Below are 57,671 nucleotides of genomic sequence, written 5' to 3'. Positions count from 1 at the left end.
AGTGGCTTCGATCAGCGATTACATCTCAATTATGTATGCTGGTCAGATCATTGAAGAAGGTACGGCTAAAGAGATCTTAAAATTCCCACAACACCCTTATACTTGGGGTTTAATCTTAAGTATGCCTGATTTAAACCAAGGGGATCGTTTAGCAACGATCCGTGGATCAGTTCCATCAAATCTTAACAACATCGTTGGTGATGCATTTGCAGTAAGAAATGACTACGCACTTGGAATCGACTTTGTTGAAGAACCAAAGTTTTATTGAGTATCACCAACTCATCGAGTTAAATCAGCATTACTTGATGAACGAAGTGAAAAATACACCCCACCTAAACATATTCAAGAATTGTGAGATGCATATAAAGCTTAGATAAATTATGAGTACATTAGATAATAAAAAAGATCATAAAGATTACTATATTGAAGAAAAGAAACAGTTATTATTCTTCAAAAAACGTTATTTAAGATTTAATACTCCAGGAATTGATGAAATGCTAAAGGTTCCTGAAGGAAAAGAAGTTTTAGCATCTTTACGAAACGTTGATATCACTTATGGGGTGGGTTCAAAGGCATTTAGAGCAGTAGTAGATATGAATTTAAATATCTACACTGGTGAGGTGTTAGGTCTAGTAGGTGAGTCTGGTAGTGGTAAATCTACGATCGGTCGTGCGATAATCGGTTTAGTTCCACACAGTTTTGGTAAGATCCAAATTTTAGATAAAACCTTACCGCAAAAAATGCGCCGTGGTTTTAAGTTTGGTAAAGCGCTTAAAGAATATAAAGCGATTGAAAACTTTATGGTTAATAAAGTTCAGATGATCTTCCAAGACCCAGCTAACTCACTTAATCCCCACGTTAATGTGGATAGTATCGTTTCTGAAGGTTTAACCAATTTAAAGAATGCTAAAGAAATTTATCTATACAACATCGATCAAGATGTAATAAAACATGTATACGAAAAATGACTAGATAAAAACGATTCACAGATTGATCGCACCTTTTATCAAGGTTATGAAGCTAAACTAGAAGAATTAATTAGTAAGGATGATATAACTGCTTATGATGCAATCTATCATGGGTTTGCTAACAAACTTGAACAATTTAGTCATCTTAAAGAAGCTAGTCAATATTTACTAAAAGAAAAAGAAAAGCGTAACGAACTAAATAAGTTAACTGAAGTTGATTGTAAAAAGATCTTAGTAAGAAATATCTTAGCTTCAGTAGGATTAGATGAATCTGTACTTAAGCGTTACCCACTTGAATTCTCTGGTGGTCAACAACAACGGATTGGAATCTCTCGTGCTGTGGTGTTGCGTCCAAGATTGTTAATTGCTGATGAACCAATCTCAGCACTTGACGTTTCGATTCAAGCTCAAGTTGTTAATATCTTTAACGACTTAAAGAAGAAGTTCAACCTAACGATCTTATTCATTGCTCACGACTTGAGAATGGTGGAATACATCTCAGATCGAATCGCAGTAATGAACAAGGGAAGATTACTTGAAGTTGGTAGCACTCAAGAGATTATGAAAAACTCACTTCACCCTTATACTAAATCATTGCTAGATGCAGTGCCTTCAATTACTAGCAACAAGGGAAGTTTAATTGGTTACAAATACGATCCAAGTATCCATGGTTATGATCATAACAACCAACCGATATGACAAAAGATTAACGATAACCACTTTGTTTTAGCCACAGACCAAGAACTAGAAGAGTGAAAACAAGGTAAATATAAAGAAGATTAAAAAAAACAATAAACCAACAACGCAAAGAAAAACGTGTTGTTGGTTTTTTGTTTTATAGATAAAAAGCTAATAAAAATCAGATTATTTGATTAATAAATAAGCAAGAAAATAAAAAATTAATTAAATTCACAGATAACAAATTTTCGTGTATAATATTAATGATATTATGTTAATAACTAACCAGACATTCAAACAAAGTTTTTGAAATATTAATAAGAAGATTATGAAGAATAATACGAGTTCTTCAACATTTTCATATTTCAATATTGTTAAGATGAAGATGTCTGTGGATGAGTGTTCTAATATTACATCATAGTATTATATAGATTGCTTATCCAAAAAACTATTTAAGAAAATAAGCAATCGCGATAAATATTTAATATAAATAATTGAGTTATAGTGATTGCTTAAGGCAATCACTATATTTTTATTTGGTGTTAATAACATATTATAATCAACTTATTAATCAAAATAAGTATCAAGAAAGAAAATTATAAATTTAAATGACAATGAAAAACAAAAACAAAACCGTTTTAAAAATCGCTTCGACGCTTTCGTTTGCTCTCATTGCTACAAGCACTTTAGCATCATGTGCTAATTCTGGTTTTAGAGACGAAAACTTTGCTAAAGGATACGTTTTTGAAAATAATGCTAACGTAAAAATTAAAGCAGCAGACGGTCTTAGAGATATTCCATTAAATAAAGAAGCGTTTGTAAAAGCGTTAAAAGATATGGGTGCTACTAAGGAAAATCCATGAAAAATTGTTGACAAATCATTAGTTGTAACTGCACAATCAGACGATTTAAGAACAATGATTAACAACAAAACAGAAGCATTAAAATATTTGTCTGACGGTTTAATTGACTATCAATTTGTTTTAAGAGGTTCGACAACACCATCTATTGAGGACTTCTTTAGTAAAGGGGATGCAACCTCTGGTAGTTTTATTTGGGTTGTTGACTACCCTGCAGTGGGTTCGTTTATGGAAGGTTGATTTGCTAACACCAAAGGACCAAAAATTAGTCATTACATTATTCAAAGAATAATTGATGTTGCTAATAAACCTAGTGATTACTCAAAAGTGTATACCCAAGAATACGTTGATTTAACAGCATCACTAGCACGCGCTATTGTTCAAAGTGGATTAACGCAATTAAATGCACCAAGTAGTTCTGATAGTGCTTCTAATTTAACATTAACTGCAAAAGACACACAATTCTTAAATCTATTTAAGGGTAAAACTGTTGACGAAGTTTTATCAACAGATCAAAATAAAATTGATACATATGAAAGTTCAATCACTAAATATCTAGGGGAATGAACTGCAAGTAACACACCTCGTGCATTGTACTTAATATCATTTTTAGATGATCAATTTTCATTCATTCCATCACCAAGCACAAACAACACTTCAATTACCCATTTATTAATTAAAAGTCCAGAATGAAAAATTCGCAGAACTTGAAAATCTTCAGAATTATTATTAAGAGATACGAATGGTCCAGAAGGACAACCTTTTGTTTCTGAAATACCTGATAGTCCAACAAGAGGAACTGAGCTTCCGCTTCAATCTACGTTTACAGCAGGAGGTGGTTCTTATTACCCGGGTTCATTTGCTAACTTAATTTCATCTGAGACAACTGGTGATATTACTTATGACTCAGCAACAAGAACAAGAACAGCTAATGTTACTGACACTTACAAATTAGAAGGTGCTAAAGGGGTGAAATTATATGATGCTAATAACAAGTTATTAGCAGTTATATTAAGACCTACTACAGGAGATGGTGCTGATCAGTGAGCTAAAACCGTTGAAGATAATGCTAGAAAAGAAAATTCTAGTGTTTACATCTCAACAAATGGAATTGTGGATCCTGAGGTTGATAATAATTTACAACAATATATTGATAAAGCAGTAAGGTATGACTGATTAATCGATCATAATGTTAAATGAACAGACAGCACTGGCAAACCAGTAGCAGGTTTATCGGGTCGTGATTTTGAAAGAGGTTTAGAGTCTTTCTGATTAGCATCTGGCATTAAATATACTGTTAATGGTTATCTTCTTGATTCATTAGGTATAGATCTTGAAAAAACATTAAATGGAACAGTCAAACAAGTTGATGGTAAAGATGTTGTTGAACCTGGAAAAGAAGATATCACTTCGCCACAATACGATATTGGTAAATTCACAAGTACAGATGATACGTTTAGAATGTATCTAAAACAACCTTATGCATATGCAATGCAAATGTTCAATAAGAGCTTCATGACGCCAATGCCTTACTGAGATACTAGAGTAAGAGCTCTTAGAATTCAAGGTCAACCTGATAGTACTGTACAAACTGTAACAGCTAATGCTAACACTAACGTAGAATTTAAAACCAATGGTGCAAAATGAACTGATCAATCAGTTGACGGAGCAGTTGCTCTTGCAGATGGCACAAAAAATATTGATAAAAACAAAACTAAATGACCACAAATATTTGGTTACATCAATGCAAGTGATAACTCACAAAACACAAACAACGCCTACTACTCAGGTTCATACTATCTAAGCGCTTATTCTGCTAACCAATATGCGCAAACCTACAACCCTAATTACCAAAAAGCGTTTACTGAAAACTACTACTCTAATAAAAATCCAGTACAAAGAGCACTAACTAACTACGGTGGAGGTCGAAGCCCAGACGTAATTTATGCTGCTTACCGCAACGATAACTCAAGCCCAACACAATTAGTCGTTCCTAGAAGTAAGATTATTAATGCCTCAACAACTAGTGCGTACGAACCATTCTACTGACAATCTAAAGTAACCACTCCTTCTCAAGCTATGGTTTACTATGCATGATCTGCTTCACCAAATGCAACAAATTTACAATATCAAGATAAAGTAACTCAAAATATCTTTAAAAATTGAAACAGTGATGATTCTAGAATTATCCGTGCTGGTATAGTTAACTTAATTAACTGATACAAACTATCGCAAATAGTTCAAGACAGAGGAACATTCCAAATCACTTCAATTCCTTACAGATCATTAACTGATAAAACTTTATTTGGTAATGTTCCATTTAATGATGGAGTAATGGCTGCACAACTAAACAAGTTCCCTGACGCATTCAAAGTTAATGGTTATAGCGGTTGATTAAGAAGACCATACACCGACTTTGAACCGGCCGTTCCTTCAAGTAATTAGTCTTGCTAATAGGATTAGGTCTAATTAAACAAAAAAATACTTTATTATAATTTTTATGATTGATTTGTATAGATCTTAGATCTATAAAAGATTATGAGTAAACAACTAAGTTGAGCTTAGTTGTTTACTCATTTATGTAAAAAAACAATGCTAACTTATATATTAAAAAGAATAGGTTTTGCAGTACTAGCTGTTTTTATTCTTTTAACAATAACATATTTATTATCTGGACTATTGCCTTATTTACCAATAAGCCCTGGTCAAAATGAATCTCCGGAGTCTTTTAAACAAAGATTAGACGCGCTTGGTTTTAACCAACCAATCATTGTAAGATATGGAAAATATCTATATGGTCTGTTAGTTAACCACTCATTAGGGCAATATTATTCAAACAGTTCAATTAATATCGGACAATGATTCTTTCAAACTGTACCTAATACTTTATTGATTACATCATTTTCTTTTGTAATCTCAGTAATCTTAGGTGTGACTTTTGGGATCTTGTCTGCAGTGTATCGCGGTAAGGCGATTGATACAACCTTAAATATCTTATCGGTTGTTTTTGTTTCAGTTCCTAGTTTTGTCATCGCGATCGTTTTATTAATCATCTTTAGAAATACTAATATTCCCACACGGTATATCGCCCCTGGTTCTGATGGTTATACCGTCGGTAAGTTCTTAGCTTCGTTAACCTTGCCAATCTTATCTTTAAGTTTGGGTGGGTTTTCAAGTATGACTTATTATATGCGAAACGAGATGGTTGAAGTTTTACAACAAGACTATATTAAAACTGCTAAATCTAAAGGATTAAGCAACAGTGCGATTATCTTTAAGCACGCATTTAGAAATGCTTCAATTCCAATCTTATCGATTATTGTTCCATCAATCCTTGGATTGATCTCGTCTTCATTTATTATCGAGACGTTTTTCAGCGTTCCTGGAACAGCCTCATTATTAGTAGCCGCTATTCAAAATAATGAAGTTAATATGTTAGCATTCCAAGTCCTGTTCTTCTCATCACTAAGCTTTTTGATACAGATCTTATTAGATTTCATCTACACATTAGTTGATCCAAGAATTCGTCTAGCTGAAGCTAACTCATTCATCTTCATAAAATGAATTCACAATAACATTGTTAGAAGCAGAACCAAAAAACTATGATCGTTGGTGAATGAATCAAATGCTTATGTTCTATCTAAAGAAAAAGATAAATCTTTAATTGATTCAATTAAAGATAATAATGATTTATCAAAACCAAAAGTTGTAATTGATAAGAAATTCAACATTCCAAATAATGTTGAATACATTATTCTTGATAGCAAGATTTACAAGTTAGAGAAAGTGCTAGGTTAATGCTATGACGATATCAGAATTAAGTAAGCAATATCAATTTGATAAAACCTTGTTTGATCGAGTTGATGCTAACGAACAACTAAACAAGCAAAGTTTGGTTATTGGTAAACCAAGTAACTACATTGTTGAGATTATCAAGCGGTTTTTTAAAAACCCTGCAGCTGGTATTTTTAGTGTAGTGTTAATCATCATTATCCTATTATCAATTATCGTTCCGTTGGTATCAGAATTCAGTCCAATCCAACCAATTGGAATCGATCAAATTTATTTCAACTTACCACCAAGAATTTTAGGAACCAATCCGACTAAAAATCTGATTATTCCAAAAGACTTCTTGTATATGTTTGAAGGCACGATCGTAAAGCAAACTGATGTAGGAAACAACAATGTGCTGATTAAGTTCCATCCATATATGTTAGCCCAATTAAAAGATCTATATCCGATCTTTGGGACTACACAAGGTGGAGTTGATGTTTGAACTAATTTGTGACAAGCGATGGCTACTTCACTTCAATCTGCATTAATTGTTGCAGTGTTTGCAACATTAATCGGGGTGATTTATGGAGCTATATCTGGTAGTTTTGCTGGTAAATGAATTGACACCGTAATGATGCGAATCGTTGAGATTATAGGGGGATTGCCGTCAATTATCTTGATTATTATCCTTGCACAAATCTTTACGCAAACCAAAGGGGGGTCTGGTGGTAATTTAAGTGTGAGTGCAATTAATGCAGCACTAATCGCACTGTATTGAACAGGACCTGCAAGAGTAACAAGAATTTACATTGTTAAATCTAAAGATGCTGAATACGTGCAAGCTGCACGTACATTAGGTGCTAACCAATGAAGAATTATCTTCAATCATTTAATTCCCAACATCTCAGGGAGATTAGCAGTTATTTTTGTTAACTTTATTCCAGTTGCAATCTTTGTTGATGCAGGTTTGGTCTTCTTGGGACTTAAATCTGGACAAGATGTAAGCTTGGGAACGATCCTATCATCAACATATCAAAACGTAACGCCTGATTTATTGCACGTATCATTACCACCAATTGTAGTGTTCTCATTATTTACAATCTCATTACAGATTATTGCTAACGCAATTAATGATGCGGTTGACCCAAGAATTATAGGTAGAAAATAATGCAATTCAAACAACGTTATTTAGTTAGTGATTCTAATAAGAAACTAAAACCAGGTTATATGGTGGATATTGATAACCTTAATGTTTCTTTTAAAACAAAAGACGGGATGCTACAAGCTGTAAGAGGGGTGTCGATCTCAGCTAAACAAGGTCAGATTATTGGAATCATTGGTGAGTCTGGTAGTGGTAAATCAGTGTGTGTTAAATCATTAATTGGTTTTAATGATAACTCTAAGATTGTCGCTGATAATCTTAATCTTGATGATATTGATATCACCAAGATTAAACACCGCGACTGGTCAAATCTAAGAGGTGAATATGTTACATATATTCCCCAAGACCCATTAATGTCTTTAAATCCGACTAAAAAGATTGGCGCACAGATTAAAGAAGCTTTGGTAATTGCTGAAAAAAGAAGATACCGCCAAGAAGTTAATGCGATTAAAGAAGGATATATCAAGCAAAAACAAAAGTTAGAAAAAGAATTATCAAATAGTGTAGAACTAACTAAAAAACTGGATGAATTAAAAAATAATTACACAATCAAGCTATCAGATGCTAAGATCAAATATCGTAACGAAAAAAGCGCAAAATCAATTAAAACTAAGATCTATCAGATCTTAGAATTCATTGGGATCGTAGATATTAAGCATAAGATCAATGCTTATCCCCATGAATTCTCAGGTGGGATGAGACAAAGAATTGTGATCGGGATTGCGATTGCATCACGACCAAAATTGATTATTGCCGATGAACCTACCACTGCACTTGATGTGACGATTCAAGCTAAGGTTTTAGACCTAATTAAAAAAATTAATCAGGTCTATAAAATTACAGTGATCTTCATCTCGCACAACATTGCATTAGTGGCCAACTTTTGTGACTATATTTATGTGATGTATGCTGGTAAGATCGTTGAACAAGGGAATATTGATGATATCTTCTTAGACCCACGCCACCCTTATACTTGGGCGTTGATCTCTTCAATCCCTGATGAGGGAATTGAAGGTAAATTAAAATCAATTCCAGGTTCTGCACCTAATTTAATCTCACCACCTAAAGGTGACGCATTTGCTGCAAGAAATGAATATGCCATTAAACTAGATTTTAATAGTCAACCACCACTAGTACAAATCACTCACACTCACAAAGCAGCAACTTGATTATTACACCCAGATGCACCTAAAGTTGAATTACCTGATTTGGTAAAGCAAAAGATTGCTATCTACAAGAGATCGCTATCTGAGTTAAACAATAAAGAAATAAAAGATAAAACCCCTGAAGTAGTTTATAACGTATTTGATACTAGAGAGAAAAAGATCGATGAGTAACCAAAAAAATAAAGCGCAAAAACCATTATTAGATGTCGCTAATTTATCAGTAGTATTCAACTCTAGGGGTTCGCAGTTTACGGCTGTTGACAACGTTTCTTTTAAAGTTAATAAAGGTGACTTTTTTGGGATTATTGGTGAGTCTGGTAGTGGAAAATCAACGATTGGTAAAACTCTGGTAAGACTTAATAAAGTTAGCGGGGGAATGATCAATCTTGATGGTCGGTTGATTGGTAATAAGAAAATAACACGAGCTAATAAGTCTTGGTTGCACCAAAATGCTCAGATGATCTTTCAAGATCCAATGAGTTCGCTAAACCCAATTAAAACGGTGCTAAGACTAGTGGCTGAGCCAATTATGATCAATAAGATGATCCATAAGAAGGCTAGAGATCTTTATAATAAGATTACTTATATCAAGCCATATTTTCATTATGTGTTTGAGACTAAAGAGTTTGATTTAACCAATCAGTATCAAACTAAATATTACCAAAAGTTAATTGATCAGTACACTGATGCGATTAACCAAATTAACAGTTTTAGTGTAAACACTAACGACTTTAATGCTGGTTACAAAGAATTGGTTTTCTTATTAGATGACGCATCTGAAAAAGTCCAAAATAATATTGAGTTATCAAAAGCTTATTTTTCAGATTATAAAAAGATTATCAGTGATTATATTGATGATTATGATCAACAAAAATACGATCCAGTAGATCTAGAATTTGATCAAGCTAAACTTGATCAAACTCATAAGCAAAAACTTTTAAAATATTCGCAACCAGTTTTAGATTTAAAAGTGCAAAGACAAGCAAAACAAGCGTTGTATAAAAAAACGATTAAAGATTTTAACGAACTTTATTTGTTTAGAAATTTCTCAGAACTTTTAAGTTGATTAACAACCGTTGAATCTGAACTAAAGAGTTTTAAATACAAAATGGTAATGGCATCAACACCATTAGATTATGCTTATGCAGGAATTAATTATTATTGAAAAAAATCTGAGTTAAGTATCATTAAATTAATTAAGAATGATAAGTATTTTGAAAAAGAAAATCTTGATGGATTAATTAAGCAAATCAACGGTTATTTTACTGATATTTTTGAACCATTGTTAACGATCGTGATTAATTTTTCGATCGAATTAACTAAGGATATTTTAAAAACCAATCCGTTTAATAATCAAGCAACTACTTACTTAGATTTAGCTAAACAATTATTCAAAGCAATAGATAATCAATTAGATCAAGATAAACTAAGCAGCACAATTAGTTACATTGATTCATTAGCAAATGCTAATGATTATATTAAGCATGCTAATTATGCAAAACATAGTTATGAACAATGAAAAGAAGTGATAATTAAAAACTTCAAATCATTAGTTAATGATGTTGATAATCACAAACACGAATCTAAGCGAATTGTTAATGAAAAAAACATTGATTTGTTTAATTTAAAGAAAGAAATTAAACAACTAAATCGTGATATTAGTGATACCTATAGTTCATACAAAAAAAGTAATAAAACAGATGCAACTAAGAACTTTTTAAATGCTAAGAAAGTTACTTTAGATAAAAAGACTAAACGTGATCAGGTGATTCAAGATTATCGTAACCAATTACCAAAGATCAATCAACAACGCGAACAACTAAAACAAGAAGTTAAAAAACTCCGCGAGCAGTACATAAGTAGTAAACGAAAGTTTGAAAAACTAGTTCACGAAAAAATTCATCATTTAGCCCGCGAAAATCACTGACACAATAAGGATGTTAAGTTGTTATTATCTGCAGTTAAGTTACGTTTCAAATCAATGGATGCAGTTGATTTTGAGCACAGAGTAATTACTAAAGATAAAAACGTTTACCGTAACTTATTTTTAAAATTACCTAGATCATTAAGTTGGATCTATCTATTCCCATTAAGATCAATCTTAATTCGCGATAAGGTGTTTGATGCTTTAAGTCAAGTTGGTCTAAAACCAGAACACGCTTATCGTTACCCTCACGAATTCTCTGGTGGTCAACGCCAAAGAATCGTGATTGCGCGTGCACTAATCACCGATCCTCAGATCGTGATTGCTGATGAACCGATTTCAGCACTTGATGTGTCTATTCAAGCACAAATTGTTAATATTATGAAAGAGATGGTCGAAAAACGCGGTGTAACTTTCTTGTTCATTGCCCACGATCTATCAATGGTTAACTATGCATGTGAAAACGTGATCATCATGCACCGAGGTAAGATCTTAGAACGCGGAAATGTTGATAAGATTTTCAAAAACCCAATTCACCCTTATACCAAATCATTAATGAAAGCTTCACCAAAGCTATCTAATATTCATTTAGATCTAGCTTCATTTGATGAAGGGTTTAGTTACCACAAGAATTATTCAGTAATTAACAAACCAACATTCCACGTAGTATCTGATAATCACGAGGTGTTCTGTACGAAAGAGCAATTTGATTTATGGGTAAATCAAAAGCGCTAAAAACTGGTTATAACCACTATTCTAATAAATATGTTAAGTCGTTAAACAAAAACGACTTAACAGATGATAAGATTGACAACACAATCAACCAAAAAGGCCTTAAGTATCCTAGGGGCTGATTTGGTTTTTGTTTTTGTTTGATTGTTGTAGTAGTCGCATTGTTTCTTTTAATTTTTGTTAAAAGAAACGTTCCAACGAAAACACAAATTTTAGACGCGACAACGATTTCAAGTGGAATAGGTTTTTTATTTCATGCAGTTGGCTTTGTTAATCGCCAGAATATTTTTATGATGTTAAAGTACAAATTCAAGAAACTTGAATTGTTCTTTTCTTTTAAAAAACACCGAGAAAAACGCGATTTTTTATATGATCATAGTAATGCAGCCAACTACATTAAAAGCTATGATGATTATCTAACTTACGCAGCCGAAAAAAACAAAGCATCGTTTAAAGTTTTTTATATTACCTTTTTAATTTACGGAATTTGATTTTTAATCTCAATAATAATTTCTTTTAGTTTGTCTTAAAAAATGTTAAAATTTTTAAGATAATACTGGGAGCATACTCAAGTGGTTAAGAGGACACCCTGCTAAGGTGTTAGATCAGCAATGGTGCGTGGGTTCGAATCCCACTGCTTCCGCCATTAATAGTTAATTTAAAAAGAAAAGTAGTTCTAGATTTCAAGAACTACTTTTTATTATTTTTATAAGATTAATTTTTAGTGTAATTATTTTTTGCAAGTACAATCTTTGCAAGTGCATTTGTCTTTGCATTTACAACTACATTCGTTTTTAACAAACATGCTTAGTTCTCCTTTCTATATCTAGGTTATAAACCTCACAAAAAATAAGTGTTGAAATTTCAATAAACTCAGTTCTTATTTATATTTTTTTTAAATATTCGAATTTTTATTTATAATAAATATAATTAAGGCAAGAGCAATTATTTAAATGTAACACTTTTGCTTTAATTAATAGGATTAATTTTTTGTGTAATTATTTTTGCGAAGTAATGTTACAGGTGCAAAAGCAATTACATTTGTTTTTAATAAGCATACTCAATTACCTTTCAATTAATTTACAGACCTAGAAAACAATAAAATGGTAAGTATAATACACAGCTAACGTTTTGTGATATTTACCAAAGATTTAAAGAATTTTTATTGCTTATTAACAACTCAAAAATAAAAGTAGTTCTACACGATGTGGAACTACTTTTATTTGTTTGATAATCTTCATGAAGATTATCTTTATAAACAATTAGTGTTATTTTTTTTATAACCAAAAACTTATAAGTTTATCTTTATTAGCTTAAGCAGCAAAAACACGCTTTAAGTTTTTTCACATATTCTAGATTTTGATAAATAAAGAATAACTGAACAAAATCTAACAATAATCCGATATAATCAAAGAGATTTTTTATTATATTAAAATCTTATAAGTTATTATGGCATCAATTATCCACGCAAAAGACCTTAGAAGTGGTCATACATTCACATTAAACGGCCAAATTTATTTGGTTATTGAAAACTCATTTAACAAGACCGCAATGCGCGAAGGGATCGTTAAATGTAAAGTTAAAAACCTACGTACTGGTTCAATAACAACTGAAGTATTAACTGGTATGAAACTTGAACAAGCTAACATTGAAAAAGTAAAAATGTCGTTTGTTTACCAAGATCAAAATAGTTTTGTGTTCATGAACAATGAAACTTACGAGCAAATCGAAGTACCTAGTAAATTACTAGAGTATGAAAAGAACTTTATTACTGAAAACACTGAGGCACTGATCATGCGTTATGAAGATGAGATCTTAGGTGTAAGTTTACCCGATCAAGTGGTGATCGAGATCGAGTATGCTGAAGATGCTGTTCAAGGTAATAGTGTTAACAATGCACTAAAAAAAGCAACTTTAGTTACTGGTTATGTAATTGAAGTTCCTCAATTCATCAAATCTAAAGAAAAAGTAATCGTATCAACGGTCGACGGTAAATATGTCTCAAGAGCAAATTAACATCAAGAGCATTCTTTATAACAAGTTTGGCAGTATCAAGATTACAGATAAAGCGTTTCGTAGTTTTATCAAAAACAAGATTGATACCTATCTTGAAAACAATAAAGTTATCGAACTAATCAAGGTTGATCTATATCACTTTTATGATGATACGAATGCGCAAATTAATATTTACGTGAAGTATCTAAAAAAGAAATATGATAACAACTTCATTAAAAATTTGTCTAAACAAATTATTAATGCGATCAATGTTGAATTGGGTTTAGTAATCACTTCTGTTAATTTTATCCAACAATTCTAATGAAAAAACAAGTTAATCAAAGATCACAGTATCAGATTAGGTATGATCGTTTAACTTTTATTTATCAAGTATTGTTGCTTGATTTAAATCTTGATGAGATCTATGAGCAGATTAATCAATTATCTGATTCTAATGATCAAGAATTCCTAACGAATTGAACTGGTTTCATTAATCAAGTTCCCACAATCGTTTCAGCGCATTTAAAAGAAACTTGAAGTTGAAACCGACTAGATTATATGGTTAAAGCGTTATTTAATTTGGTGATCACTGAAGCTAAAGTGCTAAAAACCCAAAAAGCAGTTTTAATCTCTCAAGCAACAAAACTAATCCAAGAATATGGTGATCTTAATAGTATTAAGTTGATTAGCGCAATTTTAAATAAGGTGATCTAAATTATGATGAAGTGAAAAAAATGAAGAAATCATTACATTACCTTTTTAGCTAACCTATTTGTTTTTATCGGTTTTAGTATTAACGCCATTTTACTTCGAGAAATCAATCCGATTAACAATAATCGGGTGCAACTAAATCCCGAAGTAATGATCATAACATCGCTTATTGGTAGTTTAATCGGAATTGCTTTTATAGGTCTTGATATTAAGTTTTTTATTAAAGATTTCTTTTATCAAAAATTTCATTACGATAAAAAATATACCAGGATGTATATAGGTGGAATTTCGGTATATTTATTCAACATCATTCTGGGAATGTTGTTCGTGGTATTATCAGTTCATTTTTATCGTAGTGCTGATGCTGCTAATGCTAATAGTGTGATCAGTAGTTTTAGAATTAGCACGATCTTAATTTATGTTTCGATCGGACTAACGAGTGCTATTACAATCGTTAATTTTGTAATTATTCGTTTAGCGCGTTTATTTATTGAACAAGCGCTTGATAAGAGAAAAAATAACACTGATGAGAACATCAAACCAGTTAATAGTGATGATAAATCAGTGATTATTTCTTTTGATCAAAATAATAAGATTGCTCAAGAGCAATCTGATAGTTCTAAAGCTGATAAAAATTCCGAAAAAGCTTCAGGTGGATTAAGCGAACTTTAACGCTTAATTTGCTTCATTAGTTCTTTAAGATCTAAAATATTAACTTTATTAGTTTTAAAACCAAAACCTTCTTTAGCAGCATACTTAGGAATAATATGTAAATGGAAATGGAATACTTCTTGCCCTGCAATCGATGCTTGGTTAGATAAATAATTATATCCATAAACATTTAGATCTGAACGATCTAAGATCTTAACAACTTCTTGAGCAAGATCAGTCACCGCATGCATTTCTTCTTTAGGTGTGTGGCTAAAATCTTTATGATGTTTTTTAGGGATCACTAGTGTGTGTCCGTTTGATACAGGAAATGCATCTAAAAAAGCGATTGCTAAATCGTTTTCAGCTATTATATTAGCTTCAATCTCTTTATTAATAATCTTACAAAAAACACAATTAGTCGCTGTCATATTTATACTCTTTAAACTGTTAGTAAACAAATTATTAATATAATAATAATATTAATTTATATGGTTAATGATAATAACACAGTAAATTTAGCAAAATTGTCTAATTACCTTTCAAACCTAATTAGTACTGAAATTAAACCGCATTGTTCTTTAATTAAAAAACAAAACGGTTTATCAATCAGTAGTTTTACTTTTTTATTAATCAGCGCTTTATTAGTATTACTACTAACAGTTAATGTTTTTATAGTTTTATGAACGGCTTATAATAGCAAACCAAATTTTGATGATAAAACTTCAATCAAGTTGTTATTAGAACAGTTCAATGCAAACCGTTTAATCAGTCATGTGCTATTTGGTTTTCTACTAATCATTTTGGTTAGTTTGATTACTTTAATTAGTTTTGGGTTTTATTTTAATAACCATAAGAAGTTAGACACACCAATTAAAGAGATTAAACGACAACTTAATTTTGTTAATCGGGTTAGTTTGGTGTGCGCTTGTATCACGCTTTTTTTAGCGATCTTTGGTTTTTTTGTTTTCTTTAATTTCTGTGGCAATTACGAAGAAATTATCAAAAGTAAAAAAACTTTAGATGATGTAATCGAAAAAGATTCAACGATAAATACCAAAACACTTATTAGTGGGATGTTGGGAATCTTCTTTTGTTTTGGTGTCATCTTATTATTTGCTTCAATCCTAATTAAGAGTGTGTTTAGTGTGCAATATAGTTTTTTTACTTCTTTATCTAAATTAAAAAAAGCAATTGTTAAGTTGGATGCTGAAACAGTAGTTGTACAAGAAGAAAAAGTTGAAAAACCAAATGAACAAGAGCAACCACAATCTGAAAATGTTCAATCTAACACACAAGCACAAAGTGAACCATCAAAAGAAGAAGTTAAACCTCAATCTAGTTCAACTCCACCAAACAACGAACAAAAACATGCTCAAACTAAAGCTAATCCAGATCCTGATCTGGATGCCCTGTTTAAAAAATTTAATAAACAAACATTTAGTGCTTCAGCAACTCAAACTCAAGCAGTTGATCCAAATAATACAACTAAAACTACTGATCAACCAACAACAAAGATTAACAAAGAACAAACTGTTAAAGTAGATCCAAAAACTGATTCAAATCCAGAGTATACTTCAAGCGAATCAACTTCTAGTCAGCAATCTTACACCCCACCACCAACTTCAGCTCCACAAACTGAAGTTAATAGCAATCAAACCAAAGAAACTAAGGTTAATGATAATCCAACTAAAGATTTAAAAGATGTCTTTAAAAAGATGCATGCTTATACTAAAACTCAAGAGGTCAACAATCAAACAACAACTGTTGATAATAATCAAAGCGCATCTAGTCAAAGAGTAGAACAAACAACAACTGTTAATAAAGAAGATGACTCAGCTACACAAACAGCGACAAGTAATGTTAATCCTGCTGACTTATACAAAAATATCTTTAAGTTTAAATCACCATTATCCGGTGCTAATGATGAGCAAAATTTAAAACATACCCAATCTGTTCAAGAAGAGAATAAAGATAACATTGAAGAAGAGTTAGGTATCGGTGTTAAAACAATCAAAGAAGAAGAAAAGCAAAAAGAAGAGCTAAAAAATTTATTCAAAAAAATGAAAGATTCAAAAGAATAAATTTAGTTCAAAAATAAAAAAACATGATCAACGAATTTTACCAATCGTTGATCATATTTTAGTTCATCTCAAAACAACAAGTTGACACTTCGTTACCGAAATGGCCTTGATTGATTCTGCTCATAAGTACCACAATGAAAAAATCTTATAAATATATTTTGAGATTTAGTTTTTATTTTTATAAAATAAATAGTGAAAATATTTCAATTAAAAATAAAAAAAAGAAGAAAAATAAAATGGCAAAAACAAACAGTACTAGCAAAAACAAAAAATTAGAAATTAAGAGTGTTTTTGCATACCAAGTATTTGACTCAAGAGGTTTTCCTACAGTTGCATGTGAAGTTGTTTTAAACGACGGATCTAAAGGGTTATCAATGGTTCCATCTGGTGCTTCAACTGGTGAAAAGGAAGCTCTAGAATTAAGAGATGGTGGAACTAAATACCATGGTAAAGGTGTAACTAAAGCTGTTAACAATATTAACAAAAAGATTGGTCCAAAAATCTTAGGTGTTGATGCTACTTTACAAACTCAGATCGATGAGTTTATGATCGAACTAGATGGTACTAAGACTAAATCTAAATTAGGTGCTAACGCATTATTAGCGGTATCATTGGCTGTATGTAGAGCTGCTGCTGAATCATTAAAATTACCTTTATATCAATACATTGCTAAAAAGGTAGCTAAAGTTAAAAGCGTTGATTACATCCTACCAGTTCCAATGTTAAACGTAATTAATGGTGGTGCTCACGCTGATAATACAATCGACTTCCAAGAATTCATGATTATGCCAGTAGGTGCAAAAACTATGGCTAAGGCATTACAAATGGCTAGTGAAGTGTTCCACTCACTACAAAAGATTCTTAAGTCTAAAAAATTCAACACTAACAAAGGTGATGAAGGTGGTTTTGCACCTAACTTAAAATCAGCAGAAGAAGCACTTGACTTAATGAGTCAAGCAGTTGTTGATGCAGGTTATGCATTAGGTAAAGATGTAGCATTTGCACTTGACTGTGCAGCTAGTGAATTCTACAGCAAAGAAAAGAAAGCTTATGTGTTTAAAAAAGCAGTTAAAGCTGGAATTCTTTCTGAAGAAAAAGGTACTAAAACTACTGAACAATTAATTAGCTACTTAGAAGAATTAACTAAGAAATACCCAATCGTTTCAATCGAAGATGGTCTAGATGAAAACGATTGAGCTGGTATGGAATTACTAACTAAGAAAATTGGCAAGAAAGTACAAATCGTTGGTGATGATACTTACTGTACAAACCCTGAGTTAACAGCTAAAGGTGTTTCATTATCAGCTACAAACTCAGTGTTAATTAAGTTAAACCAAATTGGTACATTAACTGAAACAATTTCAACAATTAACATTGCGAAAAAAGCTAATTGAACTGCAGTAGTTTCTCACCGTTCAGGTGAAACTGAAGATTCATTCATTGCTGATTTAGCAGTTGCTTTAAGCACAGGTCAAATTAAGACTGGTTCTATGTCAAGATCTGAAAGAATTGCTAAATACAACCGCTTATTAGCAATTGAAATTGAATTAGCTAATAAAGCTAAATACTTAGGAAGTAAAACTTTCTATAACCTAACTTCAGCAGCTCCTGTAGTTAAAAAAGCCCCTGCTAAAAAAGCTACAAAAGCTAAACCAAAAGCAAAAACAAAGAAATAATTTTATAATTAACTAACAACTAACTTAGACGCAAAAATAAGAAGTTTAAACAAAAACTTCTTATTTTTATTTTTAAAATTAACTTATGAACAAGATATATCCTTGAAAAGATTTTATTACTAAAACCCTAAAACAACTAGGGATTTATGAACCAACGAAGATTCAAAAAGAAGCAATTTTACCATTAGTTAAGCAAAAAAATGTAATTGGTGTTGCACCTACGGGAACTGGTAAAACCTTAGCTTTTTTATTACCAATTTTACAAAATTTAGATCCAGAACAAAATTTAATTCAGGCAGTTATTATAGTTCCAACTAGAGAGTTGGCAAATCAGATCAAAACTGTATTACTCAGTTTTATTAAAAATAATAAAGCAATCAAAATTAAGGATTTTGTCGGTAATACTGAATTTGATCAACAAATTATTAATATTAAAAATAATCCACCACACATTTTGATCTCAACTCCAAGTCGATTTAACCAAGCGATTGATCATGCAGTAAATTGAAATCTTAAATCAACGAAATATTTAATTTATGATGAGATCGATATGATGATTGATCAAGGATTTTTTGCTGATTTAATAAAGACGCAAAATTACCTATCTAATGCCAATAAAAAATTGACAATAGCAGCCTTTAGTGCAACATTACACCTTGATGTAATTAATAAGATCAAACGTTTTATTAAAAATGCGACACCAATCAACGTTTCAGATTCGATCTGGATTAACGAAAAGATTAAACATTATCTAATTAAAAATAAAAGTCTAGATAAATTAGATTCACTTCACGCAGTGATTAAAAATATTGATCCTTATCTTTGTTTAATCTTTGTTAATAAGATAAAAGATATTCCGCCAATTCAAAACTGATTTGAACAAAACCAGATTGCTTTTGCTACACTACACGGAAAGTTAGATAAAAGGGTAAGAAAACAACAATTTAACTTAATCAAAAATGATCAAGTTAAATATGCAATTGTATCTGATTTATCATCTAGAGGTATTGATTTCAAAGCAGTATCTCACGTAATTTCATGAAACTTACCTAAAGATGATATTTGATATATTCACAGATCTGGGCGTACAGCTAGAGGTAATGAAACCGGGGTATCATATGTGTTTTTTGATCCGAACGATGAAGCGATCTTAAGACGACTTGAAGCTAAGAAGTTGGTATTTATCCCATTAAAGATTAATCGGGATTTATCTTTAACTAAATACAAAATTGTCAAATCAACTTATAAAAAAGCCCAGGATGAGGCGGTTGCTAATGAGATCAAAAAAGTGTTGATTTCAGCTCCTAAAAAAGTTCAACCAGGTTATAAAAAGAAAGTTAAACAAAAGATTAATAAGATTAAAGCTAAAGCTAAACGTCAAGCAATCGAAGCTAAAGTTAAACAACGCTTAATTAGTTCTTATAAGAAAAAAAATCGCAAGATCAAAAGTGTATAATTTACTACTTTTAATCTCAAAAATTTTACGAGAAAAAACAGAAGAAAAATAACGTTTTTAAAATTATTTTATTTTAAAATATATTTGAATTATGGATTCAGAATATTTATTCTGATCATTGTTTTATAAAATCATTTATTTATAACATTTAAGAAATATGGCTGACAACAAAAAAACTGAGAAAAAAACTATTAAAAATAAAAGCGCGCACGATAATGAGCCTGCTTCTATTTCACTAGATGGTAACAGTAAGAAAAAGGTTTCTAAAAAGGCGTTAGAATCTTTAAATTATTCTGACTATTATAAGAAGTATCTAGAATCTAAGAAAGATGACTTTGAATTATTGGCTAAAAAAGCATCAATAGATACGATTAAAGATAAAGAAGCAATTAAAGAAGAGATTAAAGCAGAGGCTTTTTATGCTGAATCTGCTTTAGACTATACTAAAGAAATGAAGGACGAAAGTTACAGCGATCATTTTAAGGAAATGAAAGATATCGATAAGAAAAATTTAGTGATTTCAAACGAAATGAAACACGACAATAAAAAAGAAGATGAAGGTGAGTTTATTGTAAGAAACCAATATCACCCAAGTTTCAATGATGCAGTAGCATCTAACAGTTTTGATGATTTACCTGATTTCGATGGTGATAGTTCACCATTAAATTTTGATAGTAATAAACCAAATAAAAACGCTAAATTAAATAAACAAAAATTTAATAATCAACTAAACAACAATTTTGATCGTTTTAACAACGAACGTTTTAACCAACCAATTCCATCAAGAATGTACATTCCTAAGGGTTATGTTCGTCCAATGAACCCTTATGGTCGTCCGCCATTCAATCCTTACTTTAATCCATATTTCGTTCCGCCATATTATTATCCACCAGTACATCCTGGATTTGTACCGCCAAATGCAAACCCATATCAACAAGCGCCTTATTTAAACCAACAACAAAAAGAACTATTCCCTCAACAAAATAGTTATACACAACAACTAATTGATTTTGATCCATTTGCTAGTACAACTGAATTAGTTCCAGCAAATAATTACAATCAATTAAGCCCAAACCAAAATGAATTAGTTGTTGTTAACAAAAAACAATCAGAATTAAGTCATATTATTAGTTCTTTCAATAAGAGAATGAAAGAACAACTTCGTATCGTTTCAAAACAAAATGAAATGATCGAAAGATTACAAACTAAAGTAATCGAATTAACTGAAGAAAAAACTACAGCTTTAATTGGTGAAGCTAAATTAAGCACAGAAGATTTCCTTCCTACAACTGAACACAACTTTGAATCAGTGGTTACTGATTCAGTAGAAGATGATAGTAAATCTGATATTGAAGTAGTAGCAGAATTAACACCACAAAAAGCACTAACTAACACTAAAGAAGAAGTAGTTGTTACAAATATCTTTGATATTGAATCAGATGATCCTATTGTTGATATCTCATCACTAGAATCAGATGATTTAATTAACACCGAAAGTTTAGACAAAGAGCTAGCTGCTTTTGAAGAGTTTGATGCTAATAATATCGATGATGAATTAGATCTAAGTTTATTGGATGATGATATTACCAGCACAATTCAACCTCAAATCAAATACGAACTTCCAGTTGTATCTAATGATCTAAAATCTCAAAGTTCATCAGCTGATAAAGATTCGCAATTTGATCTTGATATGGATGTGGATCTAGCTAGTTCAGAAGATACCGAAGAGATCTATACACCTAACCAACTATTAGATTTAGGTAAAGAACGCTCAGAAGGAATGAAAAATAGCATCGTTCCAACTAAAGTGATCGATGAGATGTTTGGTAATCAACAAAAGAGTGATCCAGCACGTAGATTCTGAGAAGCTTATGTTGGTAATCCAGAATACGGTTTCTATAATAACAAAACTTGGAACTGAAAAGGTAAGTTTTCAAAACTACAAAAATGAATTCCATTTACTAGTGATGAAGAAGTACCGTTCTATGGAACTAAACATGTAATTTTATCGTCAATTAAGGCTTCTGAACGCAAGAAGTTATGAAAAGAATTAATTGATGATCCAGTTTATGGTCACATTGAAGGAAGTTCTAAAGTTTGAATCTGACACGGGGTATTTGACCAAGAATTAAACTGAATTCCTGACCCAACTCATGACTTTAAGACTGAAGAAGAAGTTTTAGCTGAAAAACAAAAACAAAGTTTCCCTAAGAAGAAAGACGTAAGTAAAAAAACTAACGCTCCAAAAGTTCTTAAAACTAATGAGATCACTCCAGACTCAGATCTACACAAGATGTTACTGGATGATCCAAGATACAAAAAACACATTGGTAACGTAGAATATGGTTACTACGACAACGATGGCGTTTGGATCTGAACTGGTACTTTTGATAACAATGGCGAATTCAAACCTGATAAGGTTGATTTAGAAATCTTATCTGAAAACGTTCATTCAGAATCGAACTTCTCAACTTTATTTGATTCTTGAAAGAAGAACAATCAAAACAACTTAGAATACGAAATTGAATCTAAGCGATTCAAAACTGCTAAACCTAAAGTTGTTTATGTTAATGAACAAGAACAACCAGATGATGATCAGGTTGAACAATTAGTTGAAAAACAAGAAGAACCAGCTAGAAATCAATTAATTAACAAGAGCAGATACCAAAAACCAACTGACGAAGATCTTGGTATCTTGACTTATGATAAGTCTAAGATTCACAATGATGAAATCATTGATGGATCTGTATTAGGTGTATCATCAAGTCAACAAGCACCATTCTGATTAGAATTCATTGGTAATGAAGAATATGGTCACTACAATTCTAAGGGTGACTGAATCTTTGATGGTTACTTCGATGATCAATACGAATTTGTTTCAAACAGAGTTGAAGAAGATTCTAGCCAACCAACTGGTGATGTAACTAAGACTTCAATCTTAGATGATCAAACAAACTTAGATGAGTACTTCAAACCAGCTAACAAAGAAGAGATCTTACAATATACACCAAAAGCTAAGAAAGTTGAAGTTGTAAATCAAAAAGCTGATAAGAAAGAAAAAGAAGAAGAGTTCTTCACTAAGTTTATTGGTGATAGCGAATATGGTTATTATAACGATAAGAACGTTTGAATTTGAAGTGGATACTTTAATGAATATAACCAATTTGTTCCAGATCAAGCACCTAAGAACAATAAGTTATTAGATGAGATCGTTTCGTTAGCAACACAACAACAAAAAGAACAAGATTTATTAAAAGAAAAAGTTGAACGTGAACTAGCTGCTAGACAGCAAGCAGTTGAAGCGCAAATTCAAAAAGAATTAGAATTACGCGAACAAGCTTTAAGAGAACAAAAAGCTAAAGAAGAAGCACTAAAACTAAAAGAACAATCGCTAAATGAAAAAGCGTTAAGACTTAAAGAAGAGATTCTTAAGTTAAAACAACAATCACTAAGAAATCAAGAAGAAGCTAAGAAGCAAGCGCTTAAAGAACAAGAGATTGCTGAACAACTAAAACAAATTAAGTCAACTAAGTTCATTAAGCCAAATAAAGATAACTACAAATCAATTCATCAATTCGTTAGTGGTGTATCTGAAATTTCAGAATTACCAACTCAACCAGTTGAGTTTGCTCCACAACCAGCACCAGTAGTTGAACAATCACTAAAAGCAGCTGAATTTAGCTTTGAACCTACAGCAGTTGAACAAAAAGTTGAATTTGTTGTTAATGATAAGATAGCTGATGATCTTGATCGTATCGTTGTTGATACAAAACAAGTAGAATTACCATCTGAAAAATTCTCAGCTAATAGTTTTGTTGAACAAACTAGAACTGAACCAGTTAAAACAGAAGTTGTTAAACCACAATTCGAATTCAAAGAAGAATTAGCGTTAACTGAAATTAGTCCTTCAATTGTTAGTGATCAAGCAAGTAAACCTGTAGTTGAAATCAGCAAACCTGATGTATTCGCTAAGAAAGAATTAGATTTATCTAATGTTGAAGTTAAATTAGCAGACGAAACTACTCCAAGTGAAGTTGTAAGCGTTGATCTTTCGGCTGTTGAATTAGCTGATAGCAAATTTGAGTTAGCTAAACCTAAATCACCTGAACAAGAAGAAGTTAGCGTTGAACCGGTTGTTGGTGAACAAGCAATCGAACAAGTTGAAGAAGAATTACAAGTTGAACCAGAACTTGTTGAAGAAGAAGTTCAAGTTGAACCAGAATTAAGTCAAGAAGAAGTTCAAATTGAACAACCAACAGCAGAATTTGAAGAAGTTGAACAACCACAAGAACAAGCTGATCTAGTTGAACAAGAAGATCACCAAGAAGTTGTACAACAAACTCAACAAGAAGTTGATGAAGAAGTTGTAGAACAACCTTCAGTAGATGAGTCAACAGCACAATTTGAAGAAGTTGTAGAACAACCTCAAGAACAATCTGATCTAGTTGAACAAGAAGATCACCAAGAAGTTGTACAACAAACTCAACAAGAAGTTGACGAAGAAGTTGTTCAAGAACCTTCAGCAGATGAGTCAACAGCACAATTTGAAGAAGTACAAACTCAAGATGAAATTGTTGATGAACTTGCAGAAGAACACGCTAGTGAAGATCAACCAGAAACTCAAGAAGCTTTAGCTGATCAACAAGCTAATGAAGAAAGATTACAAGAATCAGCAACTCAAGATTCACTTGAACAAGAACAACACGAAGAAGTTGCTCAAGAAGAAGCTGAATTCTGAGAAAAATACGTTGGTGATGAACATTATGGTCATTACGACGAAAACGAAGAATGAATCTGGGATGGTTACTTCGATGAAGATAAAAACTTCTTTAGAAATGATGAAGGATTTGATCAACCAGAAGAGGTTGAAGTTGAAACCCATGATGATAGTGAATACATGACTTCAAGCGCTGATTCACTTGATGACACGAAACAACCTACTCAAGAAGAAAAAGAAGATGCTCAACTTGAAGAAATTAGCGAAGATGAACAACCTGAACCTGAAATCATCGACTTCAGTGGCAATACCAAGAACTTAGAAACTGCTCACGAAGAAGTAGAAGTTCAACAAGAAGTAGAAGAAGCGCTACAACAACAAGCTCAAGAACAAGCTGACGAAGAACTTCTAACTCAAGATGAACAAGAAGCTGAATTCTGAGAAAAATACGTTGGTGATGAACACTACGGTCACTACGACGAAAACGAAGAATGAATCTGAGATGGTTACTTCGATGAAGATAATAACTTCTTCAGAAACGAAGAAGCTCAAACTGCTGAACAAGAAGAACAAACCAAACCAGAAGAACTTTCAGAACAACCATCTGAGGAAGAATCATTATCAACTCAAGCAGTTGAAGGTGTTGAATTAGATGATGAATCTGAAGATGATTCAGAATTACACGAAATTAGCGAAGATGATCAACATGAGCCTGAAATCGTTGACTTTAGTGCTAATACTCAAGGTGTAGAACCAGCTTATGAACAACCTGTTGAAGAACAATCAGTAGTTCAAGAAGATCAACCTGAAGAAGTTGAACAAGAAGCAGCTGACGAAGAACTAAGTCAAGAAAAACAATCTCGAGCTGAACCAGAAGAAGAAGCAGAATTCTGAGAACAATACGTTGGTAATGAAGACTATGGTCATTACGACGAAGATGGTGAATGAATCTGAGCAGGTTACTTTGACGAAGATAACAACTTCATTAAGAATGAAGAAGAAGTAAGTTGAGAAGAACCAGAAGCACAAGAAGTTACTGAAGCTGAAGAACAACCAGAAGATCAACAAACAGAAGAAGAATCTGAAAACGCTGAAGCTGATTCTGAAGATGTTGAAGAAGTTGAGGTTGAAGGTGAACACTACATCTATGCTGATGAAAATGGTGAAATCAACTTTGATGATTACATCGGTAATGAAAACTTTGGTTACTACTTAGAAGATGGTGAATGAGAATGATACGAAGGTGACTTTGATGAAAAAGGTAACTGATTCGTATATGTTCAAGGTGAGCCTGAAGAAGTTAATGTTGAAGAAGACATCCCTGCATTAAAAGGTGTTGATACTGATTCAGTTGATGCTGATGACTGATTATCACAATTTGATGAAGGTGCAGCATCTGAAATCTTTGATGATGAAGACGAAGTTGATGATGACGACATGGATGATGACTTCGGTCTATTATCTAGTAAGAAGAAAAAGAAAAAAGCAAAAAAAGCTAAGAAATAATCATCAACAAAACAAAAAAAACACAGCCAATATACAAGGCTGTGTTTTTTTTAATTTACTAACTACTCAAACTGTAATAAAAAACCAAGTAATAAATTACTTGGCGTCTAAGTTAGTTAGTTTATTAGTATTAAGTTAATGGCGCGCCCAATAGGACTTGAACCCATAACCGTCTGATCCGAAGTCAGATGTTCTATCCGATTGAACTATGGGCGCATTAATAACTCGATAGTATTATAAAATAAAAAAATATTTAAACCCGCTTAGCTCAATAATTATCAGCAAGTTTGCGATTGGTTTTAACTACGTTGATCTCTTTTAACTCAATTAGGTTTAGTTGATACATTCCGATTGAAGCCAAAATACTATCTAATTGAGTGTTTTCTTTTTCGACTTTTAGATATAGCCATTTCAAATTGTTAGATTGACAAACTCTAATTAAGAAATCAATTAGTTGTTTAATAATCTCTTGATCATAGTTTTTTAGTAAATATTTAATCTGACCGTTGGTTTTATCAACATTAATCTTTAAAAGACCAAAGATTGCATTATCCAAGTAGATAACAAAAAAGAACGAACTTTTTTCAGCCCATCTTCTTTTAGAAAAATCGATATAATTTTCTAGATTGACTAGATCAACATCGCTTTTACTAAAACCAAGATGATGCTCGTTGTTTAGGCCGTTTAAAAAATCGTACAAATGATTAATTTGGTAATTATCAATTTTTTTTATTTCTAAACGTTGATTAATTACATATCTTTTATTAAACATGGTTTTTATATAATAATTTTAATAAATAGATATGCCTTTTAAGAAAGATTTAAATCTATCAGATTGTTTTAAGATTGTTGGAGAACAATTAATTTTATCTGATAAATACAAACAACTAAACAGTAGTAAATTCAAAAAAATTACTGGAAGTAGATTTCCTACAGTTTTAGGAATTAATGATTTTAGTACTCCATTCATGGAGTGGCTAAAGATGGTTAATCTTTATTATGAAACAATGGATCCTGTATTAGCAAACGCTGGTGTGGTGATTGAACCTAAAGTTCGTGATTACATCATCGATAAGTTTAAGATCAACTATAAAGCCTATGAACCTGCTAAAGTTGGTTTTGATCTTTTTAAAGACAATGAGATCTTTGGTGGAATTCCAGATGGTGAGCCAGTTGATGCTGATGGTAAGATTTTATATGATGATAAGCACCCAATGTTAGAAATTAAAACTACATCAATTGATAAATTGAGCTACAAAAAGGTTGATGGCGCTTTAAGAATGATGGTTGATGAAAATGGCTTACCGATCGTTAAAAATAAACGCGAAAAATATCTTGAATGATATGACGAAAACAAACAGATAAAAGTCAAAAAAGAATATGTTTTGCAGCTTTCTCTTTATCTTTATTTAAGAAATGCAAAATTTGGTCGTTTTGGAATTATCTTTTTACGACCAGAAGATTACCAAAAACCAGAAGAAATCGATTTAAGTAAACGCTTAATCGAAGTTGTTGATATGAAGGTTGATAAATCAAGTATTGAACCTTATATTGAACAAGCAACGAACTGATATAAAGATCATATTATCACAGGAATTAGTCCAAAGATGACTAGAGTTGACCGCGAATTTTTAAAATCGCATAAAATTATTTAGGAACTAAAAACCTTTATGATTACTAACAACTATCAAATCATGATCAAGTTCGGTGAGTTATGGCTAAAAAATAACAACCGAATTAATTTCATTAATCAGTTAAAAGAAAATGTTATTAAGGCGATTAGTGAATTTGAGTTTAAACTCGAATTACAATATGATCATTTTGTAATTACTAATTACCACGACCATGACCAAACTCAACTAATTAACATTCTTAAAAAAATTCCTGGAATTAGTTATGTTTGCTTAATCGAACAATTAGAACGTGATTTAAATTTATTACAAGATCGCGTTTTAGTTATGGTTGAAGATAATGATGAATTAGCTTTTGAAATTAAAAGAAAAGACAAAGGTTATGAGATTGACAGTCTTGGGTTGAAAAAAACTTTAGCATCACATTGTTTAAAAAATCACAAGATTAAGATTAATCTAAAAAACCCAACAAAAGTTATTAGTGTTGATGTAATCAAAGGTTATTTCGTTTTATATTTATATAAATATAAAGCAGCTGGTGGATTACCAGTAAAATCATCTGGTAAGGTTTTAGTTTTATTATCAGGTGGGATTGACTCGCCAGTAGCAAGCGATTTATTATACAAGCGTGGAATGCATGTTGACTTTTTAACATTCATCACTCCACCACACACTTCAAAGCAAGCACTAGATAAAACTGTTTTACTAGCGCAAACTGTTGCTAAGCACAATGAAGTAAACGATGCTAAGATTTTTATTCATAACTTTGCAAACGTTCAAAAAGAGTTATCGCATACTAAGTATGAAAACTACCGTATTACATTAATGCGCAGATGTTTTTATAAGATCGCTAATAAACTCGTTAATGAGTATGGATATGACTGCATTGCAACTGGTGAATCGCTTGGACAAGTAGCTTCGCAAACAATTAACAGCATGAAAGTGATTTCTAACGCAACCAAAGATTTATTAGTTTTACGACCTTTATTGTGTTATGATAAAACCCAAATAATTGAACATGCCAAAAAGATCAATACATATGAGATCTCAATCTTACCTTATGATGATGCTTGTTCATTATATGCACCTAAAAAACCGATTACCAATCCAAGGATTGAAGTTATTGATAAGATCGAATCTAAATTAGATTTTTTAGATGTGATTATTGATAATTCAATTACTAACGACATTATTCATTTTGATTTAAATAAACAATGAGACAACAATTAGAAGTACACGATCAAATCTGAGCTAAAGTCAAAGAATTCGATTGCCTTACTTTCTTTGTTCATGAGCGACCAGATTTTGACGCATTAGGTTCTGCTTTTGCTTTTAAAGAATTAATTAACAATATGTACCCACACAAAAAAGTCTATGTGATGGGAACGTATAAACTAGACCCAGAACTAGGTGCTAGTTTATTTCCGTTTGAAAAAGAACCGGTTGATATTGATTTTTTAGAACGTTCATTAGGGATTGTGTTTGACACAGCTAATGCTGAAAGAATACTTACAGGCCAACATAAGTTAGTTAAAGAAATTATCCGAATCGATCATCACCCCAAGACAGAGATTATTGGTTCAATTGAGTGAGTTGATCCGACTTTTTCTTCAACAGCTGAGATGATTGGTTGGTTTATCAAATGAATGGGATTTAAGTTAAATTCGATTATTGCTAAATACATTTATGCCGGAATTATTACAGATACTGGTAGATTTTTGTATTTAGCAACCACTCCAAGCACATTTATGATGACAGCCGAAATCCTTGCAACAGGTTTTAACCGCAATGAAGTGCATGATGCGGTTTATTTAAAACCAATCTTAGAACACAAGTATTATTCGTATGTGGTTAATCATGCTAAGATTACCAAAAATGGATTAGCTTATATCGCAATTAGAAAAGGTGCGCACAAGCGTTTTGGTATCAAATCGCCAATGACGATGGTACATGCACTTAATAATATTAATGGAGTAAGAATTTGGACTGCGATCTATTTTGATGATCAATCCCAAAAATGAAAGGGATCAATCCGATCTTATGATGTTCCAATTAACCACTTTGCTGCAATGTTTAATGGTGGTGGACATAAGTTTGCTAGTGGTTTTAGTCTAGACAACAAACAAGACTTTTATAAATTAATTAAGGTTTTAGATGACTATCTAAAAACAATTGATAATGATCAACTTTCACAAAATTAATGCAAAGACTAATCCGATCTTCAAAGACTTAAAGATCGCATTTAAAAACGGATATAACAAAGCCATTGGCGATTATTTTTGTGTAGGCGGGCTTAAGAATAACCTAATAGCTCTAAACAACAATTGGATTCCCCACACAATATTTGTTAGTCAATCTTTTGATCAAAAGTTGATTACCAATATTAAAACCAAATTAAAACAAAACAAAGTGCGTTGGATTATGATTTCAGATCAATTAAACGATCAATTAAAAGAGATTAACACTCAAGCTGGTGATTGTTATTTTTATTACTTACTAAAAGATCTTAATCACCAAAGTTTTGATCTTAATGATCAATATAATTACTTATTCTTGGACCATATCCAAGATCCAAGTAACCTGGGTACGATCTTAAGAAATGCTGCTGCATTTGATTTAACTAAAGTTTTTATTAATGATTCAGTTAATCTATATAATCCTAAATTAATCCGAGCATCTGCTGGAGCGATTTTTAGTAATCAAATCAGTATCATCAAAGATTTAGATCAGTTTATTTCTGCTGCTAAAAACAAAGGTTTAAGATTTGTTGCAACTGCTAATCACAAAGATGCAATTGCTCTTGATGAATTTGACCATCAATCAGGTAATATCATCATCTTTGGTAATGAAGCCAACGGAGTATCTAAAACATTACTAGATAAATCAGATTTAATTATGAAGATCGTAATTAATAATCAATACGCCGAATCACTAAATGTGGCTACAAGTAGCGGAATCATCTTATACGAACTAAATAAGTTATGAAAAAAACCATCACCATCAAATCAGTAGATGATTGTATTCGGATTGATAAGTTCTTATTTAAGTTATTAAAAAACTACACCAGAACTAATATCTATAAGATGATTCGTAAAAAAGACATTACAGTTAATAATAAACGTATTGATTTTGATTACATCTTAAGGGTTAATGACAAGATTACTTATTATGATTTCTTGCGTACTGATAGCAAGAAAGCACAACCAACTTTTTTTAAAGCAAAACCCGAATTAGATTTAATCTACGAAGATGAAAATCTCGTGATTTTTGAAAAACCTTTGGGAATACCAGCTCAAGGAACAAATCATGCAAGCAACCAAGATCATATGCAAAATCGTTTGTTGCATTACTTAGTTAAGTCTAATCAATATGATTATTTAAATAATCAAGCATATTTACCAAGTATTGTAAACCGTCTTGATCAATACACAACTGGGATCATGCTTGGTGCAAAAAATCTCAAAGCACAACAAGCGCTTAATGAGATTATTAAAAATCGCCATCTTAAAAAGTTTTATCACTGTCTAGTTCATGGTGAAGTTAATCCTAAAAAAGCCACATTAACTGCATATCTAACCAAAGATCCAAACAGATCTCTGGTAACAATTCAAAATCAAAAAACAAACGATAACAAAACAATTATCACTAAATACCAAACGCTTTATTATTACAAAAAACAGAACTATACCTTATTAAATGTTGAACTAATTACGGGAAGAACTCATCAGATTAGAGCTCATCTATCTTATATTAATCACCCAGTGGTGGGGGATTATAAGTATGCTAAGAAACAATATCAGAACAATCAAGGAAATTTCAAGCACCAACTATTACATAGTTACAAGATTGTTTTTGATCTAGCTAACTATGATGAAAACTTTATTCTGAAATATCTTGATACTAATGAATATGAAACCAAAGCACCAGCTTGGTTTACCAACGAATTACAAACCGAATACCATAAATAAAAATAAATTTGGTAAAATACTACTTAAATGGAAACAACTAAAACAATATATAATGATGAACTCATTAAGGGTAGATTAAAAGAAGTTATTAAGTTAGTACCAGGGATTACTAGTGAGCTTAGTGATGACGATATCGATATTGATGAGGACACAATTACGATAACAGTTGTTTGTAAGCTAGGCATTAGACCCTATCAGGTATGTTTAATGGCTCAAAGTATGATATATTATGAATTATCACGCTGGGATGATCATAACCCGTATTTTATCAACGTAATTATCAAAGAAATTAAAGGATAGATTTTTTTATGGCTTCAGATACATTAACTACCAAGCAACTTCAATCGATGTTTATTGAAGGTTATAATGTTATTTTTAATCGTTATGAATACATTAATAACCTAAACGTGTTTCCCGTACCTGATGGTGATACGGGAACTAATATGAAGATAACCACTAAAGGTGGTGTTGATGCAATTAGTGATGTTGAATTTGGCTCAGTACAAAAGTTAGGTAAGGTTTTTGCGACTGGATTGTTTATGAATGCTTGTGGAAACTCTGGGGTGATTTTTAGCCAGATTATTAAGGGTTTTACTAAATCTTTACCTGATAGTGACGAAGTTGGTATCAAGCAGTTAGTTAATTCATTTAAAGAAGCTAAAGAAGTTGCTTATAGTGTGATTCAATCTCCGGTTGAAGGAACAATCTTAACCGTAATTAGATTAACAGCAGATCGTCTGATTAAAAAACAAGATGAGATTAATTCAGTTGAACAATTGTTTGAAATGGCGACTGATTTTGCTAAAGATGCACTAAGCCAAACTCCTAAGATGTTACCAGCACTAAAAACAGCTAACGTAGTTGATTCTGGTGGTTTTGGTTTAGTTTCATTTTTTGAAGGGATGCTGGCTGATCTAACTAAAGATTTTTCTAAGCTGAATAACGACAAGAACTTTATTAATAAGAAGGCTTTATCAGCAAAAGCTGAACAAGAACTAGTTGAAGAAGGACATGGATACTGTACTGAGTTCTTGTTAAAATTAGGATTAAAAGCTAAGGATGATCAAACTAAGATCAAATTTAATGAAGAAAAATTCAAAAAAGAGATCTCGAAGGATGTTGAATCTTTAGTTTTGATCAACAACAAAGAAGATGATATTATCAAACTTCACGCTCACACTTTAACGCCTGATATTGTTTTAAAACACGCACAAGCTTATGGTGAATTTTTAAAAGTTAAGATCGAAAACATGAACAAACAGGTTACTGAACGTAAGCAAGATGATAGCAGCCTTGATTCATTAACTAAAAATCAGATCGATGTTTTAATGGACATCGATCTATCTAAGGTTAAGAACTTTAAAAATGAAACTGCAATTATTGCAACAGTTCCTTCTCGTGTTTTAGGTAAGATGATCGTTCAAAACTACGATGTTGATCAGTTCATTGATACATCAGCTACTGGTAATCCAACAATTAAAGATTTCATCAAAAACATTTACGCAGTTAAGTCTAAAAACGTAATTATTGTTGTTGATGATACAAACTTATTATTAGCTGCTAAAGAAGCGATTTCACAATTAAAAAAATACATTAATTGTGAATTAATTTCATGCCAAAACTTCATTGAATCATTAAGTGGGATCAGTGGTTATATGCGATCTGATACGTTAAAGAGTAATGTTAAAGTTTTAAATAAGATCATTAAATCAACCGGATCAGCTTGCATCACGACATCAGTAAAGAACATTAAATATCCACATCTCCAAGTTCACAAGGGTGACTACATTGGGATGATCAAAAAAAAAATTATTGTTAGTGATAGCGATATCTACAAATGTTTACTAGATACAGTAGCCCAACTTGTGGATGAAGTTAAAAAACCTGAGTTAATTTTAATCATCTATGGTAAGAATACTTCAAGTTCAGAAGTTAGAACTATCGTTAAATTAATCTCAGAAAAATTCGGGATCTATTGTGAAGCAATTAACGGATCTCAAAAACTATATCAATATTACATAGGTGTTCAATAATGTTTAAGATTGGGGTTGATTGCATGGGTTTTGAAAACCCAATTAGTGAAGTTGTTAAAGCGGTATTAAAATACGCTAAAAAGCATAAAAACTTATTTTTTGTTTTAGTTGGTGATCAAAATCAGATCCAACCTCTTGTTGAGAATAAGAAATTCTTAAACTATCGAATCGTTCATACAACTAATGAAGTTAGTATGACCGATTCAGTTTTAGCTGCTTATCGCAAAAAAGATAGTTCAATGTACATGACAATTGAACTATTAAAAAACAATGAAGTTGATACAATCATCTCAGCTGGATCATCTAGTGCTTATGTAGCACTTACATATAATTTAATTGGCAAAATTCACGAAAAGATCAAAGTTGGTTTCATGTCATATGTTCCAACAATCACCAAACGTGGGTTTTGGTTTTTAGATGTTGGTGCTAATAAAGAATACACCGGTGAAGAACTTTATTATTTAGGAAAGATGGCTAATACTTTCATTACTAACGTATTTAGTTATCAACCTAGATTAGGCGTGCTTAATATTGGAACTGAAAAAAACAAAGGTTTTGAATATCATCAAGCTGCTTATAACCTTTTAGAAAACGATAAATCGGTTAATTTTTTAGGGTTTATTGAACCTCGCGGATTAATCTATGGTGAATGTGATTTATTAGTTAGTGATGGTTACTCTGGAAATCTAGTGCTTAAATCACTAGAAGGTGCGCTAAAATCTGTTGGCAAAATTTTAAAGAAAAATTATAAAATAAATCCACTGGGAGCTTTATTCTCAGCGAACGTTATATATCAAATTACTAAGACATTTGATTATAAGAATAATGCTGGCGCAGTTGTATTAGGGCTAAAACAATTAGTTTTAAAAACACACGGATCAGCAGACGCTAAACAATTTTATTCAACAATTCGTTTAGCACACGAAAGTTTAGTAAATAATTTAATTGAAAAAATAACAGAAGAATGCTTAACTTTTTTGAATTAAATTAATTAGTAAATTCTAGTAAATTTTTAAATATTTACACAAAGCATTAGTGCTATTTAATATGGACAACCTAGAGAAAAATACTAAAAAAGAAAGCAAAAAATCTAAAAATTTTAAAAGAAATCCTAAAGCTAAAAAAGCAAAAAACATTAAAGAAAAAACAGAAGTGGTTAAACCTGAAAAACCAACACCGCGAATGTTTAAAATGACGCCCAAATCTAGTAAATTTTTACACCAACTTGGTGTTACTGGAAGAAAGCATACCGAAAAACCAGTTCCGTTAAATGATCCTGATTATGAAAAGAAAATCAGAGAGATTCAAGCTAAAGAAGCTAAGAAGATCAGATCAGACGAAGTAATTAATAAAAATTCTAAAAAGCAGAAAAATAATAAACAAGCTAAAAAGAAATCTAATAAAAACAATAAACCGAAAGTTAATAACAATAACTTTTCTAATAGCAAAAAACGTGATGGTTGAAAACAAAAAGCGGTTGATAACAAAAAAGAGAAAAATAATCGAAATTCTGCAAAACCAGCGTCAAATACTGCAATAAATTTAATTATTAAAAAAAGCTTTGAAACAACAAAACAAAACAATTTAATTGCTCCAGATTTGAAACAAAACAAAAATAAAAAAAACCAGCAATTAAATTCAAATAATCAACATAACAATCAAAACCAATTAAAAAAAATAAAAAATAAAAAAACTGAATCACTAAAAGTACAACCAGTTGTAAAACAAACTAAAACAATTGATTTTAAAAGCAACGAATCTAAACAAGAAGAAACTAAAAAAAAGTTATCTTTAGAAAATAAAAATTTACAGAATAAACCGGTAAATTTTAATAATTTAAACAATCCACAACAAAAAAATAATCGTAATCCTGATGCAAATCGAAAGGTTAAAAATTTAAATCAAAACAATAATAAAAAAAACGATGATTTAAAAAAGCAGTCTAGTAATATTCAGTTTTTAAAAAAGAACATTTCTGATCAAGAGATTGCTAAAATTACAAACTACATTAAAGACAACTATCCTGTAATCTATGATGATCTAAAACAAAAAACTTCGGTTGATTTTAATAATAGTAATCTTGATGACCAAAACTTTGTTGTTTATGTAAATTATGAAGCTAAAGATCTTGAATTGCTATTAAAAAAATTCAAAATTGTAACCAATAACATCGGATTATATGAAGAAGCGTTAACACACAACTCATATTCTAATGAGATGAAGTTAAAATACAACTATCAAAGATTAGAATTTTTAGGTGACGCAATCATTAATAAAGTTGTTGCTGAATACTTATTTAATCATTCAGATTCATCTGAAGGGGAAATGACTAAGGATCGCATCAAGATTATCCAATCTAAAACGTTGATCAAAGCTGCTAGTCAATTGGAACTAATCAATTATATTAGGGTTGGAGAAGGGCTAAAAATTGTTCCATTATCACCTAAGATTCTTGAAGATATCTTCGAATCATTTATTGGGGCAATGTACTTGGATCAAGGAGAGTATGCAGTAAGAAAAGTGTTAAATGATACGATCATTGGATATTACCAAAAGGGACAGTTGACTGAAAACACTGATTACAAGTCGATCTTTCAAGAAATTATTCATTCAACCGGATTAAACATGAAGATTCATTATGATAAAAATTATGATCATAATAGTAATCTTTATTCAGTGAACCTTTATGCTGGTGGAATAATGTATGGTCAAGGTAAAGATGTAAATACCCACAAAGCAGAAGTTAAAGCAGCAAAAGATGCGATAAGTAAATTTCGTGGTTTGTTAAAGTTATAAAAATAAGGCTTTAGCCTTAAGATCATTTTCTTATTAATAAATTAGCACTCTAAATCTGTAAGTGCTAATTTTTTGTTATAATTAATCTATAGATCGAAGAGGTGTATATATGTTTGCTAGTTTTACTCCAACTGAAGAAAAAAACGTTTTAAGTAAATATTCACGTAATTTAAACGATGAAATTGCTAGAAACGCAATTGATCCTACTATTGGTAGAGAAGATGAAATAAGAAGATTGATTGAAATATTAAGTAGAAAAAATAAGAACAATCCAGTCTTAATTGGTGAACCTGGTGTTGGTAAAACAGCAATTGTTGAAGGTTTTGCAAGAAAGATTGTGAACGGAGATGTTCCTGATAATTTAAAAGATGTAGAAGTAGTTGAATTATCGTTATCTTCATTAATTGCAGGTACGCAATTTCAAGGTTCCTTTGAAGAAAGATTAAATAAAATTTTAAAAGAAGTTAAGAATTCCAATGGAAAAATTATTTTATTTATTGACGAGATTCACCAACTTGTTGGGATGGGAAAAAATTCATCAAATTCTGCAATGGACGCAGCCAATATTTTAAAACCGATGATGGCTCGCGGCGAGATTAAAGTAATTGGCGCAACTACGATTGATGAATACCGTAAATACATCGAAAAAGACGGAGCATTAGAACGTAGAATGCAAAAAATCTTAGTTGATGAACCAACTAAACAAGAAGCGCTAACAATTATGCGCGGTCTTAGAGAAAGATGAGAAGCATTTCATAAAGTAAGAATTTTTGATGATGCTTTAGTTGCTGCTGTTGAAATGTCAGCTCGATATATTTCAGATCGTTACTTACCAGATAAAGCAATCGATTTAATTGATGAAGCTGCCGCTAAGATCAAGACTTTGATTCATTCTTTACCACCAGAATTAGATAACATCAAGCAAAAGATTATTCATTTAAGTACAGAATTAGCTGCACTTGAGCGCGAAAAGAAAGAAAATCACGCTAACGTAAGACTAGGTCGAATAGATCAACTAAAAAATGAAATTAAAGATTTAACTAATAAACAAAATGAATTAACAGTTAAATGAAATCAACAAAAAACGATTTATGAACGTATTAATAAATTAAAAGAAGAAGTAACAAATCTTACGTCTGAAATTGAAAGATTGCAAGCTAAAGGTGAATATACTCAAGCATCTAAATTACTTTATTTAGAAATTCCAAAACGTCAAGAAGAAATTGAAAAGAAAACTAAAGAATTGAGCAAATTTACCGACAATTTAATAAAGACTTCAATATCTAGAGTTGAAATTGCTGAAGTAATTTCACAAGCTACAAAAATTCCTTTAAGTAAATTAGTTGCTTCTGAACAACAAAAATTATTAAATCTTAAAAATGATCTTTCTAAATATATTAAAGGTCAAGATCATGCAATTAAAAATGTTTCAGATGCAGTATTAAGAGGTAGAGCTCAAATTAATGATCCTAATCGTCCTATTGGCTCATTTTTATTTTTAGGTCCTACAGGTGTAGGTAAAACTGAAGTAGCTAAAAAATTAGCTTATTGTCTATTCGATAATGAAAAAGCAATGGTTCGCATTGATATGTCTGAATTCATGGAAAGACATTCAGTTGATAAACTAATTGGTTCTCCTCCTGGATATATTGGTTATGATCAACCTGGTGTTTTATCAGATGCAATTAGAACAAAACCTTATGCGGTGGTATTATTTGATGAAATTGAAAAAGCACACCCAGATGTTTTAAATATCTTGCTTCAAATCTTAGATGATGGTCAATTAACAGATAATCACAATAGATTAGTAAACTTTAAGAACACGATAATCATAATGACATCTAATATTGGTGCTGAACATATCTTAGCTAATAATCCAGCTAAAACAATTGAAGAGTTAAAAAGAAAAATCAGACCAGAATTATTAAACAGAATTGATGAATTAATTACGTTTAAAGCATTAAATGACAAAGATTTATCTGCAATAGCTCAAAAATTACTAAGTGATTTAAGTGGCCGAATTAAAGAGCAACAAATAAACATTACTTTTGATAAAAAGGTTGTTGAAAATGTTGTTAAGCATGGTTCTAACACCGTTTTTGGAGCTCGCCCATTAAAACGTTATATTCAAAGAGAAGTAGAGAATTTTTTAGCAAAAAAAATAATCGAAAACAAGCTTGAAAAGAACAAATCTTACGTTTGCACATTCAATGCTGAAACAAATGAATATACTCTTGTAAATTTAAGAAAATCTGTATCTTAAAAAATTAAAAATACACGGTAAAAATGATAAAAAAACGAGATATTATCTCGTTTTTTATTTTGCACTATATTGGTTAATTATCTTAACAGATTGCTTGAAAATATCTTCTTCATTTTTGTTGTTTGTATCTAAATAAACAACTTTAAATTTATATTTTTGTTGTTGGTTTATAAACTCTTTTTTATAAATGCTATGAAGATTTTTTCAGTAATCTATATTATCGTTAAATGTTGATGTTTCTACGATTCTATTTCTCTTAAAAATTCTTTTCTTAAATTCATCAAAATTGAAATCTAGATAAATAACAAGATCGGGAATTTTATCTTCTGAGACCAAAACATCAAACATCGCTTCATAAGCATTTATAAATTTTTTAGGTTTTTGAGATATTTTATTTTTTGCAAAAATAAAATGCTCTAAATTAAAGCGATCTGAAAAAATAAAGTGATAATTTTGAGATAAAGCTTGTTTAAGATGTCTAGAATAATTTTGTACAACGTAGGATTGAAAAGCAAAATCTACAACAGCATTCTTATTATATAGTCATTCTAAAAATTGATTAAAAACTTCATCTTTTTCGTCGTACTCATAAAGAAGTTTTGAGTTTTTATAATGTGAATGCAGATTGTTGGAAAGTGTAGATTTTCCAGAAGCAACCATTCCACTAATAGCAACAAGCATAATTATCTATTGTGGTTATCAATGATCTCAACAGCCTTATTAAAAACTTCAATTTCAGTCATATCATTTGTGTCGATATAATACGCATTAACTTTGTATTTTTCACACAAAATTTCAAAGTTTTTACGGTAATTTTGATGTAATTCTTTTCAGTAATCTAAATTTTCATCAAAATTATTTACTTCTACTTCGCGATTTCTTTTGAATAATCTTTTTTTGAAATTTTCAAAATTAACATCTAAGAAAATAGCAATATCTGGAATCTCATTTTTATCAATCATCATATCAAACATCGCTTGATAGGCGTTTAAAAATTTCTTGCCTTTTTTAGCCAAAATTAATCTAGCAAAAATGTTATGTTCGATACAAAAACGATCAATAATAATGTGATCTTTCTTAGGGTCTTTATTTTCAGCTCGATAATTTTTTCAAATCTCATTCATCTTCGTTGAATGGTTTTCACAAATATAAGCTTGAAAACTTATTTCTGTATTTGGACGTTTTTCATAAAGTCATTCTAAGAACTTATTAAAAACAACATCGTCTTCTTTAAATTCTCTTAAGAATAAAGAGTTCTTATAGTGCTCGTGTATTCTTTTAGACAAAACGCTTTTACCGCATGCAACCATGCCACTTATTCCGATTAACAACTTAAATATCCCTTTAATTATTTAATAGTTAGCCTTATTATTATAAACATTATTAATCTAACAATTAATAACTTTTGTAAAATTTTGACAACAATAAATCGCGTTTTATAGCTGTCAAGGACAATCTAAGGGCTAAATATAATATAATTATCTATAATTTAAAGATTAAATTATATGACATCTGATAGTTCATCCGTCACGGATAGTAGTACCATAGCCATATATGTAATATATGGTGTCCTAATGCTGCTTTTTTTATTTATTTCTGTAATTTTTTCTGCTTTAGAGACAGCATTTACAAGCTTAACAAGCTTTAAATGAAATGGATATATAAAAGAGCACAATATCCAAAAAAAGCTAAGAACAAAGATTATTAACAAGTTAATTAAAAATTTTACATTAACTTTATCAACGATTTTAATCTGTAATAATGTTGCAAACATTATTATTTCCACACTTTCGACACTTTTGTTTAATCAAATTATTTCAAATCAAGCTGTTGGATCTTCAATAGCAATATTTGTAACTACATTCATAACTTTATTTTTTGGAGAGATAGCACCTAAATCTATTGCTAAATTTAGACCTATTAAAACGGTTCTATTATTTAGTTTTGTAATGATTTTCTTTTATTATTTAGTGTATCCAATTACCTATTTAATATCAAAAATCTTTAAGAAGTATTCAAAAACTCAAACTAGCGAAAAAGAAGTGGCGTTCTTCATTGATGAAGCGAAGAATGAAGGGGTACTTGAAAATGATGAAGCATTATTGGTTAAAAATGCTATCAACTTTGACGAAACTTTAATTGAACAGGTATATACAAAATGAAATGAAGTTGTTTATGCTCATGAGCATAGTTCCATTGGGTTGATTAAGAAGCGTTTTTTAACCGATAATGTTTCTAGAATGCCGATTATTAACGATGAGAATAAAGCGATTGGTGTTTTACACTTAAAAGATTATTTAGATATCGTCGAAAATAAAGATGAAGATAACTGGTTGGAATATCTAAGTGAACCGATTTATGTATCAACCGATTATAAGTTAGATAAAGTTTTGTATCTAATGAAACGTGAGAGAGTTCAGATTGCAATCGTTGTTAATAATTTTAATGATTACGAATCAATCGGGATTATCACGATGGAAGATCTGCTTGAACAACTAGTGGGTCAAATTTACGACGAACAAGATGAAGTAGGTCAAGTTCAAGAAATTAATGCTTATACTTGAATGGTTGATTCATCAATAAACGCTCAGCACTTTTTACATAAATACATAAATAAGAGTATTAATGTTAAGAAAAATATAAAATTATTAGACTATATTAATAATAATTCTGAACACAACGCAAGATTTGAAAATGGTATTTATCACGATGATTTCATGACTGTTAAATATCTAGAATATGATGAAGAAACCAAGATTAAACTTGTTGAAATCATTAAAAAAGAAGTCCATGCAACTGAAATAGAAACAAATTAATAAAATGTTAAAAATTCGCGGTAAAAATAGCAAAAAATCATTGAATAAAAAGAATAAGATCCTTAGATGACTAAAGATCATTTTTATTGGTGAAACAATCAGTCAAAAGATCGCGCACTTCTATATTTATTTCATATTAATCGGATCGATTTTATTGTACTTACCAATATCTCTAAAATATAGCGATACATATGAAAAAGTGACTAATGTTACCTTTCAAGGATTAGCTGCTCAGCCGGTAATTGAAAAAGCAAAATATTCATTTATTGACTCCTTCTTTATTGCTACATCAGCATTCAGTGATACAGGTTTATTAACCTTGGTGGTAAGAGAAACCTACACAATTTTTGGACAAGTAATCTTAGCAATTCTGATCGAAGTTGGTGGAGTTGGTTTCGTTGTTTTCTGATATTTAATTTGAAGAATTTTTGCCAAGATTTTTAAAGATCAGTCATCATTAGAAAAAACCTTATTACTTCAATCTGAACGCGGTGGTGAAAAACTATCAACAACATCTAAAACAATTATGGTTGCAGTTACTGCAGTAATGATTTTTCAGATTTTGTATTCAATTTTTTACTCATTATATTTTTATTTTGTTCCATCATTTGAGCAACAAAATATTATTGATTTACAAAACTCCGATGTTAATAGTTCATTAATCGATTTCAAAGCATCTCAAATAACAGTAGATAATCCTTACCGTAAATTCTTTACTTATCACAATGCTGGATCAGCTATTTGAGCTGGAATTTTTCACTCAGTTTCTTCAATCAACAACGCTGGTTTTGATATCTTTGGACCATTCTCGTTATCTAGTTTTAGAAACGACTATCACATCGTTTTATTATTTATTACTGCTACTCAATTCTTCATTGGTGGAATTGGTTATCCAACGATTTTTGATATTTATGAAAAAATGAGATACAAAAAATTGTACAAGAACGCAGTTAAGTACAAGTTCAGTATCTTTACCAAATTATCACTAATTACATCAGCAACATTGTTATTGTTGCCAATTATTATTGTTGCACCCGTTGAAATACTAAGTAAAAATGGTTCATTCAGAGTTACATCTCAAATTTTTGAGCAGTCAGTAAATAATAAGATCAGATTCGAACCTTCATTAAATATTCAAAATTCAGATGATCTATATAGAACTATTTATGGAAAAAATCCTAAACTAGATTACGTGTTTAATCTATGATTTATGATTTTTTCAACACGATCAGCAGGTTTTTCGACAATCAGCATGTACAACTTAACTGATGTTTCAAAATCGATTTTTAGTTTATTGATGTTTATTGGTGCTGCGCCATCTTCTACAGCAGGGGGTATTAGAACAACAACCTTTGCATTAGTAATGGTTGCAATTTTTCAAAAATTTAAGGGTTACAAACAAGTAAAATTATTTAAACGCTCAATTCCACCTGAAACAATTAATAGTGCTTATCTGATCACTTTATTAAGTGCGATTTTTTTAATTGTGGCAGCACTTGGAACTAAAATTACCTTTGATTTTGTTCAACCAGACGCTCGTTTTAGCATTATGGATGTATTCTTTGAATATTCTTCTGGTTATGGTACGGTAGGTTTATCTGTTGGTATAACTTCATATTTAACTTCAATTAATTTAGTACCATTAGTACTATTAATCGCGCTAATGATTATTGGTCAATTAGGGGTAAGTACATCAATTCTAGCTTGGGTTAAGAGTGACGTTATTAAGTGAAACTACTCTTATGTTGATGAAGATGTTAAGATTGGATAAACTTTATTGCTAGCAATAAGATATAAAAAACAGTTCTAAAAAAATCGATATTTTATTATTAAACATATTAATTTTTACAAGGACAAGGATAGCAATGAATAAAATCTTAGTAATTAACGCTGGATCAAGTTCAATCAAGTTTCAATTATACGATGCTAGTGAAAAAGTATTAGCTAAAGGTTTATGTGAAAGAATCTTTATTGATGGCGCTTTTAAATATGAATTTGAAGATGGATCTAAAGATGAGGGTAATGCAAATTTTCCTACTCACAAAGAAGCATTAAGTCATCTATTAGAATCATTAAAAAAACATAAAGTAATTAAAGATTTAAATGAAATTGTTGGTGTCGGTCACCGCGTGGTACAAGGTGCTTATTGAACTGACTCAACTTTAATTACTCCTGAAGTATTAGATAAAATCTATGAGTTAGCAAAACTAGCACCATTACACAACAAGCCAGAAGCTGATGTAATTGCAGTAGTACAAAAGTTGATTCCGTCTGCTAAAAATGTAGCAGTGTTTGATACTTCATTCCACACAACTATGCCAGCTGTTGCATATCAATATGCAATACCAGCAGAATGAAAAGAAAAACATCTAGTTAGACGTTATGGTTACCATGGTACAAGCTATCGTTATGTAACTAAGCGTTTTGAACAATTATTAAATAAAAAAGCGGTAAATTTAGTAATTTGTCACTTAGGTAATGGTGCTTCAATTGCAGCAATCAAAGACTCAAAATCAATCAACACTTCAATGGGTTTCACTCCATTAGAAGGTTTGGTAATGGGTACTAGAAGTGGTGATATTGACCCATCTGTAGTTCAATACATTGCAAAGCAAACTAATAAAACTTTAGATCAAGTAATTGACGATCTGAATAAAAAATCTGGTCTATTAGGTTTAGCGAACTATGCAGATATGAGAGATGTAACTGGTAACTTACCTAAGACTCAATTAACTGTAGACATCTACACTCAAAGAGTGGCAGATTACATTGTTAAGTATGCTAACCAAATTAATGCGCCAATTGATGGTATTATATTCACTGCAGGTGTTGGTGAAAACGCAAGTTTAATTGTTCAGGAAGTAATGAAAAAAGTTCACCTATTAAAGGTGTCATTAGATCCTAAAGCCTTTGAACAAAAATATCCAGATTGTCGCAAACTATCAGATGATAAGAGCGCTGTAGCAGTATATCAAGTAAGAACAAATGAAGAAATCATGATTATGCGTGATGTAGTTCGTTTGTCTAAATAAATTATTTTATTTGTCAATATATAATATAAAAGAAAATAAGGTGGTAGATACTTTTACCAATTTCACACTTTGATTTGAAAAAAAGTTAAGTGAAAAATAATAATAAATTATATTTATTGTGTCTATTATCAAAATAGAATTCACAAGGATAAACATAAAAAATGAAAGTTATTGTAGTAGGAATTAACCACGCTGGTACGTCTGCTATTCGTACGATGCTAGCGGAAAATCCTAAATTAGATGTAGTAGCATTCGACCGCAATGACAATATCTCTTTCTTAGGATGTGGTATTGCTTTAGCTGTTAGTGGTGTAGTTAAAGATACAACTGATCTGTTCTACTCAAACCCAGAACAACTTAAATCAATGGGTGCAAAAGTTCACATGAAGCACGAAGTGCTTTCAGTGGATCACAAAAGAAAAGTAGTTGTAGTTCGTGATTTAGTTAAGAACTCAACTTTTGAAGAAGGTTATGATAAGTTAATCTTAGCAACTGGTTCTTGACCAATTACTACAGCAGATGCTAGCCTTCATTACAGTCAAAAATACTGTGGTGGAATCGAAGGTTTAGTAACTTGTAAAACTTACCAACACGCTTTAGAAATTATTGACCAATTTAAAAAACCTGATGTTAACAACGTAGTTGTAATCGGTGCTGGTTATATTGGTGTTGAATTAGTTGAAGCTGCTCATCAAAGAGGTAAGAAAACATTATTAGTTGATATGTTACCAAGACCTGCAGCTAATTACTTCGACAAAGAATTTGGTACTGATCTAATGACAACAATGAAAAAAGAAGGTGTTGACGTTAGATGTGGAACTAAAGTAATGGGGTATTTAGTTGATACTGATGGTGGTAAGAAAGTAATTCGTGGAATTACTTTAGAAAAAGATGGTGTTCAAACTAAAGTAGAAGCTGATTTAGTAATTCAATGTATCGGTTTCTTACCAAATACATCATTATTACCTGATGGTCACAAAGTTAAAAATGGTGCTTTAATCATCGACCAATACTGTCAAACATCTGTTAAAGACGTTTATGCAATTGGTGGTGCTGCAGCAATTATGAACGCAGCAACTGGCGAATACCAAAACATTGACTTAGCAACTAACGCAGTTAAAACTGGTGTAGTAGCTGCTTCTCACATTAATGGTATGGACAACATTAAGTTAGAAAACGTTGTTGGTACAAACGCAATTCACGTATTCGGTCACCACTTATCTTCAACTGGTATTTCAGAAGAAGTTGCTAAAATCCGCGGTATTGATGTAGCTGTTTCATATTTTGAAGATGCAGACCGACCAGAATGAATGAACACTTATGACCGAGTTAAGATTAAATTAGTATTTGATCCTAAATCTTTAAGATTATTAGGTGCTCAAGTAGGTTCAACTAAAAACAATCACTCTGAAGTTATTTACTTCTTAGCATTAGCAATCCAAAGAAAATTAACATTAGTTGATATTGCGTTTGCTGACGTATTCTTCCTACCTCACTACAACAAACCATTCAACTTTATCATTAGTGCGATTTTACAAGCATTAGGACTAAATTATTTCAAACAAAGCATTAAATAATAAAGTTAAAAATATTTAAATTACAATTAAACCAAGAAATTAAGGAAAAACAAGATAAATATGGCAATCATTGTTAAAAACAAAATTCCTGAACTTTTACATAGAGTAATTGATAACGAAGGACGCGTTATCGACCCTAGCTATGTTCAAAAGCTATCAGATGAAAGAGTTATTGAAGCTTACTACTACATGAACTTATCAAGAGAACTTGACAAAAAAATGTTAACTTGACAACGTTCAGGTAAGATGCTTACATTAGCACCTAACCTAGGTGAAGAAGCACTTCAAATTGGTACTTCACTTGCAATGACTAAAAAAGACTGATTAGTACCAGCTTTCAGATCAGGAGCTTTAATGCTTCACAGAGGTGTTAAACCTTACCAATTAATGCTTTACTGAAATGGTAATGAAAAGGGTAACGTATTTGATGAAGGTGTAAGAGTTATCCCGATTAACATTACAATTGGTGCTCAATATTCTCAAGCTGCAGGTATTGGTTATGCATTAAAACAAAATAAAGAAAGAGCAGCTGCTGTAACATTCATCGGTGATGGTGGTACTGCTGAAGGTGAATTCTATGAAGCAATGAACATGGCTTCAATTCACAAATGACAAACAGTTTTCTGTGTAAACAACAACCAATTTGCGATCTCTACAAGAACTCACTTAGAAAGTGCAGTTAGTGATCTATCAACTAAAGCGATTGCAGTTAATATGCCAAGAGTAAGAGTTGATGGTAATGACTTATTAGCTTGTTATGATGCAATGCTAGAAGCTATTGAATATTCTAGAAGTGGTATGGGACCAATCTTTGTTGAATTCGTAACTTACCGCCAAGGACCTCACACAACTTCAGATGACCCTTCAATTTACAGAACTAAACAAGAAGAAGAAGAAGCTAAGAAATCAGACCCAATTGCAAGAATTAAGAAGTTCTTAACTGCTAAAGGTCTATGAGACGAAGCTAAAGAAAAAATAATGTTCGAACAAATCGAAGCTAAGATCGCTGAAGAATACGAAGTAATGCAAAAACACGTTCACACTACAGTTGATGATGTGTTTGACCACACTTACGCTACTTTACCTCAAAATTTAGTTGAACAAAAAGCGATTGCTAAAAAATACTTCGGAAATAAATAATTCTAAATTGGAGAATATACACAATGAGTGATAAAATTATCGTAAATAATATCGAAGCTTTAAACAACGCTTTAGATATCGCACTTACAAAAGATAAGAGTGTGGTATTATACGGTCAAGATGCTGGTTTTGAAGGTGGTGTGTTTAGAGCAACTAAAGGTCTACAACAAAAACACGGTGCTGACAGAGTTTGGGATTCTCCAATCTCAGAAGCTGCTATGACTGGTGCTGCTGTTGGTGCTTCATTTGCTGGTTTAAAGCCAATCGTAGAAATTCAATTCTCTGGTTTCAGTTACTTAGCAATGCAACAATTATTCTGTCACGCTGCAAGAATTAGAAACAGATCAAGAGGTCAATTGCACTCTCAAATGGTAATTAGAATGCCTATGGGTGGTGGTATTAAAGCTTTAGAGCACCACTCAGAATCATTAGAAGCAATCTATTCTCACATTCCAGGTGTTAAGGTTGTTATGCCATGTACTCCTTATGATACTAAGGGATTAATGTTAGCTGCTATTAACGATCCAGACCCAGTTGTGTTTTTTGAACCTAAGAAGTTGTACCGTTCATTCAAGCAAGAAATTCCAGCAGGTGAATACATCGTTGAAATTGGTAAGGCTAACGTATTAACACAAGGTAGCAAATTAACAATCGTAACTTACGGTGCTAACGTAATTGATACTTTAGAAATTGTTAACCAATACCCAGCTGGTGATATTGAATTAATCGACTTAAGAACTATCTCACCAATTGACTGAAACACAGTTTTAGGTTCAGTACAAAAAACTGGTCGTTTACTAGTTGTTCACGAAGCTGTTAAATCATTCAGTGTAAGTGCTGAAATTATTGCTAAAGTAAGTGAAACACTTCACAGTAGCTTAAAGAAAGCTCCAGTTCGTGTAACTGGATTTGATATTACTGTTCCTTTAGCAAAAGGTGAAGCAATCCAATTCGATTTAAAGCAAAGAACAATCGACGCAATTAACGAATTACTAGCTTAGTTTTTTATTAAAAATATCTATCGTTTTTATTAATCTAACCAATTAATAGAAACGATATTTATTTATGTAAAAAAGCTGCGAAATAAATATTTAATTTATAATAAACAATAGAATTTTCATAATATATTAAAGAAAGACAAATACAGACATGTTTGAATATAAATTTACAGACGTTGGTGAAGGATTACACGAAGGTGTAGTTGCTGAAATCTATGTAAAAGTAGGTGACACAATTAAAGAAGGTGATCCAATGTTTTCAGTTGAAACTGATAAGGTTACAACTGACTTACCTGCTCCTGAAGGTGGTAAGGTTACTGCAATCCTTGCTTCAGTTGGGCAAACAGTTCATGTTGGTGAAGTAATGCTTGTTTTAAATGGTGATAGTAGCGCTGCTCCTGCACCAGCTGCTGCACCAGCTCCTGCAGCATTTGTAACTCCAACTCCAGCTCCAGCTGCTCTTGAACCAGAAGCTGCTCCAAGTGGTGGTGCTTCAGTTGTTGGTGAAGTTAAAGTTTCAAATACCTTATTCGGATTATTTGGTGATCAACGCGGATCAAGCACTCCAGCTCCTGCTCCAACTCCAGTTCCAGTAGCTACTCCTTTAGCACAAGCTGTTGCTAGTGATCTTAAAGTTAACTTAAACAATGTAACTCCTGCTAATGGTGCTAAGGTGTTCTCAAGCGATGTATACGCATCAACTCAACAACCTGCAACTTCATCATGTGGAAGTTCATATTCAGATGCTAACGAAAGTTACAAAGAAATTACTTCAATCAGAAAAGCAATTGCAAAAGCAATGACTACTGCTCACGAAGAAATTCCTGCAACAGTTTTAACTTTCAATTTTGATGTAACTAAATTAGTTTCATACCGTAAACAAGTTAAGGACGCTGTACAAACTACTTATGGTGTTAAGTTATCATTCTTACCATTTATTCTAAAAGCTGTTACAAAAGCTGTTCAAGCTCACCCAGTGTTCAACTCTCACTACGACAAAACTAATAACAGATTGGTATTAAAGAAAAAGATTAATTTAGGTGTTGCTGTTGATACTGCTGATGGTTTAATGGTTCCAAACATTAAATCAGCTCAAGACAAATCAGTTATTGAAATTGCTAAAGAAGTAAGCGCTTTAGCTGAAAAAGCTCGTTCTAAGAAGATCGGTTTAGCTGATTTAGCTGATGGTACAATCAGTGTTACAAACTTTGGTTCAATTGGTGCATTATTCGGTACTCCAATTATTAAATTCCCTGAAGTTGCAATCGTAGCTCCTGGTACTGTAGAAGAAAAATTAACAAGAACTCCTGAAAATCAAATCGTAGTTAAGCAAATTATGCCTATTACTGTAGCTGCTGACCACAGATGAATTGATGGTGCGGATATCGGTAGATTTGCAAAAACCCTAAAAGATATTATTGAAGACTTAGACGGTTTACTAATCTAATAACTGGAGTTATATATGTATAATTACGATCTTATTGTAATCGGGGCTGGACCTGGTGGTTATGTAGCGGGTGAACACGCTGCAAAAAATGGTTTAAAGACCTTAGTAATTGAACGTGGAACTTATGGTGGAGTTTGTTTAAATGTTGGTTGTATCCCAACTAAGACATTATTACAATCTTCAAAAGTAAAACATTACGTAGAAAAAGCAGCTGAATACGGATTAGACTTAGGAAGTAATCAACTATCTGTTAACTGAGCAAATATCCAAAAAAGAAAAGAAAGTGTTGTTAACAAGTTAGTTAATGGAGTTAAAACAATCTTAAAGGTTGCTAAAGCTGATACGATCGTTGGTGAAGCAAGAATTATCGATGGAAACACTGTAAGTGTGAATAACCAAAATATTACTGCTAAAAACATTATCGTTGCTACAGGTTCTTCTCCAAGAAAATTACCACTTCCAGGCTTTGATCAAGGACGTGCTGATGGTGTGATCATTGATTCAACTAGAGCACTTGAATTGCCACAAATTCCTCAATCATTAGTTGTGATTGGTGGAGGTGTAATTGGGATCGAATTTGCTACATTGTACGCTTCATTTGGTACGAAAGTAACAATTTTACAAGCAGTTGATAGTTTATGCGAAACATTAGATCAGGATGCTAGTGATTTTATAGCTAAAAGAGTTAAATCATTAGGCATTAACATAGTGTATAACGCAAAAATTTTAGGTTATCAAAATAATGCGATTATCTACGAAGAAAAAGGTACAGCTTACCAATTACCTTCTCAATACATTCTAGAATCTGTAGGACGTGTAGTTAATGATCAAGTATTTGGTTCATTCAATGTTGCTAGAGATGAACGCGGTCGCATCAAGTTAAATGATAAACTACAAACATCAACTGATTCTATCTATGTAATCGGTGATGCTGCTGGTCAAGTAATGTTAGCGCATTACGCTTACCACCATGCAGTTTATGCAGTGGATGTAATCTTAGGACGTAAACCTAGAGAAGTAGCGCCATTAAAAACTCCTGGTTGTATCTACACTTACCCAGAAGTTGCAACAATTGGTTATACAGAACAACAACTAAAAGATAAAAATATCGAATACGTTGTTTCTAAGATGCCAATGGCTGTTAATGGTAAAGCGATTGCTGATGGATCAACTGAAGGTTTCATCAAATTTATGTTTGGTAAGAAATATGGTGAGATCTTAGGATGTGTATTAATCGCTTCAACTGCAAGTGATATGATCTCTGAAATTGCGTTAGCAATGGAAAACGAACTAACGGTGTTTGAATTAGAACAAGCGATTCACCCACACCCAACAGTTGCTGAAGTGATCTCAGAATGTGCTAAACAAGCAATTTACACGCACTTTAACAAAAAGCACCAAAACTAATAAATAATATTAAAAAGACCCTTTTTATAAGGGTTTTTTATTAAATAATTAAGATTATGGCTCATTTTTACTTATCAGATTCAAACGATTGTTATATTAACGCTGCTACTGAAGAATATCTTTTAAAACACCTAAATCTTTCTTTACCAATTATTTATATCTGACAAAACGCAAACACGATTTTTATTGGTCGTAATCAAAATACTTTAGCTCAGATAAATACAAATGAAACGACTAAAGATCACGTTAATCTAATCCGCCGTTTTTCAGGTGGAGGTGCGGTATTTCAAGATATGGGGAATATTTGTTACTCTTACATCGATTATTTAGATGAAAAACGTGCAAATGCTTACCAGTTTTTTGCCCAACCAATTATTGAATTCTTAAATTCTTTAAAGATCAATGCGACCTTTAAAGGTCGAAACGATCTAGAGATCGATGGAATGAAGTTTTCAGGAACCGCGCAATATCTTTACCAAGATAAAATCTTACATCACGGAACGTTACTATATAACACAGACATGAGTAAGTTAGCCAACTACCTTCATGTTGATAAATCAAAGATTGAAGCAAAAGGTATTGATTCGATTAAAAAACGAGTAACAAATATCATTGATCATTTGGATGAGAAAAAACCAGTTGCTTGATTTATTGATGAACTAATAAAGTTTTACTTTAAAAAGTATGATCTAAAACAGATAGTTTTAGATCAAAAAGCCAAACAATGGATCCATGATCGCGCTAACAATCATTTTAAGACTTGAGAATGAATCTATGGTTCATCACAAGAATATAAATTCAACAATAAAAAACGTTTTAGTGGAGGTGAGTTAGAACTAAGTCTTAATACCGATCAAGGATTAATTAAAGCAATTAAATTTAATGGTGACTTCTTAAGTGTCAAACAGATTGATGAGATTGAACAAAAACTAGTTAATACCAAGTTTGATTATCAAAGTGTTAGCAAGGTGTTAAATCAGTTTGATCTATCGTTGTATTTAGGTACAATCACTAAAGAAGAATTGTTGAGCTTAATGTTTGATAACAAATAAATTATTTATAATTTTATAAGGATTAAAAATACTATATTATGGCCACACAAACGCAACGAATTGCGATCTTAACTTCTGGGGGAGATTCACCTGGAATGAATGCTGCGATCTATGGTTTAGTTCAGCAAGCAATTATTAATAATATCCAACCTTATTTAGTATATGAAGGTTATAAAGGGTTAGTAGAAGATCAGATCGTTCCTGCTAATCAACAAGAAGTTATCGATCACTTTTTTGATTCTGGGACATTTATTTATTCATCACGATTAGTTGAATTTAAAGATCTAGAAGTAAGAAAAAAAGCAGTTAATAATTTAAAAGCAAAAAGAATTGAAACACTAGTTGTAATTGGTGGAGATGGTTCTTATCAAGGTGCAAAATTATTATCAGAAATGGGTGTTAATGTTATCGCAATGCCTGGAACGATTGATAATGACGTATCTTCATCAGATTATACGATCGGGTTTTATTCAGCACTTGAACACATCACTAGAACAATTCAAGACATTATTTCTACAAGTGTATCACATAACCGTGTATCGATCTCTGAAGTAATGGGTCGTCACTGTGGAGATTTATCAGTTTATGCAGCTTTAGCGACTAAAGCCGATTTAGTTATTACACCTGAAAATATTAAAACGACTCAGGAAATTGTTAATCTAGCTGCTAAAAGAATGCTCGAAGATAAAAAACGCACATTTACTGTAATTGTATGTGAGCATATTTATGGTGAAGATGGCCGTGATAGCTTAAAAACGATTGCTAAGCAAATCAACGATCAATTAGGGATTAAAACAAATATTAATATCCTAACTTACGGTCAACGTGGTCAGTTACCAACACCAATGGAACGAATCTTAGCAATGAAATTTGCAATTAAAGCATTTGAATGCATTAATGAACAACAATATGGTGTGGTTTTAGGATTAAAGGGTGATGAAATTGTTGCTTACAATTTCCAAGAAGCATTAAGTAAATCTAACCCTTCAAGAATCAAATTGATTAATCTAAGCAATAGAATAAACGGTGGTTTTTAATTAAATAATATGAACAAACATAAAAAATTCGATTTAAACTTTTTAAAAAAGACAAAGATTGTTGCTACTTGTGGTCCTTCAATCACTTATAAATTATTTAGCTTAGCTGATCTAGAAGATCCATCAAAACAAGATATCGTTCAAAAAGCTAAAGATAATTTAAAGCAACTATTCTTAAACGGTGTTAGTACGATTCGTTTGAACTTCTCTCACGGTAATCAAGAAGAACAAGCTGTAAGAATTATTTTAGCTAGATCTGTGGCTAATGAATTGAACTTACCTATCTCAATTATGTTAGATACTAACGGTCCTGAAATTAGATTAAACCAAATTTCAGAAACTAATAACGTAATTAAGAAAGATCAGATCGTAAAGATTTATACTAACCGCGAGATCTTAGGTAATTCTAATGAGTTTTCAGTATCTGATTCATCTAAAAAATACAATATGGCTAAGGATTTATCTTTAGGTTCAATCGTATTAGTTGATGATGGTAAATTAACTTTACAAGTAATTGAGATTGCTGATGACTTCTCATATGTTAGAGTGATCGCTAAAAACGAACACAAAATTGTAACAAAAAAACGTATTAACTTACCAAACGCAAAATACTCAATTCCATTTTTATCACAAAAAGATTATAGCGATATTACCTTTGGTTTAAAACAAAAAGTAGATTATATTGCGGCATCATTTGTAAATAGTGCTGATGATATCTATGAGATTAAAGCGATCTTAAAGCAATACAATATGGAACACGTTCAAGTTATTGCTAAGGTTGAGACCCGTCACGCGATTGAAAACTTAGATGAAATTATCGAAGTTAGTGATGGTATTATGGTAGCTCGTGGTGATTTAGGGTTAGAGATCCCTTATTACGAAGTACCTTACTGGGAAAAATATATTATTAAAGCTTGTCGCTTTAAAAACAAACGTGTAATTGTAGCAACTCAGATGCTAGACTCACTAGAGAAGAATGTTCAACCAACTCGCGCTGAAGTAACTGACGTGTTCTTTGCGGTTGAACGTGGTTGTGATGCAACAATGTTATCAGGTGAAACTGCTAATGGGATGTATCCAATTATTGCAGTTGAAACAATGAAAAAGATTAACAAACAATCTGAATTGTTATTTGACTACAAACGCGCAATCACTCACTACTTCCCAATGACTGATATTTGCAAAACTACTTTTGGTGAAAAAGTACTTGAGATTGCTAAAAAGATCTGTCCTAACCGTGAGATTGAAAACGAAGACTTCTCAACTCATTTCTTAGTACACTTTACAAACAATCGAGATGAGATCTTTGCATTATCTAATGCAAAACTAGCTGCTAGTGTGATCATTGTGACTGATGATATTAACGTATATACAGGTCATGGTATTGATTATGGGGTATTCACTTACAAAGTGGATGATTTAAATAAAGCGTTAGCTAACTACCAATTAGTTGCTAAAAAAGCAATCTTACACTACTCTGAACAGTTCGAAATTAAACCAGATAATAAGACTAACTTTGTATTATTAAAATAAATCAAATATGAATATTAAACCACTACACGACAACGTTTTAGTTGAAGTTTTAACTGAAGAAAAAACTTCAAAATTGGGAATTGTTATCTCAACTCACAATCCTGATAAAGCAACATCAACCAAAGGTAAAGTAGTTGCTTTAGGTGATGGAATCAATTATGCTAAACAACAAAAGGTTGACTTTAAGATCAACCTTAACGATCTTGTTTATTTTAAGGAATATTCAGGAACTGAGATCGTGGTAAATGATAAGACTTATAAGATCTTAGGTTATGAAGAAATTATTGGGGTAATTAGATAATGGCTAAACAATTAACTTTTGAACAACAAGCTAGAAATAAATTGCTAGATGGAATTAACAAACTAGCTAAAGCAGTAAAGATTACAGCAGGACCTAAGGGAAGAAATGCTTTAATCGAAAAAAAATACGGTGCTCCACTAATTGTTAATGATGGAGTAACGATCGCAAAAGAGATCGAATTAAAAGACCCAGTTGAAAATATGGGTGCTAAGCTGATTGCTGAAGCAGCAATTTCAACTAATGATATTGCTGGTGATGGAACAACAACAGCAACAATCTTAACCCAAGAAATTGTAAATAAAGCGATTGAAGCAATTAATAACGGCACTAATCCTGTTAACTTGAGAATTGGGATTGAAAATGCAGCTAAATTAATATCAGAATACTTAACAAGTGTTTCAAAACCAATCAAATCAATCGATGAAATTACTCAAGTTGGTGCAATTTCATCAGGTTCTAAATTTATTGGAGAACTAATTGCTAAGGCAATGGACATCGTTGGACCAAGCGGAGTAATTTCGATTGATGATGCAAAATCATTTGATACTACTTTAGATACCACTGATGGTCTAGAATTTAAGGGTGGTTATTCTTCACCTTATATGGTGAGCGATTCTGAAAAGATGCTATGTGAATTAGCTAATCCAAGAATCTTAGTTTCACAAAATAAGATCAACACCGTTAAAGAGATCTTACCATTGCTTGAAGCAAGTGTTGAAAGCAGTACACCATTGTTAATTGTTGCTAGTGATATTGCTGAAGATGTAGTAACTGCATTAGCAATTAATAAATTACGCGGAACATTAAATGTTGTTAGCGTTAAGTGTTCAGAATTTGGTGAAGCACAAAAAAGCACACTAGAAGATTTAGCTATTAGTGTTAATACTGTTTTAGTAGATAGTACAGCTGGAATCGAGTTTAAAGATATCGATCTGAATAAATTAGGTTCAGCTGAAAAAGTGATTATCTCAAAAGATAAAACTACAGTAATTAATGGCGCTTGCCATAAAGATGTTTTAGCTAAATACTTAAACAGTCTAAAAGCTAAGTTAAATAACTTAACTTCAAAATACGACAAGGAACGTGTAAGTAAAAGAATTGCTAACTTATCAAACGGCGTTGCTGTAATTCACGTTGGTGGTGCTACTGAAGTTGCACAAAAAGAATTAAAGCTAAGAATTGAAGATGCACTAAACTCAACTAAAGCTGCAGTTGAAGAAGGAATCGTAGCTGGTGGCGGAATTGCTTTAATGAACGCAATTGAGGTGCTAAAACAAGTTAAAGAATCAAACCCTGAAATCGCTTTAGGTTATGAGATCGTAAGATCATCACTAACAGCACCAGCACGTCAAATTATTGAAAACGCTGGGCAAAATAGTTCAAAGATCATTAATAACATTATTAATAGCAAACAACCTGGCTATGGTTACAATGCTGAAACAAACGAATTTGTTGACATGATTAATAATGGAATTATTGATCCAACTAAAGTAACCAAAACTGCTTTAGAAAAAGCTTGTTCTGTAGCAGCTTTACTAATTACTACCGAAGTAGCGATTAATGATGAAGCTAAAGAAGAAAAAGCAGGATTAAACCACTTATAATTCTAGATCATATCTAATAACAAAATTAATCTTTGAACAGCATTGTTTCAAAGATTAATTTTTTTTATTCCATAATCATTCTAATACAAAATTAGATTATGAAAAAATACGAGAAAAAACCAATCGAAGTTCTTAAAAAAGAATTAACACCATTACAATTCGAAGTAAGCCAAAATGCCGCAACAGAACGACCATATACTAATGAATACGATAAACATTTTAAAAAAGGCATTTATGTAGATATTACTAGTGGCGAACCGTTATTCTTATCAACTGATAAATACGAATCAGGTTGTGGTTGACCCGCATTTAGTCGCCCGATTACTAAAGAATTAATTAAAGAAGTAAAAGATCTATCTCATAATATGATCAGAGTTGAAGTGCGTGCTAAAAACTCTGATAGTCACCTAGGTCACGTGTTTACAGATGGACCTATAGATAAGGGCGGATTAAGATATTGTATCAACTCTGCTTCACTAAAATTCATTCCTTATGAAGAATTACAAAAATCAGGATATGAAGAATTTATCTCGATTCTAGATCAAGAAGAAAGAAATAATTAACGATTGAACAATGATTATAAAAAATCCATCCAAGATGGATTTTTTTTAATTGTCAATAACAAAATTTTATTAATTCATTAAATCATAGAAAAACTATTTTTTACCGGTGATTTTAAATATTTTCATAAAACATTTATACAAATTATTTTGGTAAAAATCAAATGTGTTTTTGTCTAAAAAGTTATTTCTTCTATCTAATTATTTAGCAAGTTTAAACATTGATCAAATTAAATATATTTTTTAAATCAATAGTAAAACCGATTTCAAAAGTTATAGTTAATTGTTTTATTTAGTACACACTGCCCGGCACCGAATTCAATTTTGTGTAAAACAATTAATTAACTCAAAAAAGAAAGGTTAATATAATTTTATAAACGGTAAACAAAAATGAATTCAAAAGACGAACAAATGAAACA

Annotated in this window: 45 protein-coding genes and 2 tRNA genes (1 of these 47 running past the window's edge); 42 read left to right on the top strand and 5 right to left on the bottom strand. The window is 31.5% G+C overall.

Annotation, left to right across the window (positions count from 1 at the left end; all coding sequences use genetic code 4):
• The 14 genes from P690_RS0101580 to P690_RS0101520 all read left to right on the top strand — a co-directional run.
• Positions 1-373, top strand: the 3' end of a protein-coding gene (locus P690_RS0101580; protein WP_027122050.1) for an ABC transporter ATP-binding protein. The gene continues 824 nt to the left of window position 1, outside the view; only the last 373 of its 1,197 coding nucleotides appear in the window; its start codon lies beyond the left edge, outside the window; its stop codon occupies positions 371-373.
• A 7-nt stretch (positions 374-380) separates the two neighbouring features.
• Positions 381-1,751, top strand: coding sequence for an ABC transporter ATP-binding protein (locus P690_RS0101575; protein ID WP_027122049.1), 1,371 nt, complete (start codon positions 381-383; stop codon positions 1,749-1,751).
• A 145-nt stretch (positions 1,752-1,896) separates the two neighbouring features.
• Positions 1,897-2,067, top strand: coding sequence for a hypothetical protein (locus P690_RS04345; RefSeq protein WP_156920497.1), 171 nt, complete (start codon positions 1,897-1,899; stop codon positions 2,065-2,067).
• A gap of 193 nt (positions 2,068-2,260) precedes the next feature.
• Positions 2,261-4,951 (top strand): MG321/MPN456 family lipoprotein, encoded by a 2,691-nt coding sequence (locus P690_RS0101570; RefSeq protein WP_027122048.1) that lies wholly within the window; start codon positions 2,261-2,263, stop codon positions 4,949-4,951.
• Between the two features lie 147 nt (positions 4,952-5,098).
• Positions 5,099-6,304 carry an ABC transporter permease gene (locus tag P690_RS0101565; RefSeq protein ID WP_027122047.1) on the top strand — a complete coding sequence of 402 codons (1,206 nt, stop codon included), beginning with the start codon at positions 5,099-5,101 and terminating at the stop codon, positions 6,302-6,304.
• Positions 6,305-6,308: 4 nt separating this feature from the next.
• Positions 6,309-7,448, top strand: coding sequence for an ABC transporter permease (locus P690_RS0101560; RefSeq protein WP_027122046.1), 1,140 nt, complete (start codon positions 6,309-6,311; stop codon positions 7,446-7,448).
• Positions 7,448-8,779, top strand: a complete 1,332-nt coding sequence (locus P690_RS0101555) for an ABC transporter ATP-binding protein (protein WP_027122045.1) — start codon at positions 7,448-7,450, stop codon at positions 8,777-8,779. Before P690_RS0101560 ends, P690_RS0101555 begins: the two co-directional genes overlap by 1 nt.
• The gene (locus P690_RS0101550; RefSeq protein WP_245576663.1) at positions 8,772-11,267 is read left to right on the top strand and encodes an ATP-binding cassette domain-containing protein; all 2,496 of its coding nucleotides are present in this window, start codon (positions 8,772-8,774) and stop codon (positions 11,265-11,267) included. Before P690_RS0101555 ends, P690_RS0101550 begins: the two co-directional genes overlap by 8 nt.
• The gene (locus P690_RS0101545; RefSeq protein ID WP_027122043.1) at positions 11,246-11,794 is read left to right on the top strand and encodes a DUF3899 domain-containing protein; all 549 of its coding nucleotides are present in this window, start codon (positions 11,246-11,248) and stop codon (positions 11,792-11,794) included. The genes P690_RS0101550 and P690_RS0101545 overlap by 22 nt, the downstream gene beginning before the upstream one ends.
• Before the next feature lie 28 nt (positions 11,795-11,822).
• Positions 11,823-11,910 (top strand) — tRNA-Ser (locus P690_RS0101540).
• A gap of 803 nt (positions 11,911-12,713) precedes the next feature.
• Positions 12,714-13,280 (top strand): elongation factor P, encoded by a 567-nt coding sequence (gene efp / locus P690_RS0101535; protein ID WP_027122042.1) that lies wholly within the window; start codon positions 12,714-12,716, stop codon positions 13,278-13,280.
• A complete protein-coding gene (locus tag P690_RS0101530) occupies positions 13,261-13,581 on the top strand; it encodes a hypothetical protein (protein ID WP_027122041.1) in 321 nt (106 codons plus the stop codon). The genes efp and P690_RS0101530 overlap by 20 nt, the downstream gene beginning before the upstream one ends.
• Positions 13,581-13,973 (top strand): transcription antitermination factor NusB, encoded by a 393-nt coding sequence (locus tag P690_RS0101525; protein WP_027122040.1) that lies wholly within the window; start codon positions 13,581-13,583, stop codon positions 13,971-13,973. The genes P690_RS0101530 and P690_RS0101525 overlap by 1 nt, the downstream gene beginning before the upstream one ends.
• Positions 13,974-13,976: 3 nt before the next feature.
• Entirely contained in the window at positions 13,977-14,642 is a 666-nt protein-coding gene (locus P690_RS0101520) for a DUF5453 family protein (protein ID WP_027122039.1), read from the top strand.
• Here the strand turns inward: P690_RS0101520 and P690_RS0101515 are convergent.
• Positions 14,639-15,049 (bottom strand): HIT family protein, encoded by a 411-nt coding sequence (locus P690_RS0101515; protein WP_036459507.1) that lies wholly within the window; start codon positions 15,047-15,049, stop codon positions 14,639-14,641. The genes P690_RS0101520 and P690_RS0101515 overlap by 4 nt on opposite strands.
• A gap of 60 nt (positions 15,050-15,109) precedes the next feature.
• Between P690_RS0101515 and P690_RS0101510 the strand changes: the two genes are divergently transcribed.
• The 4 genes from P690_RS0101510 (at position 15,110) to P690_RS0101495 (ending at position 26,057) form a co-directional block, all read left to right on the top strand.
• Positions 15,110-16,702: a hypothetical protein gene (locus tag P690_RS0101510; protein WP_027122037.1), complete on the top strand. Its 1,593-nt coding sequence runs from the start codon at positions 15,110-15,112 to the stop codon at positions 16,700-16,702.
• 236 nt (positions 16,703-16,938) lie between these two features.
• Positions 16,939-18,378, top strand: a complete 1,440-nt coding sequence (eno, locus tag P690_RS0101505; protein WP_027122036.1) for a phosphopyruvate hydratase — start codon at positions 16,939-16,941, stop codon at positions 18,376-18,378.
• An 85-nt stretch (positions 18,379-18,463) separates the two neighbouring features.
• Positions 18,464-19,834, top strand: a complete 1,371-nt coding sequence (locus P690_RS0101500; protein ID WP_027122035.1) for a DEAD/DEAH box helicase — start codon at positions 18,464-18,466, stop codon at positions 19,832-19,834.
• A gap of 157 nt (positions 19,835-19,991) precedes the next feature.
• On the top strand, positions 19,992-26,057 hold the full coding sequence (locus P690_RS0101495; RefSeq protein WP_245576662.1) for an EAGR box-containing protein: 6,066 nt from the start codon (positions 19,992-19,994) through the stop codon (positions 26,055-26,057).
• 139 nt (positions 26,058-26,196) lie between these two features.
• Here the strand turns inward: P690_RS0101495 and P690_RS0101490 are convergent.
• Together P690_RS0101490 and P690_RS0101485 are read right to left on the bottom strand one after the other, a co-directional pair.
• Positions 26,197-26,273 (bottom strand) — tRNA-Arg (locus P690_RS0101490).
• A gap of 37 nt (positions 26,274-26,310) precedes the next feature.
• Positions 26,311-26,829 carry a hypothetical protein gene (locus tag P690_RS0101485; protein ID WP_027122033.1) on the bottom strand — a complete coding sequence of 173 codons (519 nt, stop codon included), beginning with the start codon at positions 26,827-26,829 and terminating at the stop codon, positions 26,311-26,313.
• A 31-nt stretch (positions 26,830-26,860) separates the two neighbouring features.
• Between P690_RS0101485 and P690_RS0101480 the strand changes: the two genes are divergently transcribed.
• The 10 genes from P690_RS0101480 to P690_RS0101435 all read left to right on the top strand — a co-directional run bounded on the left by P690_RS0101480 (position 26,861) and on the right by P690_RS0101435 (position 38,748).
• A complete protein-coding gene (locus tag P690_RS0101480; RefSeq protein WP_027122032.1) occupies positions 26,861-27,712 on the top strand; it encodes an MPN551 family DNA-binding protein in 852 nt (283 codons plus the stop codon).
• A 15-nt stretch (positions 27,713-27,727) separates the two neighbouring features.
• A complete protein-coding gene (gene thiI, locus P690_RS0101475; RefSeq protein WP_027122031.1) occupies positions 27,728-28,918 on the top strand; it encodes a tRNA uracil 4-sulfurtransferase ThiI in 1,191 nt (396 codons plus the stop codon).
• Positions 28,903-29,889: a DHH family phosphoesterase gene (locus P690_RS0101470; RefSeq protein ID WP_027122030.1), complete on the top strand. Its 987-nt coding sequence runs from the start codon at positions 28,903-28,905 to the stop codon at positions 29,887-29,889. Before thiI ends, P690_RS0101470 begins: the two co-directional genes overlap by 16 nt.
• Positions 29,867-30,700: a TrmH family RNA methyltransferase gene (locus P690_RS0101465; RefSeq protein ID WP_245576661.1), complete on the top strand. Its 834-nt coding sequence runs from the start codon at positions 29,867-29,869 to the stop codon at positions 30,698-30,700. The genes P690_RS0101470 and P690_RS0101465 overlap by 23 nt, the downstream gene beginning before the upstream one ends.
• Positions 30,670-31,656, top strand: a complete 987-nt coding sequence (locus P690_RS0101460; protein ID WP_027122028.1) for an RluA family pseudouridine synthase — start codon at positions 30,670-30,672, stop codon at positions 31,654-31,656. Before P690_RS0101465 ends, P690_RS0101460 begins: the two co-directional genes overlap by 31 nt.
• Positions 31,657-31,683: 27 nt before the next feature.
• Positions 31,684-31,956 (top strand): hypothetical protein, encoded by a 273-nt coding sequence (locus tag P690_RS0101455; protein ID WP_027122027.1) that lies wholly within the window; start codon positions 31,684-31,686, stop codon positions 31,954-31,956.
• 8 nt (positions 31,957-31,964) lie between these two features.
• On the top strand, positions 31,965-33,689 hold the full coding sequence (locus P690_RS0101450; protein ID WP_027122026.1) for a DAK2 domain-containing protein: 1,725 nt from the start codon (positions 31,965-31,967) through the stop codon (positions 33,687-33,689).
• Positions 33,689-34,675, top strand: coding sequence for a phosphate acyltransferase PlsX (gene plsX / locus P690_RS0101445; protein ID WP_036459504.1), 987 nt, complete (start codon positions 33,689-33,691; stop codon positions 34,673-34,675). Before P690_RS0101450 ends, plsX begins: the two co-directional genes overlap by 1 nt.
• A 61-nt stretch (positions 34,676-34,736) precedes the next feature.
• Positions 34,737-36,485: a ribonuclease III gene (gene rnc / locus P690_RS0101440; RefSeq protein WP_027122024.1), complete on the top strand. Its 1,749-nt coding sequence runs from the start codon at positions 34,737-34,739 to the stop codon at positions 36,483-36,485.
• Positions 36,486-36,594: 109 nt separating this feature from the next.
• Complete coding sequence (locus tag P690_RS0101435; protein WP_027122023.1) at positions 36,595-38,748, top strand: ATP-dependent Clp protease ATP-binding subunit; 2,154 nt, start codon at positions 36,595-36,597, stop codon at positions 38,746-38,748.
• Positions 38,749-38,802: 54 nt separating this feature from the next.
• Here P690_RS0101435 and P690_RS0101430 read toward each other — a convergent pair whose 3' ends face one another.
• Both P690_RS0101430 and P690_RS0101425 read right to left on the bottom strand, forming a co-directional pair.
• Positions 38,803-39,429 carry a deoxynucleoside kinase gene (locus P690_RS0101430; protein ID WP_027122022.1) on the bottom strand — a complete coding sequence of 209 codons (627 nt, stop codon included), beginning with the start codon at positions 39,427-39,429 and terminating at the stop codon, positions 38,803-38,805.
• A gap of 2 nt (positions 39,430-39,431) precedes the next feature.
• Positions 39,432-40,079, bottom strand: a complete 648-nt coding sequence (locus tag P690_RS0101425; RefSeq protein ID WP_027122021.1) for a deoxynucleoside kinase — start codon at positions 40,077-40,079, stop codon at positions 39,432-39,434.
• A gap of 174 nt (positions 40,080-40,253) precedes the next feature.
• On the opposite strand from P690_RS0101425, the gene P690_RS0101420 reads away from it, so the two are divergent.
• The 14 genes from P690_RS0101420 (at position 40,254) to msrB (ending at position 57,255) form a co-directional block, all read left to right on the top strand.
• Positions 40,254-41,564, top strand: coding sequence for a CNNM domain-containing protein (locus tag P690_RS0101420; RefSeq protein ID WP_027122020.1), 1,311 nt, complete (start codon positions 40,254-40,256; stop codon positions 41,562-41,564).
• Positions 41,565-41,568: 4 nt separating this feature from the next.
• Entirely contained in the window at positions 41,569-43,335 is a 1,767-nt protein-coding gene (locus tag P690_RS0101415) for a potassium transporter TrkG (RefSeq protein ID WP_027122019.1), read from the top strand.
• Between the two features lie 94 nt (positions 43,336-43,429).
• On the top strand, positions 43,430-44,596 hold the full coding sequence (locus tag P690_RS0101410) for an acetate kinase (RefSeq protein ID WP_027122018.1): 1,167 nt from the start codon (positions 43,430-43,432) through the stop codon (positions 44,594-44,596).
• Between the two features lie 161 nt (positions 44,597-44,757).
• Positions 44,758-46,173: an FAD-dependent oxidoreductase gene (locus P690_RS0101405; RefSeq protein WP_027122017.1), complete on the top strand. Its 1,416-nt coding sequence runs from the start codon at positions 44,758-44,760 to the stop codon at positions 46,171-46,173.
• Positions 46,174-46,233: 60 nt separating this feature from the next.
• Positions 46,234-47,313: a pyruvate dehydrogenase (acetyl-transferring) E1 component subunit alpha gene (gene pdhA / locus P690_RS0101400; protein ID WP_027122016.1), complete on the top strand. Its 1,080-nt coding sequence runs from the start codon at positions 46,234-46,236 to the stop codon at positions 47,311-47,313.
• Between the two features lie 23 nt (positions 47,314-47,336).
• Positions 47,337-48,314: an alpha-ketoacid dehydrogenase subunit beta gene (locus P690_RS0101395; RefSeq protein WP_027122015.1), complete on the top strand. Its 978-nt coding sequence runs from the start codon at positions 47,337-47,339 to the stop codon at positions 48,312-48,314.
• 148 nt (positions 48,315-48,462) lie between these two features.
• Entirely contained in the window at positions 48,463-49,758 is a 1,296-nt protein-coding gene (locus tag P690_RS0101390) for a dihydrolipoamide acetyltransferase family protein (RefSeq protein WP_027122014.1), read from the top strand.
• A 15-nt stretch (positions 49,759-49,773) separates the two neighbouring features.
• Entirely contained in the window at positions 49,774-51,165 is a 1,392-nt protein-coding gene (gene lpdA / locus P690_RS0101385) for a dihydrolipoyl dehydrogenase (protein ID WP_036459501.1), read from the top strand.
• Between the two features lie 56 nt (positions 51,166-51,221).
• A complete protein-coding gene (locus tag P690_RS0101380; RefSeq protein ID WP_027122012.1) occupies positions 51,222-52,217 on the top strand; it encodes a lipoate--protein ligase in 996 nt (331 codons plus the stop codon).
• Between the two features lie 38 nt (positions 52,218-52,255).
• The gene (locus tag P690_RS0101375; protein ID WP_027122011.1) at positions 52,256-53,254 is read left to right on the top strand and encodes an ATP-dependent 6-phosphofructokinase; all 999 of its coding nucleotides are present in this window, start codon (positions 52,256-52,258) and stop codon (positions 53,252-53,254) included.
• A gap of 9 nt (positions 53,255-53,263) precedes the next feature.
• Complete coding sequence (pyk, locus tag P690_RS0101370; protein ID WP_027122010.1) at positions 53,264-54,787, top strand: pyruvate kinase; 1,524 nt, start codon at positions 53,264-53,266, stop codon at positions 54,785-54,787.
• Positions 54,788-54,794: 7 nt separating this feature from the next.
• A complete protein-coding gene (locus tag P690_RS0101365; RefSeq protein ID WP_027122009.1) occupies positions 54,795-55,088 on the top strand; it encodes a co-chaperone GroES in 294 nt (97 codons plus the stop codon).
• Positions 55,088-56,692: a chaperonin GroEL gene (gene groL, locus P690_RS0101360; RefSeq protein WP_027122008.1), complete on the top strand. Its 1,605-nt coding sequence runs from the start codon at positions 55,088-55,090 to the stop codon at positions 56,690-56,692. The genes P690_RS0101365 and groL overlap by 1 nt, the downstream gene beginning before the upstream one ends.
• A 98-nt stretch (positions 56,693-56,790) precedes the next feature.
• Positions 56,791-57,255 carry a peptide-methionine (R)-S-oxide reductase MsrB gene (gene msrB / locus P690_RS0101355; protein WP_027122007.1) on the top strand — a complete coding sequence of 155 codons (465 nt, stop codon included), beginning with the start codon at positions 56,791-56,793 and terminating at the stop codon, positions 57,253-57,255.
• Positions 57,256-57,671 lie beyond the last annotated feature (416 nt).

The organism is Mycoplasma imitans ATCC 51306, assembly GCF_000518305.1.
Lineage (GTDB): Bacteria > Bacillota_I > Bacilli_A > Mycoplasmatales > Mycoplasmoidaceae > Mycoplasmoides > Mycoplasmoides imitans.
Note: the sequence above shows the minus strand (reverse complement) of the source record. Positions and strands in the feature narration are given on the sequence as shown.